Source organism: Nocardia sp. NPDC004654 (assembly GCF_040609595.1).
Taxonomy (GTDB): domain Bacteria; phylum Actinomycetota; class Actinomycetes; order Mycobacteriales; family Mycobacteriaceae; genus Nocardia.
Window position 1 is genome coordinate 1 of the sequence record NZ_JBEXKI010000009.1, and the last position, 56,514, is coordinate 56,514.

The 56,514-nt window shown below is 69.6% G+C and carries 52 protein-coding genes, 1 rRNA gene and 3 pseudogenes (1 of these 56 only partly in view); 35 read left to right on the top strand and 21 right to left on the bottom strand.

Annotation, left to right across the window (positions count from 1 at the left end; genetic code table 11):
• Positions 1–91, top strand: a 5S ribosomal RNA gene (rrf, locus tag ABZV58_RS27645); the annotation flags it as partial.
• Positions 92–98: 7 nt separating this feature from the next.
• Here rrf and ABZV58_RS27650 read toward each other — a convergent pair.
• Entirely contained in the window at positions 99–1,673 is a 1,575-nt protein-coding gene (locus ABZV58_RS27650) for a hypothetical protein (RefSeq protein ID WP_355003100.1), read from the bottom strand.
• Here ABZV58_RS27650 and ABZV58_RS27655 point away from each other — a divergent pair.
• The 6 genes and pseudogenes from ABZV58_RS27655 to recN form a co-directional block, all read left to right on the top strand.
• Positions 1,560–2,240: pseudogene (locus ABZV58_RS27655) on the top strand (hypothetical protein); the annotation flags it as partial. The gene ABZV58_RS27650 and the pseudogene ABZV58_RS27655 overlap by 114 nt on opposite strands.
• A gap of 400 nt (positions 2,241–2,640) precedes the next feature.
• Positions 2,641–3,531 (top strand): HAD-IIA family hydrolase, encoded by an 891-nt coding sequence (locus ABZV58_RS27660; RefSeq protein ID WP_355003101.1) that lies wholly within the window; start codon positions 2,641–2,643, stop codon positions 3,529–3,531.
• Positions 3,532–3,544: 13 nt separating this feature from the next.
• Positions 3,545–3,853 carry a hypothetical protein gene (locus ABZV58_RS27665; RefSeq protein ID WP_355003102.1) on the top strand — a complete coding sequence of 103 codons (309 nt, stop codon included), beginning with the start codon at positions 3,545–3,547 and terminating at the stop codon, positions 3,851–3,853.
• 1 nt (position 3,854) lies between these two features.
• On the top strand, positions 3,855–4,676 hold the full coding sequence (locus tag ABZV58_RS27670; RefSeq protein ID WP_067788262.1) for a TlyA family RNA methyltransferase: 822 nt from the start codon (positions 3,855–3,857) through the stop codon (positions 4,674–4,676).
• Positions 4,673–5,665: an NAD kinase gene (locus tag ABZV58_RS27675; protein WP_355003103.1), complete on the top strand. Its 993-nt coding sequence runs from the start codon at positions 4,673–4,675 to the stop codon at positions 5,663–5,665. The genes ABZV58_RS27670 and ABZV58_RS27675 overlap by 4 nt, the downstream gene beginning before the upstream one ends.
• Entirely contained in the window at positions 5,643–7,412 is a 1,770-nt protein-coding gene (recN, locus tag ABZV58_RS27680) for a DNA repair protein RecN (RefSeq protein WP_355003104.1), read from the top strand. Before ABZV58_RS27675 ends, recN begins: the two co-directional genes overlap by 23 nt.
• 124 nt (positions 7,413–7,536) lie before the next feature.
• Here recN and ABZV58_RS27685 read toward each other — a convergent pair whose 3' ends face one another.
• Positions 7,537–7,959, bottom strand: coding sequence for an SRPBCC family protein (locus ABZV58_RS27685; protein WP_355003105.1), 423 nt, complete (start codon positions 7,957–7,959; stop codon positions 7,537–7,539).
• A gap of 159 nt (positions 7,960–8,118) precedes the next feature.
• Between ABZV58_RS27685 and ABZV58_RS27690 the strand changes: the two genes are divergently transcribed.
• Together ABZV58_RS27690 and ABZV58_RS27695 are read left to right on the top strand one after the other, a co-directional pair.
• On the top strand, positions 8,119–8,454 hold the full coding sequence (locus tag ABZV58_RS27690; protein ID WP_355003106.1) for a hypothetical protein: 336 nt from the start codon (positions 8,119–8,121) through the stop codon (positions 8,452–8,454).
• A gap of 75 nt (positions 8,455–8,529) precedes the next feature.
• On the top strand, positions 8,530–9,717 hold the full coding sequence (locus tag ABZV58_RS27695) for a zinc-dependent alcohol dehydrogenase (RefSeq protein WP_355003107.1): 1,188 nt from the start codon (positions 8,530–8,532) through the stop codon (positions 9,715–9,717).
• Positions 9,718–9,729: 12 nt separating this feature from the next.
• Here ABZV58_RS27695 and ABZV58_RS27700 read toward each other — a convergent pair whose 3' ends face one another.
• The 4 genes and pseudogenes from ABZV58_RS27700 to ABZV58_RS27715 form a co-directional block, all read right to left on the bottom strand.
• Entirely contained in the window at positions 9,730–9,951 is a 222-nt protein-coding gene (locus tag ABZV58_RS27700) for a lipopolysaccharide assembly protein LapA domain-containing protein (protein ID WP_355003108.1), read from the bottom strand.
• 158 nt (positions 9,952–10,109) lie between these two features.
• Positions 10,110–10,460: pseudogene (locus ABZV58_RS27705) on the bottom strand (hypothetical protein); the annotation flags it as partial.
• Positions 10,461–10,470: 10 nt separating this feature from the next.
• Positions 10,471–11,277, bottom strand: coding sequence for an LLM class flavin-dependent oxidoreductase (locus ABZV58_RS27710; protein WP_355003109.1), 807 nt, complete (start codon positions 11,275–11,277; stop codon positions 10,471–10,473).
• A gap of 160 nt (positions 11,278–11,437) precedes the next feature.
• A complete protein-coding gene (locus ABZV58_RS27715) occupies positions 11,438–11,833 on the bottom strand; it encodes a nuclear transport factor 2 family protein (RefSeq protein WP_355003110.1) in 396 nt (131 codons plus the stop codon).
• Positions 11,834–12,137: 304 nt separating this feature from the next.
• Between ABZV58_RS27715 and steA the strand changes: the two genes are divergently transcribed.
• The 12 genes from steA to ABZV58_RS27775 all read left to right on the top strand — a co-directional run bounded on the left by steA (position 12,138) and on the right by ABZV58_RS27775 (position 25,425).
• Entirely contained in the window at positions 12,138–13,364 is a 1,227-nt protein-coding gene (gene steA, locus ABZV58_RS27720) for a putative cytokinetic ring protein SteA (protein ID WP_355003111.1), read from the top strand.
• Positions 13,364–14,308, top strand: coding sequence for a copper transporter (locus ABZV58_RS27725; RefSeq protein ID WP_355003112.1), 945 nt, complete (start codon positions 13,364–13,366; stop codon positions 14,306–14,308). The genes steA and ABZV58_RS27725 overlap by 1 nt, the downstream gene beginning before the upstream one ends.
• 157 nt (positions 14,309–14,465) lie before the next feature.
• The gene (locus tag ABZV58_RS27730) at positions 14,466–16,178 is read left to right on the top strand and encodes a CTP synthase (RefSeq protein ID WP_355003113.1); all 1,713 of its coding nucleotides are present in this window, start codon (positions 14,466–14,468) and stop codon (positions 16,176–16,178) included.
• Between the two features lie 29 nt (positions 16,179–16,207).
• Positions 16,208–16,846 (top strand): NUDIX hydrolase, encoded by a 639-nt coding sequence (locus ABZV58_RS27735; RefSeq protein WP_355003114.1) that lies wholly within the window; start codon positions 16,208–16,210, stop codon positions 16,844–16,846.
• Between the two features lie 12 nt (positions 16,847–16,858).
• Positions 16,859–17,809 carry a site-specific tyrosine recombinase XerD gene (gene xerD / locus ABZV58_RS27740; RefSeq protein ID WP_355003115.1) on the top strand — a complete coding sequence of 317 codons (951 nt, stop codon included), beginning with the start codon at positions 16,859–16,861 and terminating at the stop codon, positions 17,807–17,809.
• Positions 17,810–18,117: 308 nt separating this feature from the next.
• Positions 18,118–19,062, top strand: a complete 945-nt coding sequence (locus tag ABZV58_RS27745) for a ParA family protein (protein WP_355003456.1) — start codon at positions 18,118–18,120, stop codon at positions 19,060–19,062.
• Entirely contained in the window at positions 19,059–20,078 is a 1,020-nt protein-coding gene (locus ABZV58_RS27750; protein WP_355003116.1) for a segregation/condensation protein A, read from the top strand. Before ABZV58_RS27745 ends, ABZV58_RS27750 begins: the two co-directional genes overlap by 4 nt.
• A 74-nt stretch (positions 20,079–20,152) precedes the next feature.
• On the top strand, positions 20,153–20,797 hold the full coding sequence (scpB, locus tag ABZV58_RS27755; protein ID WP_355003457.1) for an SMC-Scp complex subunit ScpB: 645 nt from the start codon (positions 20,153–20,155) through the stop codon (positions 20,795–20,797).
• Positions 20,798–20,805: 8 nt separating this feature from the next.
• Positions 20,806–22,038: a pseudouridine synthase gene (locus ABZV58_RS27760; protein WP_355003117.1), complete on the top strand. Its 1,233-nt coding sequence runs from the start codon at positions 20,806–20,808 to the stop codon at positions 22,036–22,038.
• Between the two features lie 65 nt (positions 22,039–22,103).
• Entirely contained in the window at positions 22,104–22,775 is a 672-nt protein-coding gene (gene cmk, locus ABZV58_RS27765) for a (d)CMP kinase (RefSeq protein WP_355003458.1), read from the top strand.
• Positions 22,772–24,187 carry a ribosome biogenesis GTPase Der gene (der, locus tag ABZV58_RS27770; RefSeq protein WP_355003118.1) on the top strand — a complete coding sequence of 472 codons (1,416 nt, stop codon included), beginning with the start codon at positions 22,772–22,774 and terminating at the stop codon, positions 24,185–24,187. Before cmk ends, der begins: the two co-directional genes overlap by 4 nt.
• Positions 24,188–24,270: 83 nt before the next feature.
• On the top strand, positions 24,271–25,425 hold the full coding sequence (locus ABZV58_RS27775) for a helix-turn-helix transcriptional regulator (protein WP_355003119.1): 1,155 nt from the start codon (positions 24,271–24,273) through the stop codon (positions 25,423–25,425).
• Between the two features lie 162 nt (positions 25,426–25,587).
• Here ABZV58_RS27775 and ABZV58_RS27780 read toward each other — a convergent pair whose 3' ends face one another.
• Positions 25,588–26,262: a SnoaL-like polyketide cyclase gene (locus ABZV58_RS27780; RefSeq protein WP_355003120.1), complete on the bottom strand. Its 675-nt coding sequence runs from the start codon at positions 26,260–26,262 to the stop codon at positions 25,588–25,590.
• Between the two features lie 352 nt (positions 26,263–26,614).
• On the bottom strand, positions 26,615–27,463 hold the full coding sequence (locus tag ABZV58_RS27785) for a helix-turn-helix transcriptional regulator (RefSeq protein ID WP_355003121.1): 849 nt from the start codon (positions 27,461–27,463) through the stop codon (positions 26,615–26,617).
• Between the two features lie 138 nt (positions 27,464–27,601).
• On the opposite strand from ABZV58_RS27785, the gene ABZV58_RS27790 reads away from it, so the two are divergent.
• Positions 27,602–28,381, top strand: coding sequence for an NAD(P)H-dependent oxidoreductase (locus tag ABZV58_RS27790; RefSeq protein ID WP_355003122.1), 780 nt, complete (start codon positions 27,602–27,604; stop codon positions 28,379–28,381).
• A gap of 102 nt (positions 28,382–28,483) precedes the next feature.
• Here the strand turns inward: ABZV58_RS27790 and ABZV58_RS27795 are convergent, their stop codons facing one another.
• The gene (locus ABZV58_RS27795; protein WP_355003123.1) at positions 28,484–29,365 is read right to left on the bottom strand and encodes a hypothetical protein; all 882 of its coding nucleotides are present in this window, start codon (positions 29,363–29,365) and stop codon (positions 28,484–28,486) included.
• Between the two features lie 128 nt (positions 29,366–29,493).
• Between ABZV58_RS27795 and ABZV58_RS27800 the strand changes: the two genes are divergently transcribed.
• From ABZV58_RS27800 to car, 4 genes and pseudogenes are all read left to right on the top strand, one after another.
• The gene (locus ABZV58_RS27800) at positions 29,494–29,844 is read left to right on the top strand and encodes a DUF3703 domain-containing protein (RefSeq protein WP_355003459.1); all 351 of its coding nucleotides are present in this window, start codon (positions 29,494–29,496) and stop codon (positions 29,842–29,844) included.
• A 78-nt stretch (positions 29,845–29,922) separates the two neighbouring features.
• Entirely contained in the window at positions 29,923–30,468 is a 546-nt protein-coding gene (locus ABZV58_RS27805) for a carboxymuconolactone decarboxylase family protein (protein WP_355003124.1), read from the top strand.
• A 48-nt stretch (positions 30,469–30,516) separates the two neighbouring features.
• Positions 30,517–31,272 (top strand): acyl-ACP thioesterase domain-containing protein, encoded by a 756-nt coding sequence (locus tag ABZV58_RS27810; protein ID WP_355003125.1) that lies wholly within the window; start codon positions 30,517–30,519, stop codon positions 31,270–31,272.
• Positions 31,273–31,381: 109 nt separating this feature from the next.
• Positions 31,382–34,871: pseudogene (gene car / locus ABZV58_RS27815) on the top strand (carboxylic acid reductase).
• 125 nt (positions 34,872–34,996) lie between these two features.
• Here the strand turns inward: car and ABZV58_RS27820 are convergent.
• The 6 genes from ABZV58_RS27820 to ABZV58_RS27845 form a co-directional block, all read right to left on the bottom strand.
• Positions 34,997–35,929: a TauD/TfdA family dioxygenase gene (locus ABZV58_RS27820; protein WP_355003126.1), complete on the bottom strand. Its 933-nt coding sequence runs from the start codon at positions 35,927–35,929 to the stop codon at positions 34,997–34,999.
• A gap of 117 nt (positions 35,930–36,046) precedes the next feature.
• On the bottom strand, positions 36,047–37,387 hold the full coding sequence (locus ABZV58_RS27825; protein ID WP_355003127.1) for an LLM class flavin-dependent oxidoreductase: 1,341 nt from the start codon (positions 37,385–37,387) through the stop codon (positions 36,047–36,049).
• Positions 37,388–37,411: 24 nt separating this feature from the next.
• Positions 37,412–38,281, bottom strand: coding sequence for an ABC transporter permease (locus tag ABZV58_RS27830; RefSeq protein WP_355003128.1), 870 nt, complete (start codon positions 38,279–38,281; stop codon positions 37,412–37,414).
• Positions 38,274–39,119, bottom strand: coding sequence for an ABC transporter ATP-binding protein (locus ABZV58_RS27835; RefSeq protein WP_355003129.1), 846 nt, complete (start codon positions 39,117–39,119; stop codon positions 38,274–38,276). The genes ABZV58_RS27830 and ABZV58_RS27835 overlap by 8 nt, the downstream gene beginning before the upstream one ends.
• Positions 39,116–40,195: an ABC transporter substrate-binding protein gene (locus ABZV58_RS27840; RefSeq protein ID WP_355003130.1), complete on the bottom strand. Its 1,080-nt coding sequence runs from the start codon at positions 40,193–40,195 to the stop codon at positions 39,116–39,118. Before ABZV58_RS27840 ends, ABZV58_RS27835 begins: the two co-directional genes overlap by 4 nt.
• A 360-nt stretch (positions 40,196–40,555) precedes the next feature.
• Positions 40,556–42,136: a putative glycoside hydrolase gene (locus ABZV58_RS27845; protein WP_355003131.1), complete on the bottom strand. Its 1,581-nt coding sequence runs from the start codon at positions 42,134–42,136 to the stop codon at positions 40,556–40,558.
• Between the two features lie 114 nt (positions 42,137–42,250).
• Between ABZV58_RS27845 and ABZV58_RS27850 the strand changes: the two genes are divergently transcribed.
• A complete protein-coding gene (locus tag ABZV58_RS27850; RefSeq protein ID WP_355003132.1) occupies positions 42,251–43,264 on the top strand; it encodes a polysaccharide deacetylase family protein in 1,014 nt (337 codons plus the stop codon).
• A gap of 13 nt (positions 43,265–43,277) precedes the next feature.
• Here ABZV58_RS27850 and ABZV58_RS27855 read toward each other — a convergent pair whose 3' ends face one another.
• On the bottom strand, positions 43,278–44,126 hold the full coding sequence (locus ABZV58_RS27855) for an aminoglycoside 6-adenylyltransferase (RefSeq protein WP_355003133.1): 849 nt from the start codon (positions 44,124–44,126) through the stop codon (positions 43,278–43,280).
• A 467-nt stretch (positions 44,127–44,593) separates the two neighbouring features.
• Between ABZV58_RS27855 and ABZV58_RS27860 the strand changes: the two genes are divergently transcribed.
• Entirely contained in the window at positions 44,594–45,292 is a 699-nt protein-coding gene (locus ABZV58_RS27860; protein WP_355003134.1) for a hypothetical protein, read from the top strand.
• Positions 45,293–45,338: 46 nt separating this feature from the next.
• On the opposite strand, the gene ABZV58_RS27865 is transcribed toward ABZV58_RS27860, so the two are convergent.
• A complete protein-coding gene (locus tag ABZV58_RS27865; RefSeq protein ID WP_179831081.1) occupies positions 45,339–45,500 on the bottom strand; it encodes a hypothetical protein in 162 nt (53 codons plus the stop codon).
• Positions 45,501–45,859: 359 nt separating this feature from the next.
• Here ABZV58_RS27865 and ABZV58_RS27870 point away from each other — a divergent pair, with 359 nt between their 5' ends.
• Both ABZV58_RS27870 and ABZV58_RS27875 read left to right on the top strand, forming a co-directional pair.
• Positions 45,860–47,053 carry a hypothetical protein gene (locus tag ABZV58_RS27870; RefSeq protein WP_355003135.1) on the top strand — a complete coding sequence of 398 codons (1,194 nt, stop codon included), beginning with the start codon at positions 45,860–45,862 and terminating at the stop codon, positions 47,051–47,053.
• Positions 47,054–47,379: 326 nt separating this feature from the next.
• Entirely contained in the window at positions 47,380–47,619 is a 240-nt protein-coding gene (locus ABZV58_RS27875) for a hypothetical protein (RefSeq protein WP_355003136.1), read from the top strand.
• Between the two features lie 48 nt (positions 47,620–47,667).
• Here the strand turns inward: ABZV58_RS27875 and ABZV58_RS27880 are convergent, their stop codons facing one another.
• Complete coding sequence (locus ABZV58_RS27880; RefSeq protein ID WP_355003137.1) at positions 47,668–48,129, bottom strand: hypothetical protein; 462 nt, start codon at positions 48,127–48,129, stop codon at positions 47,668–47,670.
• 236 nt (positions 48,130–48,365) lie between these two features.
• Between ABZV58_RS27880 and ABZV58_RS27885 the strand changes: the two genes are divergently transcribed.
• Positions 48,366–50,246 carry a cutinase family protein gene (locus tag ABZV58_RS27885; RefSeq protein ID WP_355003138.1) on the top strand — a complete coding sequence of 627 codons (1,881 nt, stop codon included), beginning with the start codon at positions 48,366–48,368 and terminating at the stop codon, positions 50,244–50,246.
• Positions 50,247–50,385: 139 nt separating this feature from the next.
• Positions 50,386–51,276: a manganese catalase family protein gene (locus ABZV58_RS27890; RefSeq protein ID WP_355003139.1), complete on the top strand. Its 891-nt coding sequence runs from the start codon at positions 50,386–50,388 to the stop codon at positions 51,274–51,276.
• A gap of 42 nt (positions 51,277–51,318) precedes the next feature.
• On the opposite strand, the gene ABZV58_RS27895 is transcribed toward ABZV58_RS27890, so the two are convergent.
• The gene (locus ABZV58_RS27895; protein WP_355003140.1) at positions 51,319–51,783 is read right to left on the bottom strand and encodes a hypothetical protein; all 465 of its coding nucleotides are present in this window, start codon (positions 51,781–51,783) and stop codon (positions 51,319–51,321) included.
• Positions 51,784–51,891: 108 nt separating this feature from the next.
• Here ABZV58_RS27895 and ABZV58_RS27900 point away from each other — a divergent pair, with 108 nt between their 5' ends.
• Entirely contained in the window at positions 51,892–52,569 is a 678-nt protein-coding gene (locus ABZV58_RS27900; RefSeq protein WP_355003141.1) for a phosphodiesterase, read from the top strand.
• Positions 52,566–52,958 carry a hypothetical protein gene (locus ABZV58_RS27905; RefSeq protein ID WP_355003142.1) on the top strand — a complete coding sequence of 131 codons (393 nt, stop codon included), beginning with the start codon at positions 52,566–52,568 and terminating at the stop codon, positions 52,956–52,958. Before ABZV58_RS27900 ends, ABZV58_RS27905 begins: the two co-directional genes overlap by 4 nt.
• 11 nt (positions 52,959–52,969) lie before the next feature.
• Here the strand turns inward: ABZV58_RS27905 and ABZV58_RS27910 are convergent, their stop codons facing one another.
• Together ABZV58_RS27910 and ABZV58_RS27915 are read right to left on the bottom strand one after the other, a co-directional pair.
• Positions 52,970–53,872 carry an alpha/beta hydrolase family protein gene (locus tag ABZV58_RS27910; protein WP_355003143.1) on the bottom strand — a complete coding sequence of 301 codons (903 nt, stop codon included), beginning with the start codon at positions 53,870–53,872 and terminating at the stop codon, positions 52,970–52,972.
• A gap of 150 nt (positions 53,873–54,022) precedes the next feature.
• Entirely contained in the window at positions 54,023–54,991 is a 969-nt protein-coding gene (locus ABZV58_RS27915; RefSeq protein WP_355003144.1) for a YihY/virulence factor BrkB family protein, read from the bottom strand.
• Positions 54,992–55,224: 233 nt separating this feature from the next.
• On the opposite strand from ABZV58_RS27915, the gene ABZV58_RS27920 reads away from it, so the two are divergent.
• Positions 55,225–56,514, top strand: partial view of a phosphatase PAP2 family protein gene (locus ABZV58_RS27920; protein WP_355003145.1) — the 5' portion only. 270 nt of this gene lie beyond the right edge of the window; the window shows 1,290 of its 1,560 coding nt (coding positions 1–1,290); its start codon is at positions 55,225–55,227; the stop codon falls past the right edge of the window.

Consider the following 56,514-nt stretch of genomic DNA (forward strand, 5'->3'; position numbering starts at 1 on the left):
GCCCGGTCCCATTCCGAACCCGGAAGCTAAGGCCACCTGCGCCGATGGTACTGCACTCGACAGGGTGTGGGAGAGTAGGACACCGCCGGAACATCCTTTCACGATAGGGGACCCAATTCTGGGTCCCCTATCGTCGTTTGGGGCGCTTTCGCGCCTCTGGCGCCGTCGAGTCCGAGCCCCGCCGACGGCACGTGATTCAATTTGATGGGGCCCTGAACAACCTCAGCGGAACCTAGAAGGGGATCACCGTGTCCGAAGACAACGACGGTCGGAAGCCATTCCGACGTAGCGCTTCCTCCTCGGGTCAGCGCGACGCCGGTTCGGACCGGCCGTCTCGCGGCACGGGTGGCTCGTACGGATCTTCGCGCGGCGGTTTCGACCGCAAAGGCGGGTCCGGTGAACGCGGTGAGTCCGGTGGACGCGGTGGCTTCCAGCGCCGCGAGGACCCCGGTAGCCGTGGTGGTTCTGGAAGACGCGAGGACTCCGATAGTCGCGGCGGTTTCGACCGCGGCGGCGAACGTCGCGGCGGTTTCCGGCGCGGTGAGGGCTCCGGCGAGCGCGGCGGTTACGGTTCGCGCGGTTCTTCCGAAGAGCGCGGTGGTTTCCAGCGCCGGGGAGAGTCGGGCGAACGCGGCGGTTACGAGCGCCGCGGTGACTCCGGAGAACGTGGCGGATTCAAGCCGCGCCGCGACTCCGATGACAAAGGCTTCAAGCCACGCGGTGGCTCCGAGGATCGCGGCGGCTACGGTCGCGGCGGTTCCAGCGAGCGCGGTGGATTCCAGCGCGGCGGCTCGGGCGAGCGTGGCGGGTTCGAGCGCCGTGGCGGTTCCGGTGAGCGTGGCGGTTTCGATCGTGGTGGTTCCGAGCGCGGTGGGTACCAGCGCGGTGGTTCCGAAGAGCGTGGCGGGTTCAGCCGCGGCGGCTCGGGCGAGCGTGGCGGATTCAACCGTGGCGGATCGGGTGAGCGCGGTGGTTTCGACCGCCGTGGCGGCTCGGGCGAGCGTGGCGGGTTCGAGCGCCGTGGCGGTTCCGGTGAGCGCGGTGGCTTCGATCGTGGTGGTTCCGAGCGCGGTGGGTACCAGCGCGGTGGTTCCGAAGAGCGCGGTGGTTTCGACCGCCGCGGCGGCTCGGGCGATCGTGGTGGTTACGAGCGGCGCGGCGATTCCGGAGAACGTGGCGGATTCAAGCCGCGCCGTGACTCCGATGACAAAGGCTTCAAGCCGCGCGGCGAGCGTGGCGGGTTCGGCCGCGGCGGGGATTCCGGCGAACGGCGCGGGTTCTCCGGGCGCGGCGAGAGTGAGCGTGGCGGATACGAGCGCCGCGGTGACTCCGGAGAACGCGGCGGTTTCCAGCGCCGTGGTGATCGTCCCGACTTCGCTCGGCGCGAAGGCGATCGCGGCGGTGCCGAGGAGCGTGGTTTCGATCGCGGCGAGAGCGGCGATCAGGGCGGTTTCAAGCGCCGGAGCGAATCGGGCGAGTACGACCGCGGACAGCAGGATCGTCGTCGCGGTGGCGAGGGCGCTCGCACCGGTGGCCGTTCCATGGATCGGCGCCCGCCGCGTCCCGAGGAACCTGATCTGCCGGACGACGTGCAGGCGTCCGATTTGGACACCGCCGTCCGTCGCGATCTGCTGAGCCTGGACAAGGGCAATGCCGAGACCGTGGCGCGGCACCTGGTGATGGCGGTCCGCCTCGTCGAGGACGATCCGCGCTTGGCGCTCGCGCACGCACGCGCCGCCAGACAGCGCGCGGGCCGGATCGCGGTGGTGCGTGAGACCGCGGGCGTCGTCGCTTACCACGCGGGCGAGTGGGCGGAAGCGCTGTCCGAGCTGCGTACTGCCCGGCGCATGTCCGGCGGGCACGGTCTGCTCGCCGTGATGGCCGACTGCGAACGCGGTCTCGGTCGTCCCGAGCGCGCGATCGAGCTGGGGCGTAGCGACGAAGCCCGCACGCTGAGCGGTGACGAGGCCACCGAGTTGCGCATCGTCGTGGCGGGTGCGCGCATGGATCTCGGCCAGTACGACCAGGCCGTGGTGACGCTGCAAACGTCCGACCTCGACCCGGAGCGCACCGGCTCCGCCGCGGCGCGCCTGTTCTACGCCTACGCCGACGCCCTGGTCGCCGCGGGTCGCACCGACGAGGGCCTGACCTGGTTCCTCAACGCGGCCTCCGCCGACCTCGACGGCGAGACCGACGCCGAGGAACGCGCCGACGAACTGACCGGCGACACCGACCTGTAGTCCGCACCGACCGCGCTGGACTGCGCGGCAAACGCGGCCGCGTTGTAATCGTCGCCGGGTCCACACTGCGCCACGCCGCTTCAGGCGCTCGATGCGCGGCGGCTGAGGGGCCGACCGTGAAGCGCCGTCGCGGAACGGGTTTCGCAACCCGTGGGCGACCGAAGCCGTGCTCAGCACGTTGGGCCGGATCGTCCGCCCGGCGCTGTGTGCTCGGCAACGCGATGCCCTATCTGTCGGCCGCCTGACGTAGGGTCGAGGCCTCGGCGTGTGGCCGAGGCGCTCGGATCGGCGGGCGTGCGCCGCGACTCGGCCATGGCGGATCGATCCACGGCGAGCGGCGCGACGAGCCTTGGGCGCGCACGGAATTCGGCACGGCACGGTGACACGAAGTGAGAGTGGTGTGAAGCGGCTACGAGATCGCTACGAAGCCCTGTTGCTGGACCTGGACGGCACGCTGTATCGCGGTCCGGCGGTGATCGAGGGTGCGCCGGAAGCGTTGGCGGGCAACGGCGAGTCGGAGCAGCGGCTCGTGTACGTCACCAACAATGCGAGTCGCGGCCCGGAGGTGGTGGCCGAACATCTGGCGGACCTTGGCTTCCCCGCGACCGCTGAAGACGTGGTGACCAGTGCCCAGGCGGCCGCGCGGCTGCTGGCCGAACGCCTGCGCCCCGGCGCCGAAGTGCTCGTCGTCGGCACCGACGATCTGGTCGCCGAGGTCGACGCGGTCGGCTTGCGCGGCATCCGCCGCTTCGACGGGACCGTGCCCGCCGCCGTGGTGCAGGGGCATTCGCCGCAGACGGCTTGGCCGGATCTGGCCGAGGCCGCCTACGCGCTGCGTGCCGACGCGCTCTGGGTTGCGGCCAACACCGACAAGACCCTGCCGAACGAACGCGGTCTCGCACCGGGCAACGGCGCGATGGTCGCCGCGCTGCGCGCCGCCTCGGACCGCGAGCCGATCGTCGCGGGCAAACCGTACGCGCCGCTGCTGGAGGACGCGCTGGTGCGCGCCGGAACCCGCAGCGCACTGGTCGTCGGGGATCGCATGGACACCGACATCGAGGGGGCGCAGCGCGTCGGACTCGAATCGCTGCTCGTGCTGACCGGCGTGAGCACCTTGGACGAGCTACGCACCGCACCCGAGACACGCATCCCCACCTACGTCGCGGATTCCCTGGACGCGCTGAACCACCCGCCGGTCGACGACGACTCGACCGACGACCTGTCCGAGCGGCTCCGGCGCTACCCCGGTCGGGCGGTGACGGTGCGCGCGCCCGATTCGGAAATCCGATAGCGTTGGCAACACGATGACTACTCCGACGCCCCGCCCGCAGGGACCCGGCGTGCCCGGTTCCGGACCGAACGCGCCCCGCCCCGGCATCCCGCTGCCCGGCAGGCATCTGCCCGGCGCGCAGGGTCGCCCGGAGCCCGCCGACCCGGACCGGATCCGCGGCGAGATCGACAGCCTGCTCGCCGAGCTCGACGCGCGCGGCGCCGCCCTCGGGGCGGCCCCGGAGAGCGCGGAATCCGGCGTCGACATCACCCGGCGCGCGCGCATCCTGGAGCAGGCACACGACGTGCTGGTCCAGGCCCTGGCTACGGTGGACAAGATCTGAGGTGGCCAGGCGCGCGCGAGTGGACGCCGAACTCGTTCGCCGCGGGTTGGCGCGATCGCGGGAGCACGCGGTCGAGCTGATCGGCGCGGGTCGGGTCCTGATTGCTGGATCGGTCGCCACCAAACCGGCGACCGCGGTGGAGGCGGGTACCCCGCTGCTGGTGCGGGAGGAGCCCGACGAGGTGCAGTGGGCCTCGCGCGGCGCGCACAAACTCCTCGGCGCGCTGGAGCGATTCGAGGCCGAGGGCGTGCGTGTCGCGGGCAAGCGCTGTCTCGACGCGGGCGCGTCCACCGGCGGGTTCACCGATGTGCTGCTCAGCAGGGGCGCGCGCGAGGTGGTGGCCGTCGATGTCGGGTACGGCCAGCTGATCTGGCGGTTGCAGAACGACGACCGGGTGCGCGTGTACGACCGCACCAACGTCCGCAATCTGACACCCGAACTCATCGACGGCACGGTCGAACTCGTCGTCGGTGACCTGTCCTTCATCTCGCTCGGCTTGGTGCTGCCCGCCCTCGCCGCCTGCGCCGCCGACGGCGCCGACCTGCTGCCCATGGTGAAACCGCAGTTCGAGGTCGGCAAGGAACGGGTCGGCTCCGGCGGTGTGGTGCGGGATCCGGCGCTGCGCGCGGAGGCCGTGCGGACGGTCGCCGCGGCGGCCGCCGAGCACGGGCTGCGCACGCTCGGCGCGGTGGCCAGCCCGCTGCCGGGTCCGTCGGGCAATGTCGAATACTTTCTGTGGCTGCGCAAGGACGGGCAGTTCGAATACGACGCGGAGCAGGTCGCTGCTCTGGTCGAGCGTGCGGTTGAGGAGGGTCCACAGTGAACGCGGTGGCGCCGGAATCCGGCGGCCGGGAGATCCTGCTGGTCTCGCATCCGGGCCGGGCCGAGATCATCGAGACCGCCCACCGGGTGGCGAAGATCTTCACCGAGGCGGGAATCGGGCTGCGGGTTCTGGACGACGAGGCCGACAGCACCCGCTTCGACGTCGAGGCCGGGCCGGACGCGGTGGCCCTCGCGGCGCCAGGCGGCTATCCGGTGCGGGTGGTCGAGCACGGCCCGCACGCCGCGGTCGGCTGCGAGATGGTGCTGGTGCTCGGCGGTGACGGCACGTTCCTGCGCGCCGCCGAACTGGCGCGTCCCGCGTCGGTGCCGGTGCTGGGAATCAACCTGGGGCGCATCGGTTTTCTCACCGAGGCCGAGGCCGAGCACTTGGACGAGGCCTTGGGCCAGGTGGTGCGCGGCGATTACCGCATCGAACACCGGATGACGATCGACCTGTCGGTCCGGGTGGACGACGAGGTGGTGGAGACCGGCTGGGCGTTGAACGAGGCCAGCATCGAGAACGCTTCGCGGATGGGCGTGTTGGAGGTGGTGCTCGAGGTCGACGGGCGCCCCGTCTCGTCGTTCGGCTGCGACGGCATCCTGGTCTCCACGCCGACCGGTTCCACGGCCTACGCTTTCTCGGCAGGTGGCCCGGTGGTGTGGCCGGAGCTGGAGGCGCTGCTGGTGATCCCGAGCAACGCGCACGCCCTGTTCGCGCGGCCGCTGGTGACCAGCCCGGAGTCCAGGATCGCGGTGGAATCCGTTGCCACGGGCCACGATGCGATAGTTTTCCTGGACGGCAGGCGCACCATGGCGCTGCCGAAGGGCGGCCGCGTCGAGGCCGTCCGCGGCGCCGAACCGGTGCGCTGGGTGCGGTTGGACTCCGCGCCGTTCGCGGACCGGATGGTGCGCAAGTTCCAGTTGCCTGTGACCGGCTGGCGAGGCCGACGGCGAACGGAGAGCACACGTGCTGACAGAGATCAGGATTGACAGCCTCGGCGTCATATCCACGGCCACGGCGCAGTTCCACGAGGGTCTCACCGTCCTGACCGGTGAGACCGGCGCGGGCAAGACCATGGTGGTGACCAGCTTGCACCTGCTGAGCGGCGCCCGCGCGGACGCGGGACGGGTGCGGCTGGGCGCGGCGCGCGCGGTCGTGGAGGGCCGGTTCACCGTCGAGGACGTGAACGAGGCCGCCCGCACCGAGGTCGGGCAGGTGCTGGAATCGGCGGCGGCCGAGGCCGACGACGACGGCAGCATCATCGCGATCCGCACGGTCGGCAGTGACGGACGCTCGCGTGCGCATCTCGGCGGGCGCGGTGTGCCCGCCTCGGTGCTCGCCGATTTCACCGCGCCGCTGTTGACCGTGCACGGACAGAACGACCAGCTGCGCCTGCAACGCCCGGAACAGCAGCTCAACGCGCTCGACCAGTTCGCGTCCGAGACCGTCGGCCCGCTGCTGCGCAAGTATCAGGTGCACCGCCGCTCCTGGCTGGACGCACGCAACGAGCTGCTCGAACGCACCGCGCGCAGCAGGGAATTGGCGTTGGAGGCCGATCGGCTCAAGCACTCGCTCGCCGAGATCGACGCCATCGCACCCGAACCCGGCGAGGACGTGCGGATCGTCGGTGAGGTGCGCAGACTGAGCGACCTGGATTCGTTGCGCGAGGCCGCGGCGACCGCGCACGACGCGCTCGCCGGACCGGCCGACGCGCCCGAAGACGGTTCCGGCGCACTGGAATTGCTCGGCGCCGCGCGCTCGCGGCTGGAATCGGCCGACGATCCGGCCCTGTCCGCGCTCGCGCCGCGGCTGGGCGAGGCCATCGCGGTGGTCGTCGACCTGACCACCGAGCTGAGCGGTTACCTCTCCGACCTGCCGTCGGATCCCGGCGCGCTCGATTCGCTGCTGACCCGGCAGGCCGAACTCAAGAGCCTCACACGCAAGTACGCGCCCGACATCGACGGCGTCATCGCCTGGGCCGACGAGGCGCGCGCCCGGCTGGATTCGCTCGACGTTTCCGAGGAGGCACTGACCAAGCTTGCCGCGGAGGTCGACATCGCCGCCGAACGCGTGCGCGCGGCGGCCCGCAAGCTCACCGCGGCCCGCACCAAATCCGCGGGCAAGCTGGCCGCGGCGGTCAGCGCCGAACTCGGTGGTCTGGCGATGGGGAAGGCGCGATTGGAGGTCGAGGTGCGTCCGGTGCCCGCGGGCGCCCAGGATTCCGCGCCGCTGACCGTCGACGGCGCCGAACTGCACGCGGGCTCGTCCGGTGTGGACGAGGTCGAGTTCCGGCTCTCCGCGCATTCGGGCGCGCAGTCGCTGCCGTTGAGCAAGAGCGCCTCTGGTGGCGAGCTGTCGCGGGTGATGCTCGCGCTCGAGGTGGTGCTCGCCAGTTCCGATCACGGCGCGACGATGGTGTTCGACGAGGTCGACGCCGGTGTCGGCGGCCGGGCCGCGGTGGAGATCGGCCGCAGGCTGGCCAGGCTGGCGCGCACCCACCAGGTCATCGTGGTGACGCACCTGCCCCAGGTCGCGGCGTTCGCCGACACGCATCTGGTGGTGGACAAGTCCGACGACGGCAAGGGCAAGGTCAACAGTGGGGTTCGTGCGCTCACCAAGGACGAGCGCGTCATCGAGCTGGCCCGCATGCTCGCCGGTCTGGACGACACCGAGACCGGTCGCGCGCACGCCGAGGAACTCTTGGAGACCGCCCGCGCCGAGCGCGCCACCGCCTGAAGTCCCGAACGCGAGACGCCCTCGTCCCGAAAGTACTTCGGGGCGAGGGCCTCGTCACGCAAGTCTTTTCGGCGCGCGTCCCGGGCTCAGAGTGGCTGGTGAGAACCCAGTGCGGCCGGAGTGATCAGCGGAACGCCTTCTGCGCGCCCTTGATGAACTGGTTGATCAGGACCCGCAGGCCGGCCTCGACCGCCTTGGCGGGCACCGGCAAGCTCGGCTCCGACTCCATCGTGTACGTCACCCGGGTGCCGCCCTCGGCGTCGGCGAAGGTCACGATGCCGACGTGGCGCTTCACGGGGACGCCCTTGACGATCTTGTATTCCATCCGCTCGCCGGGCACCAGCTTGGTGGTCTCCTCGATGAAGCCGACGGTACCGCGGCCCACCACGTACTGAGCGCCCACACCCGAGGGCGTCGGGGAGCCCGGCTTCTTCAGGGTGAACTGCACGCCGGGGAGGTGGCCGTTGATGCCGTCCCGTTCGGCGAAGAACTTGTAGACGGCCTCGCGCGGGGCGGGGATTACGGCGTCGACGGTGCTGCTGGCCATGCGTTTCTCCTCTTCGAGCTGTCTGTGACGGAAGTGTATAGGTACCACGTCACGCGCCGGAGTGTCGTGTAGGCGCGGTCACATTCCGTCGATTCGGTTTCGGTCCGCGCTGACGGGCAACTGCGGGTACATCGACAGCCGAAAATCAGGAGGACGACCATGTTCCGAACGGGTCTTCGCTTGGCGTTCATCACCGCGGCCGCCGCCTCGGCGGTCGTGCTCGGCGGCGCGCTGGCCGCCGCGGCCCCGACGCTCACCGCCGACACCGCCGAGGAAGGCAGCATCGCGGTCGGCAGCAACCCGGAGGGCGAGCAGTGGACCTGCGCGCTGATCGGCTCGGCCGAGCAGCAGGGGAGCCGCTTCGACATGGCGCGGGCCGGGGAGAGCCGCGGCGGATTCGCCGCGGGCAGCACGGTGACCGCGGGGTGCCTGAACACCCAGTCGTTCGCCATCACCGTCGTCACGGGCGTGACCTCGCTCGACGACGAGGACTGACGCGGCCTGGAAAGACTTCGTCCGACGGCTCATCAACGCCGCCGGTATATCCGAATACTCGGCGAGGAGACCCGCATGAAGGCCGTGACGTGGCAGGGCAGGCGCAAGATATCGGTCGATTCCGTGCCGGATCCGCGCATCGAATCGCCCACCGACGCCATCGTGCGGGTGACGTCCTCGGGCATCTGCGGTTCCGATCTGCACCTCTACGAAGTGCTCGGCGCGTACATGAGCGCGGGCGACGTGCTCGGGCACGAACCCATGGGCATCGTCGAGGAGGTCGGCTCGGAGGTGACCGGTCTGGCGAAGGGTGACCGGGTGGTGGTGCCCTTCCAGATCAGCTGCGGTCGATGCGTGATGTGCGCGGCGGGTCTGCCGACCCAGTGCGAGACAACGCAGGTCCGCGACTACGGCAGCGGCGCCGCCCTGTTCGGTTATTCCAAGCTCTACGGACAGGTGCCTGGCGGGCAGGCCGAATACCTGCGGGTGCCGTACGCCGAGCACACGCACATCAAGGTGCCCGAGGGGCCCGATGACGACCGCTTCCTCTACCTTTCGGACGTGCTGCCCACGGCGTGGCAGGCCGTCGAGTACGCCGGGGTGCCGGACGGCGGCTCGGTCACCGTGCTCGGTCTCGGCCCCATCGGTGACATGGCCTGCCGGGTCGCCGCGCAGCACGGCTACCGGGTGATCGGCGTCGATCGTGTGCCCGAGCGTCTGGCGCGGGTCGCCGCGCGCGGCATCGAGGTGCTCGACTTCGAGGCGGTCGGCGCGCCGCTGGGCGACGTGATCCGGGAGATCACCGAAGGCCGGGGGACCGACGCGGTGATCGACGCCGTCGGTATGGAGGCGCACGGCTCGCCTTTCGCCTCGATCGCCCAGCGCTCCGCGGCCTACCTGCCGGATGCCGTGGCGCAGAAGCTGATGGACAACGCCGGTATCGATCGTCTCGCCGCACTGCACTCGGCGATCGACATCGTGCGCAGGGGCGGGACGATCTCGCTGGTCGGCGTGTACGGCGGAATGGTCGATCCGATTCCGATGCGGGTGCTGTTCGACAAGCAGATCCAGCTGCGCATGGGCCAGGCGAACGTCACCCGCTGGGTCGACGACATCATGCCGCTGCTGGTGGACGGCGATCCGCTCGGCGTGGAATCCTTTGCCACGCACCGCCTTCCGCTGTCCGCCGCGCCGGAGGCCTACGCGATGTTCCAGCAGAAGTCCGACGGCGCGGTGAAGATCGTGCTGGAACCGAGCGCCTGATCTAGGCCCTGTCTAGCGCCGCTTGCGCATCGTCAGCACGCCGGCGATCCAGCCGACGGCGAACATGACGAGCAGGATCAGCCACATCGGCGACTGCACGCTGATCAGCAGGAATTCGATCGTCACCTTGGTGCGGTTCTCCAGGACGAACAGCACCGCGAGCACCGTCAGAGCGAGCGCGGCCCATTGCGTCGGCGAGATCCGCGACAAGAACGAACGGGATTCGGTGGCCATCGGTCGATCCTCTGTGCCCGGGTGCGCCGTCGCCTGCCGTGCCGTCGCCGCTCCCGACTTCGGCGACGCCGCGAACGTGCTCGGCATTGAGAAGTCGCTTCAATGTAGCCGAGGCGCTCGAGTGGCGGCGGCGATGACATGTAATTGCCGCATCGACCTCAGCTGTTGGCGACGTAGGCGTCGATCTCGCAGAGGTAGCCGTCCAAGCGCGCCGGGAGCCAAGACGCGCCGAAGGAATTGCGGGCCAGCTCCACCAGCCGGTCGTCCTCGACGATGTTGGTGCCGTGGTCGAGCCGGTCGACGCTGATCTCCTCCAGCGCTTGGCGGATGTGTTCGCGGGAGTCGGGTTGATCGATGTCGCAGTGCATGGTGAGCAAGAAGCCCTCGCGGCGAGCCCGTTCGAATGCGGCGGCGAACTTGCGCGGCGGGTTGCCGCGCTCGTCGGAGTCCAGGCCGACGCCGATGGTCCAGTCCCGGTAGGGCAGCGCTTCCATCAGCGCGGAGGCCGATTTCCGAGGTTCACAGTGACTGCTGGAGCTCGGCGGCGAACTCGTAACTCGCTTCCCACCCCGTGGGCGACGGCGCGAGGATCACCCGTTCGGCGCCGGCGGTGGCGTATTCGGCCAGTTGGTCGGCGGCCTGCCCGGGAGCGGTGGCCATCGGCGGGGCGACCACGGTGATCGTCGGCGCGGTGCGACCGTATCCGTCGGCGAGCGTGGACAATTCGCGTGCGCTCGCGGAGACTTGCGCGGGACTCGCGCCGATCGTGATCCAGCCGTCGGCGTACTCGGCCGCCCGCCGCCGCGCCCGTGGACCGTCGCCCGCGACCAGAACCGGTGGCATCGTCGCGACGGGGGCGAGGGCGAGTTCGGTTCCGTCGGTGAGGGTCACCGGTTTTCCGGCGACCAGGTCGGGGAGGAGGCGCAGCGCCTCGTCGGTGCGTGGGCCGCGCTCGGCGAAGGACGCGCCCGCCGCGCGCCAACCGACGTCGCCGTGGGCCGGATTGCCGGTGCCGACGCCGAGCAACAGGCGGTTGTCCGACACGTACTGCAACGCGCCGATCTGCCTGGCCGCCCAAGTGACCGGGCGCAGGGCGAGGATCAGCACCCCGTAGCCGACGCGCACGCGGTGGGTCGCGGCGGCCGCCGTGGCCAGCACCACCGTGCTGTCCAGAATCGGGCCGCTGGCCACCAAATGATCTGCGGCCCAGACCGATTCGAGCCCCGCCGCTTCGGCGAAGCTCGCGGCCGCACGGACGTCACCGAGCATCGGGTTTTCGGGATCGGGGGAGGAGGTGGGCAGGATGACGCCGAGCTGCAAAGTCATGCCCGCGACGTTACGAGCGGCTCCGACCGCGGCCAATGTCGCGAAAGCTCATCCTCATGCCGCCGACGCTCACCGCGAAATCTTCTGCTCATCAGTGATTTCGACAGTGCGGGAATCTCGCGGCCGATCGCACCAGGTGCACCTGAACCGGCGCACGAGATCAGGCGGCGTCGGTGAGTTGGGTGAGCACGCACAGCCAGCGTCCGTCGTGACGCACGAACACATCGGTGGTCCATTCGTCGGCGTCGACGCGCCCGCCCTCGTAGTGCGCCGTATTGCGAACCCGCACCGTCAGCGTCGCGACGTCCCCGTACACCTGGATCCGAGGCTCGCCGACCCGCTCCATCATCGAGTGGCTCAGCGTCCCGGCGCCGACCAACTCGAGAAATCGCGCCCCCTCCGACACGCCGTTCGACGAAACGAAAACCCAGTCGTCGGAGACGAATTCGGCGATCAGCCGGGCATCGTTGGCTACCAGCGCCGCCAGCCACTCGTCATAACGCCGCCGGATCTCTTCCGCGACCGATCCATTCTCGATTGTCCCTGAGCTCCTCATACCGAAGCACGGTAGACCGCGTGGGCGCAGGCGGCTTGGACGAAAGGAACCCACCATGTCAGCGTTTCGGGCTTGGCGACTTCCTGCATGGTCGGCTGCGCCAGTCCGGCGCGGGCGACGACGCGCAGCGCGGCGTCGCAAACTCATGCCTCGAGCGGCAGCGCTGTCCGAGGCGCGTGCGACGTGGAGGCAACCAGTCCGGTCGGTTCGAAAATGGGACAGGCTTGTATCACTGTGACGAATGGGGCGGGTGGTTCCGGCGCGCCTCCACCAGTGGTTGAGAGTTTGCGGCCATCATCGGGCCATGAGGATGCTGGCGTTGTTGTCGAAGAACACCGAAACGCTGCCCGGTCTGACCGGGACGGCCCGGGTGGATCGCAACACCCGGCGCCTGCTGCGACGGATCGGTCCCGGCGATGTCGTCGTACTCGACGAGATGGACCTGGATCGGATCACCGCCGATCGGCTGGTGGAGGCGGGTGTGGTCGCGGTGATCAACACCTCGCCCTCGATCTCCGGCCGCTACCCGAACCTGGGCCCGGAAGTGTTGGTGTCCAACGGCATTCCGCTGCTGGACACGGTCAGTTCCGACGCCTTCACCAAGATCAAGGACGGCAGCCGGGTCCGCATCGACGGGGGCGTCGTCTACGCGGACAAGCTGACCAAGAAGGAGCCGGAGGTCTTGGTCGAGGCCATCGAGCTCACCGAGGCCACCGTCGCCGAGCGGATGATCGAGGCACGCAACGGACTGGCCGATCACCTGGAAGCCTTCGCGGGCAACACCATCGAGTACGTCCGCACCGAGAGCGCGCTGCTCATCGACGGCATCGGCGTTCCCGAGCTGGAGCTCGACATGAAGCGCAGGCACGTGGTCGTGGTGGCCGACGGCCCCGACCACGCCGACGACCTGAAGCGGCTCAAGCCGTTCGTCAAGGAGTACACACCGATCATGGTCGGCGTCGGCCGCGGCGCGGACACCCTGGTGAAGCAGGGCTACCGGCCCGATCTGATCGTCGGCGATCCGGAAGAGATCACCTCGGCGACCATGAAGTGCGGCGCGGAGGTCATCCTGCCCGCCGACACCGACGGCCACGCCAAGGGCCTGGAACGCATCCAGGATCTGGGCATCGGCGCGACCACCTTCCCGTCCTCCGGCGCGCCCGCCGACCTCGCGCTGCTGCTGGCCCACCACCACGGCGCCGCGCTGATCGTGACCGTCGGCGCGGCCGCCTCGCTGGACGACTTCTTCGACCGCGGCCGCCGCGACAGCAACCCTGCCACCTTCCTGACCAGACTCAAGCTCGGCACCAAGCTGATGGACGCCAAGGCCGTCGCCACCCTGTACCGCAACCGGGTGTCGGGCGTGGCGATCGCGATGGTGGTGCTGGCCGCGCTGATCGCGGTCATCGTGGTGCTGCTCGCCTCCAACTCCGGCGGCGAACTGCTCGACTGGGGCGTCGACACCTGGAACCGCCTCTCGGTTCGGGCCGAGGGCCTCCTACAAGACCTGTCGAACACTCAGGGGCGGTAATGATCTCACTGCGCCAGCACGCGACCTCCCTCGTGGCCGTCTTCCTCGCGCTCGCCATCGGCGTGGTGCTCGGCTCGCAGACGCTCGCCGCGGACCTGCTCTCCGGACTGCGCGCGGACAAGACCGAACTGCGTCAGCAGGTCGACGCGCTCGGCGAACAGAACCGCCATCGCACCGACCAGCTCGACGCCGCCGACCGGTTCATCGCGGGCTCCGCGGACCGCATTCTGGGCGGCGCACTCGGCGCTCGCTCGGTCGTAATCTTCACCACTCCGGACGCGGACGCCGCCGATATCGAGGCGGTGTCGAAGGGCATCCAGACCGCGGGCGCGACGGTGGCGGGCCCGATCGCGCTGACCGACGCGTTCACCGACGCGACCGAGGGCGACCGGCTGCGCACCGCGATCACCAACGTCATCCCGGCTGGCGCGCAGCTGCGCACCGGCGGCGTCGACCAGGGCAGCATGGCGGGCGATCTGCTCGGCCTGGTGCTGCTGCTCGATCCGGCCACCGCGCAACCGCGCAGCACCCAGCAGGAGCTGAGCCTGGTGCTGGAGACCCTGCGCGGCGGCGGCTTCCTCGCCTACGGCGACACGCCGGTGCAGCCCGCCCAGCTCGCGGTGGTGGTGACCGGCAACGGCGCGAAAGCCGCGGAGAACAGCCAAGGTTCGAATCTGGCCCGGTTCGCGGGCGGACTGCGCGGGCGCGGCGCGGGCGTGGTGCTCGCGGGCCGTTCCGGCGCGGCCGAGGGCGCGGGACCGATCGCGTCCGCCCGGTCCGACGCGACGCTGGCCACCACCCTGACCACCGTGGACAATCTGAATCGGGAGATCGGCAGGGTCACCGCCGTCCTCGGGCTCAGCGAACAGCTCAACGGCGGCGCGGGGCGATACGGCACCGGCGCGAAGGCGACCTCGCTCACCCTCGCCGCGCTGCCGGGCTGAACTCGCGGACCGCCGCTATCCCGCCGCACGTGCGGACGCCGCCGGGCGATCCCGCTCACAGTCGCAGACCCGCCGCTCTGACCGAGTTCTGGCGATCGGTCAGCAAACGTGCGTGGCGTTCGTTTCACCGGGCTCGGACGTGTTACCGTGAAGACCCGTGGGTCAAACACGGATTCAGACGCGAACCGCTACCAAACACATCTTCGTCAGCGGTGGTGTCGCCTCCTCATTGGGTAAAGGCCTTACCGCTTCGAGCCTCGGTCAGCTGCTGACGGCGCGCGGTCTGCGCGTCACCATGCAGAAACTCGACCCTTATCTGAACGTCGATCCGGGCACCATGAATCCGTTCCAGCACGGAGAGGTGTTCGTGACGGAGGACGGCGCCGAGACCGATCTGGACGTCGGCCACTACGAGCGATTCCTCGACCGGGACCTGTCCCGCGACGCGAATGTGACCACGGGGCAAATCTATTCGTCGGTGATCGCCAAGGAGCGCCGCGGCGAGTACCTGGGCGACACGGTGCAGGTGATCCCGCACATCACCGACGAGATCAAGAGCCGCATCCTCGCGATGAGCGGCCCCGATCTGCAGGGGCAGACGCCCGATGTGGTGATCACCGAGATCGGCGGCACCGTCGGCGACATCGAGTCGCAGCCCTTCCTGGAGGCCGCCCGGCAGATCCGCCACGACGTGGGCCGCGACAACGTCTTCTTCCTGCACGTCTCGCTGGTGCCGTACCTGGCGCCCTCGGGCGAGCTGAAGACCAAGCCGACCCAGCACTCGGTGGCCGCGCTGCGCAACATCGGCATCCAGCCCGACGCGCTGATCCTGCGCTGCGACCGCGAGGTGCCGCAGGCGCTCAAGAGCAAGATCGCGCTGATGTGCGACGTCGACGTGGACGCCTGCATCTCCACCCCCGACGCTCCCTCCATCTACGACATCCCGAAGGTGCTGCACCGCGAGGGCCTGGACGCCTACGTGGTGCGCAGGCTCGGCCTGCCGTTCCGCGACGTGGACTGGACCGTGTGGGGCGACCTGCTCGATCGCGTGCATCAGCCGCGCGAGGAGGTCGAGGTCGCGCTGGTCGGCAAGTACGTCGACCTGCCCGACGCGTACCTGTCCGTCACCGAGGCGCTGCGCGCGGGCGGGTTCGCCTCGCGCGCCAAGGTGAAGATCCGCTGGGTGCCCTCCGACGAATGCGAGACCGAGTCCGGCGCGGCGGCCGCGCTGCGCGACGTGGACGCGGTGCTGATCCCCGGCGGCTTCGGCATCCGCGGCATCGAGGGCAAGGTCGGCGCGATCCGCTTCGCCAAGACCAGGAAGATCCCGCTGCTCGGGCTGTGCCTCGGCCTGCAGTGCGTGGTGATCGAGGCGGCCCGCTCGGTCGGCCTCGCCGATGCCAACTCGGCCGAGTTCGAGCCGGACACCACGCACCCCGTCATCTCCACCATGGCCGACCAGAAGGACGTCGTGGCGGGCGAGGCCGATCTCGGCGGCACCATGCGCCTCGGCGCGTACCCGGCGACCCTGGAGAAGGGGTCCGTCGTCGCGCAGGCCTACGGCGCCGAGCACGTGTCCGAGCGGCACCGGCACCGCTACGAGGTGAACAACGCCTACCGCGACAAGATCGGCACCAGCGGTCTGAAGTTCAGCGGCACCTCGCCCGACGGGCACCTGGTCGAGTTCGTCGAGCTGCCCGCCGACGTGCACCCGTTCTTCGTCGCCACCCAGGCGCACCCGGAGCTCAAGAGCCGCCCGACCCGCCCGCATCCGCTGTTCGCGGCGCTCATCGCGGCGGCGCTGAAATACAAGCTGGCCGAACGGCTTCCGGTGGACATCCCCGGCGAGGAACTGGCGAACGCGGAATAGGCATCGAAGTGAGCGACAGAGGGGGAGATGTGCCGGGACGTCACGAATTCGAGACCGTCGCGAGCAAGACGCTCTACACCGGCGCGATCCTGGCGCTGCGCCAGGATCGGGTGGCGATGCCCGGCGGGCACGTGGTGGAACGCGAGGTCGTCGAGCACCACGCCGCCGTCGCGGTGGCCGCGATCGATGACGACGACAACATCGTGCTGATCCGCCAGTACCGGCACCCGCTCGGCGCCCGGCTGCTCGAGCTGCCCGCGGGCCTGCTCGACATTCCCGGCGAGGACCCGCTCGCGGCGGCGAAGCGGGAACTCGCCGAGGAGACCGGGCTCGCCGCGCGGGAATGGGCGGTCCTCGTCGACGTGGCGCTCTCGCCGGGGTTCACCGACGAGGCGCTGCGGGTCTACCTGGCCAGCGGGCTGTACGACACCGACCGGCCGGACCCGGAGTTCGAAGAGGCGGATCTGGAACTGGTCCGGATGCCGGTCACCGAGGCGGTGCGCGCGGCGCTGGCCGGGGAGATCACCAACGCCACCGCGGTGGCGGGCGTGCTCGCCCTCGTGGCGGCGCGCTCCGGCGACACGCCGCTACGACCCGCCGAGGCGCCGTGGCCTGGACAACCCACCGCGCTGCTGCGGCGTAAAGCGGCGCCGCCGCCGGAAAGCTGACAGGATTCGAGGGTGATCGCGCGCGAGATCGACTCCTACCTCGACCATCTCGCTGTCGAGCGCGGAGCCGCGCGCAACACCCTCGGCGCCTATCGCCGCGATCTCGATCGCTATCGCGACTTCCTGATCGGGCGCGGCGTCACCGAATTGGATCGTGTCGCCGAATCCGATGTCGCCGAGTTCACCGTCGCCCTGCGCGCCGGTGGCGAGCAGCATCCGCCGCTGGCCGCGAGCTCGGTGGCGCGCGCGTTGATCGCGGTGCGTGGACTGCACCGCTTCGCCGCGGCCGAGGGACTCACCAGAACCGATGTCGCGCACGCGGTGAAACCGCCCGCGCCGGGTAGGCGGCTGCCCAAGGCACTGCCCTACGACAAGGTGCTGCGCCTGCTGGAGGCGGCGGGTGGCGGCGCCATCGCGGACGAGGAACAGAACGCGGTCGACGGAGGACCGCGCGGGCTGCGCGACCGCGCCCTGCTGGAACTGCTCTACTCCACGGGCGCGCGCATCTCCGAGATGGTCGGCCTCGACGTCGACGATCTCGACACCGACGACCGCGCCGTCGTCCTGCGCGGCAAGGGCGGCAAACAACGCATGGTGCCGATCGGCCGTCCCGCGCTGTCGGCGGTGGACGCCTATCTGGTGCGCGGGCGTCCGACACTGGCCGCGGCGGGCAAGAACGTCGCGGGCGCGCTGTTCCTGAACGCGCGCGGCGGGCGGCTGTCCCGCCAGAGCGCTTGGCAAGTCCTGCAGACCGCGGCGGAACGCGCGGGAATCGGCGCGGCCGTCTCGCCGCACACCCTGCGGCACTCGTTCGCGACGCACCTGCTCGACGGCGGCGCCGACGTGCGCGTGGTGCAGGAACTGCTCGGCCACGCCTCCGTGACGACCACCCAGATCTACACGCTGGTCACCGTGAACACGCTGCGCGAGGTGTGGGCGACCGCCCATCCGCGCGCCCGCTGAGCCGCGCGCGTCGCCGTCGACCGCTCGTCGCCGACCCGGACAGCGGGTATCGTCCGAAATCGAAGTGCTTCCGGCAGCTCGGTCGTGACACGTGCGGCGAGTCGGGGTGGGAGAGCATCGCGACAGCAACGCGGGTGTCGCGTGTCCGAGCGCGGGTCTCGCGCGGTCAAGCGGTAGCGTCTACCGAGAGCTGGACCGTACGAAAGCGAGGTCGGGCCCGATCGGCCTCGCTAGGCTCGGCGAGGCAACGGGCAGGAACGTCTAAGGAGCAGCGGATCGTGACGACAGCCGGCGCGGCGGAGCCGCCGATGGGTGCTGGGGCGCAGCCGCTTACGGGGCCCCGGTCGGACGGGTACTCGGACGCCGCGGCGGAAACGCTGTGGGACAGCGGGGTCGAGCCCGTTCCGGAGAGCCCGGAACTGGGACCGACCGGACGCCCACTGCGCCTGGTGCCCGACCCGCCGCCGGTCGCCCGGCACGGCGAGGCGCTCATCGTGGCCATGTGCAACCAGAAGGGCGGAGTCGGCAAGACGACCTCCACCATCAATCTCGGCGCGGCACTGGCCGAATACGGCCGCCGCGTGCTGCTGGTCGATTTGGATCCGCAGGGCGCGCTCTCGGCCGGACTCGGCGTCGCCCACCACGATCTCGACCTCACGGTGCACAACCTGCTCGTCGGCAGCCGCACCTCCATCGACGACGTGCTGATGCGGACCAAGGTCGAGAACATGGACCTGCTGCCGAGCAACATCGATCTCTCGGCCGCGGAGATCCAGCTCGTCAACGAGGTCGGCAGGGAGCAGACCCTCGGCCGCGCACTGGAACCCGTGCGCGACCGCTACGACTACATCCTCATCGACTGCCAGCCCTCGCTCGGCCTGCTCACCGTCAACGCGCTGGCCTGCTCCGACGGCGTCATCATTCCGATGGAGTGCGAGTACTTCTCGCTGCGCGGGCTCGCGCTGCTCAACGACACCGTGGAGAAGGTGCGCGACCGGCTGAACCCGCGGCTGAGCCTGTACGGCATCGTGGTCACCATGTTCGATGCCCGCCTACTACATTCGCGCCAGGTGATGGCGCGTGTCGTCGAGGTCTTCGGCGAGCTGGTCTACGACACCGCCATCGCGCGCACCGTCCGCTTCCCGGACGCGAGCGTGGCCGGTGAACCCATTACCACGTGGGCGCCGAAATCCGGTGGCGCCGAAGCGTATCGGTCGATGGCGCGGGAAGTCATCCACCGGTCCGGCCGGTGAGCGAGGCAGCGGACCCCGCACGAACGACGACTACGCAGACGATCGGCCCGCACGTTGTCGCGCGGGGCGATTCGGACGAGCCGCGTGAACCCGCGGAATTCGGCGATGCGGTGCGACCGGACGATGCCGCGGAGTCGAGTGATGCCGCGGAGCCGCGTGATTCGACGACCACGGGCGATGCCGAGCAGGGCGGATCCGGTTTCCGGCTCAAGCTCAGCAATTTCGAGGGGCCGTTCGACCTGCTGCTCACCCTGATCAGCTCGCGCAAGCTGGACGTCACCGAGGTGGCGTTGCATCAGGTCACCGACGAGTTCATCGCCTACACCAAGGCGATGACCGCGAGCATGAACGAGCAGAGCGGGCTGCGCGCGGACAAGATCCTCGACCAGACCACCGAATTCCTGGTCGTCGCCGCGACCCTGCTCGACCTGAAGGCCGCGCGGCTGCTGCCCTCCGGTGAGGTCACCGACGCCGAGGATCTGGAACTGCTGGAGGCGCGCGACCTGCTGTTCGCCCGGCTGCTCCAGTACCGGGCGTTCAAGCAGGTCGCCGAATTGCTCGGTGAACTGGAGGCGGTCGCGCTGCGCCGCTATCCGCGCTCGGTCGGCCTGGAGGAGCGGTTCGCCGGTCTGCTGCCCGAGGTTACGCTGGGAGTCGACGCGGCCGGATTCGCCGATATCGCCGCCGCGGCGTTCCGCCCGCGCCCGACGCCTGAGGTCGGGCTGGACCACCTGCACGCGCACGCCATCTCGGTCGCCGAGCAGGCCGCGCTGGTGCTGGAACGACTGAAGGCGCGCGGCGCGGGCGGGTGGACGACGTTCGCCGAGCTGGTCGCCGACTGCGAGATGCCGGTGCAGATCGTGGCGCGCTTCCTCGCGCTGCTCGAGCTGTACCGGGGCAAGACCATCGAGTTCGACCAGCCCGATCCGCTCGGACCGCTCGCGATCAGCTGGATCGGCGAGCCCGAGGACGGAGCACCGGCGCAGGCCGTGACGATCGAGGAGGACTACGGGTGACGGACTCGACCATCGACACCGCCGCCGACGGTGCGGTAACCGACAGCGCGGCTCGATCTCGCGGGAGCGACGCAGTGGTGTCCGACACCCCCGAGACCCTCGACGACGCCGAATTCCGCTCCGCGCTGGAGGCGATGCTGCTCGTCGTCGACGCTCCCGCCCCGGTAGAACAGCTGGCCGCGGCCTTGGACGACACCACCGAACGGGTGGAGTCGGTGTTGCGCGCGATGTCGGCGGAGCTGACCGCGCGCGGCAGCGGCATCGATCTGCGTTTCGTCGGCGACGGGTGGCGCTTCTATACTCGCAGCGAGTACGCACCGTACGTGGAGCGCGTACTGCTCGACGGCGCCAGGACCAAATTGACGCGGGCGGCGTTGGAGACATTGGCGGTGGTGGCCTACCGCCAACCGGTGACCAGGACCAGGGTGAGCGCCGTTCGCGGCGTGAACGTCGACGGCGTGATGCGCACGCTGCTCGCCCGCGGGCTGATCGCCGAGGCCGGGGTCGACCCGGAGACGAACGGCACGCAGTACCGCACGACCGAACTGTTCCTGGAACGGATCGGACTTGCCTCGCTGTCCGATCTGCCACCGCTGGCGCCACTGCTCCCGGGCGTCGACCTGATCGATGAGATCAACGAGAGCCTGGAAACGGACCCCCGTTACACCAGGTTGAGGAAACCCGCCGAGGCCGATTTGGATCTCGGCACCGAGGATTGACAGGACAGATGAATACTTCCGCTCGCCGAGATGGCACACCGGATCGTAGGAACAACAGCGGCCAGCCCGCCAGGGGCGGCGCCGCACGCAACGTAGGCGCCCGCGGCGCCAAGGCAGCCCAGCGCGGCGGAACCGCGCGCGGTGCCGCACCGTGGGGGTCGGACGACAGGGGCGGCGCACGGCGCGGCGCGGGAGGCGCGAGCCAGGGCGGATCCGCCCAGCGCGGCGCGGGCCAGCGCGGTTCCGGTCAGCGTGGGGCGGCGCAGCAGGGATCGAGCCATGGCGGTTCGGGTCAGCGGGGACGCGGCGGCTCCGGCCAGGGCGCTTCCACGCAGCGCTCCTCGTGGGGCCAAGGCGCGGCCAAGGCTCCGGCCGCTCGCAAGTCGAAGAATCCCAAGCCGCAGCGCCAGATCCCCGCGCAACCGCTGCTGAGCAACGCCAAGCCCGCACGCCGCCAGAACGTCGAGCCCGCGAACACCGAGGGCCCGGCCAAGCTGCCGTGGGGCGAGGGCGAGCGGCTGCAGAAGGTGCTCGCCAAGGCGGGCGTCGCCTCGCGGCGCGCGGCCGAGGAGATGATCGACCAGGGCCGAGTGGAGGTCGACGGCGCGATCGTGCGCGAGCAAGGCCTGCGCATCGACCCGCAGACGGCGGTGGTCCGGGTCGACGGAACTCGCGTCGTGGTTCGCGACGAACTGGTGCACGTCGCCCTCAATAAGCCGAAGGGCTGGCAGTCGACCATGTCCGACGATCTCGGCAGGCCCTGTGTCGGCGATATCGTCGCCGAGCGGATCGCGGCCGGACAGCGGCTGTTTCACGTCGGACGGCTCGACGCCGACACCGAGGGCCTGCTGCTGCTGACCAACGACGGTGACCTGGCGCACCGGCTCATGCACCCCTCCTTCGAGGTGTCCAAGACCTACCTCGCGACCGTCAACGGCGAGGTCAACAACAAGATCATCGGCAAGCGGCTGCGCGACGGCGTCGAACTCGAGGACGGCCCCGCCAAGGTGGACCGCTTCCAGGTGCTCGAACTCGGCGAGGGACGCTCGCTGGTGAAGATCGTGTTGCACGAGGGGCGCAAGCACATCGTGCGCCGACTGCTCGACGCGGTCGGCCATCCGGTGACCCGGCTGGTGCGCACCCATATCGGCCCGGTGGCGCTGGGCGATCAACGGCCGGGCACGCTGCGTGTCCTCGGCCGCGATGAAATCGGCAAACTCTACGAGGCGGTGTCGTTGTGAACGGTGTGGAGATTCCGGTCGAGGCTCCCGGTCGGCTGGCCGGCCGAGCTCCGCTGGTGGTCGCCATGGACGGGCCCTCGGGCACCGGGAAGTCCAGCGTCTCCCGGCGCCTCGCCACCCGGCTCGGCGCCCGCTACCTCGACACCGGCGCCATGTACCGGGTCGCCACCCTGCGGGTGCTGCGGACCGGCATCGAGCTCACCGACAGCGCGGCCATCGGCGCCGCGGTCAAGGAGCTGCCGCTGACGATCGGCACCGATCCCAGCCACGAGGTGATCGAGCTCGACGGCGAGGACGTGTCCGCCGAGATCCGCGGCGACGCCGTCACCAAGGCGGTCTCGGCCGTGTCCGCGGTGGCCGAGGTGCGCGAGCTGCTCGTCGCGTTGCAGCGCGAGATCACCGCGACAGCGCAACGCATCGTCGTGGAGGGCCGCGACATCGGCACCGTCGTGCTGCCCGACGCGGACGCCAAGATCTATCTGACCGCCTCCGCGGAGGCGCGCGCCGAACGGCGCAACCAACAGAACATCCAGGAAGGCCGCGGCGACGACTACGCGGCCGTGCTCGCCGACGTGCAGCGCCGCGACAACCTCGACTCCACCCGCAAGGTGTCCCCGCTGCGTCCCGCTGTGGACGCGGTGCTCGTGGACACCAGCGAGCTGAGCATGGACGAGGTCATCGACGAGCTGTACCACGTTGTCGCGCAGCAGATTTCGACAACGGGAGAGAATCGGTGACCGAGGACGTACTGGCCGGCGACGGCGTATGGAGCGACGAAACCGACTGGGAGATAGCCGATCTCGAGGGTGAGCAGGAGGGTGAGGAGCACCTCGCCATGCCGACGCTCGCGGTGGTCGGGCGTCCGAACGTGGGCAAGTCCACGCTGGTGAACCGAATTCTCGGCCGCCGCGAGGCCGTCGTCGAGGACGTCCCCGGCGTCACCCGCGACCGCATCTCCTACGAGGCGAGTTGGTCGGGTCGACGGTTCCTGGTGCAGGACACCGGCGGCTGGGAGCCCGACGCCAAGGGCTTGCAGCAGCACGTCGCTCGTCAGGCCGAGGTGGCCATGGCGACCGCTGACGCGATCCTGCTCGTGGTCGACGCGACCGTCGGGGCGACCGCGACCGACGAGGCCGCGGTGAAGAAGCTGCGCCGGTCGAAGATCCCGGTCATCCTGGTCGCCAACAAGGTCGACGACCAGCGCGTCGAGTCCGAGGCCGCGTCGCTGTGGTCGCTCGGGCTCGGCGAGCCGCGCATGGTCTCCGCCGCGCACGGCCGCGGCACCGGCGACCTGCTCGACGACGTGCTCGAGGTGCTGCCCGAGACGCCGCGCGAGGGCACCGGCGGCACCGGACCGCGCCGCGTCGCGCTGGTCGGCAAGCCGAACGTCGGCAAGTCCAGCCTGATGAACAAACTGTCCGGCGACGAGCGCTCGGTGGTGCACGATGTCGCGGGCACCACCGTCGATCCGGTCGACTCGCTCGTCGACCTGGGCGGCAAGATCTGGAAATTCATCGACACCGCGGGTCTGCGCCGCAAGGTCGCCAACGCCAGCGGCACCGAGTTCTACGCCTCGCTGCGCACCAAGTCGGCGCTGGAGGCCTCCGAGGTGGCGATCATGCTGATCGACGCCTCGCAGCCGATCACCGAACAGGACCTGCGGGTGATCAGCCTGGTCGCCGACTCCGGGCGTGCGCTGGTGCTCGCCTTCAACAAGTGGGACCTGGTCGACGAGGACCGCCGTCTCCAGTTGGAGAAGGAAGTCGATCGCGAACTGGTCCGGGTGCCGTGGGCCCAGCGCGTCAACATCTCCGCGCACACCGGTCGCGCCGTGCAGAAGCTCGTGCCCGCCATGGAGACCGCGCTGGAATCCTGGGACAAGCGCATTTCCACGGGCCGCCTGAACACCTGGCTCAAGGAAGTCGTCGCGGCCACCCCGCCGCCGATGCGCGGCGGTCGTCTGCCGCGCGTCCTGTTCGCGACGCAGGCCTCCACCCGGCCGCCGACCTTCGTGCTGTTCACCACCGGCTTCCTGGAGGCGGGCTACCGCCGCTTCCTGGAGCGTCGTCTGCGCGAGGAATTCGGCTTCGACGGGTCGCCGGTGCGGATCTCGGTGCGTGTGCGGGAGAAGCGCGAGCGGAAGAAGTAGTCGAAGGCGTCGCGGGCCCAGTCGTGGTGGCGGATCGACCAGATCCGCACCGGCCTCACATGACAGCCCCATACGGTTGGGGAGTGGACGCGGGTGACGCTGGGCAGATGACGGATGGCGGCGCTACACGGCGCTGGCGGGGCATCGCCGCGCTGAGCCCAGGGCGACTGGCGATCGTCGGCCGGATCGGCACCGCCGCTCTGCACGCGCATCACTCGGTGCAGGTCATCGTCGCGGACGAGAACATGGTGCTCGCCGATGCCGCGGGGGAGCGGGTGGCCTGCCGCGCGGCCGTCATCCCACCGGATGTCGCCCACGCGGTGATTCACGGTGCGCCACGTGGGGCTGTGGTGCACCTGGATCCGGAGTCGGTGCCGGGTGCGCGGTGGGCGACGGTGGCGCGACCCCGCGAGACGGCGCGCGGATGGGCTTGCGCGGCAGCGGAATTGGGGTTGGAAGCCGCCGTGGACCGGTTGCGGCTCGAGCAGTTCTTCAGCCGATCATGGCCCGCCGCAGCAGGTGCTGTCGAACGGTCGATCAGCGAACCGAGTGCCGGTGAGCCGTCGCCCCGTGGATCTGGTGAAGCGTCACGGGACGAACTGGCTGCTGGCGCTCCGGAGGTCGATGAGGTCGGCGGCGGATTGCGCGTCGTGCGGCACATGGCCGAATGCTCGCCCGGCAAGGCGAGTGCTGGCGAACGGTCGTCCGGTGCGGCGAGTGCTGGTGAGCGGCCGCCCGGTGGGTGGGGAGCTGGTGAGCCGTCGTCTGGCGAGGCAGGTGCTGTTCGAAGGCCGCAGGCGTCACTCAGTGATGAAGCGACCGCCTTCGTCGGCTGGGTGTGGTCGGCGTTCGAGTCGGGATCGGAGGCGGAGTGGCTGCGCGGCGGCGCGGGGGAGGCGGTGCGCCATCCCGCGGTGGCCGAGGTGCTGCGGCTGCTGCCGGAGCGAATCGCCGCGGGTCCGGTGCGGCTGGCCGACCTGGCCCGCGCCGTCCATCTGTCGGAAAGTCGTCTCGCGCATGTCTTCTCGGCCGAACTCGGTCTGCCGTTCCGTCCGTACCTGCGCTGGCTGCGAATCCAGCGCGCTGTCGAACTGCTCGCCGCGGGCCACTCGCTCACGGACGTGGCGCACGAGGCGGGCTTCGCCGACAGCGCACATTTGACCCGCGTCTGCCGCGCCATGTTCGGCGCTCCCCCTTCCCAATTCGGCGACCTCGACTGGCGAGGCGCCCTCCGTTGACGGCAGCGCCGCACCCCTCGGAGACCTGCCTTCGGTCAGCGGAGCAATTCGTCTGCCAGCAGCGCCCCGGGATCGGTTGCGCTGCAGGCGAAGCCGCCGCCGCACCGCGAATCCTGAACTCCCGGAACGAGCTCAGCGTCACGCCCGATCCGGAAGGCGCGGTCAGGACTTGGACACCGGGCAGCCGTGGGCCAGTGGGCTCAGCAGCTGGTTGTTGTCGTAGAAATGCTCGAGCTCGAGGATGCGCAAATCCTCACTGACCCTGGCGATTGTGACGCCGAACATCTCGATCGTCGCTCCGGTGGGCTGGTGCTCCCGGTACGGCCCGTCGTAGCGGCCCCAGTGCCGCCAGCGGAAGCTGACGGTGGGCGGGCCGGACAGCACCTCCAGCACCTCCCAGAAGAAGCCGTTCGGGAAGGCGGTGTGGAAGATCTTGTGTGAGCTGTCGAAGGTCTCGGCTGCGGCCTCATAGTAAGGGTTGTCGCCGATCAGGATGTTGTAGCTGCCGATCCGCGCGAATTCCTCCGCGTCCTGCCACGGACCGCCGTTCACCCGGCCGCGGTAGTGCTCGGCCACCAGTGACACCCATGTCGCCGGATCCTTCTTGTGCGAGACCTCCATCTCGAAGACCCGCACCAGATCCTCGACGATCGCTTCCAGCGATCCCGGTGCGTGTTCGGTGATCCGCTCGCGCGGCACGATCTCATCGGTCAGGCGGTAGTCCGGTGCGCCGGTGCGCCAGTCCTCGGCCGCGGCGGCCGCGACCACGGCATCACGGCCGCGCAACCACAGCGGCGTTTCGTCCGTGGGTGTCGAATCAGTTGTCTCAACTGTCATTTCGGTTCTCATCCCGTTGAAGCTTCTGGACGTGACGACCGTAACAGTCGGTCGATAAGTTGTCGCGGCATCTCGACTGCGCAGAGTAGCTCGAATGCTGTTGGGCTTCTGCGATATTCGTGTGCAGGAGTTCGTGCAACCCGCCACAGCGAGGCATCGTTGCGCAGGGTTGCGGACCCGGCCGCGGGTCATCGGATTCCGCGGTGGTCGACGCCGCGGAGAAATTGCTGCCGGTGACCGTCGGCGGCCCGGAGTCGCATTACTCCGCTTCCCAATTCGGCGAAATCGACTGGCGAGGCGCCGTCCATTGACGGCAGCGCCGCCGACCAGGCGGTAGTCGGACATCGTCGAGTTACTCGCGCACCTGAGCGTTCGTGGTGGAATGCGTCTCACCGCTGTCCACGCCCAGGCCCGCGAGCAGGCGCAGCCCATCCTCGGTGGGGCTGCCGGGGGCCGCGGAGAGCACCAGCAGCTCCATGCCGGATTCGTCCGGTAGTGCGAAGTTCTCGTGGTGCAGTTCCAGCGGCCCGACCAGCGGGTGCCGGTACGCCTTGCGGCCATGTGTGCGGGCGCGCACGTCCGCGCGGGCCCAGAGGCGGCGGAATCGCTCGCTGCCCATCGCCAGCTCGCCGATGAGCGAGGCCAGGCGGGGATCCTCGGGGTATTTGCCCGCGGCCAGGCGCAGGTGCCCGACCACGTCGAGGGTGCAATTCTCCCAGTCCGCGTACAGGCCGCCCTCGGTCTCCTCGAGGAAGATGTGCCGGGCGGTGTTCAGGCCCGGCATCGGCCGACCGTAGAGGAGCCTGGCGAGACGGTTCCCGGCGAGCACGTCCAGGCGGTGGTCCATGATCAGCGCGGGTGCGTCGGCGACCAGGTCGAGGACGCGCAGCAACTCTGGCCGGACCCGCCCGACCGGCGCCTTAGCGCGGCGGCGGCGCTGCCGGGCGAGCCGGTAGAGGTGCTCGCGTTCGGTCTCGTCGAGGCCGAGGACGCGGGCGAGCGCGTCGAGGACCTGGTCGGACGGCTGGGTCGCGCGGCCCTGCTCCAGGCGTACGTAGTAGTCGACGCTGACTCCGGACAGGTGCGCGACCTCTTCGCGGCGCAGCCCTTCGACCCGGCGGTGCCTATCGGTGGGGATGCCGACGGACGCGGGGTCGACCCGCGAACGCCGGGTCCGCAGGAAGCCCGCAAGATCGTCCATGCCCCCAGTATCGCCTCGATGGTGGCCGTGAAGGTGGTCCTGCTGTTACCAGGAAGTCCCGTCCGATGGAAGACGCGCCCCTGAACGCCGGGCGCCGCGGCGCCCAGGATCGAAGGCATCCGATCCGAAGGAGTTCCCATGAAGACACTGATCGTCCACGCCCACCCGGAGCCGAGGTCGCTGAACAGCTCGCTGAAGGACCTCGCGGTGTCCACCTTGGAGACCGCCGGGCACGAGGTGCGGGTGAGCGATCTGTACGCGATGAACTGGAAGGCGGTCGTGGACGCCGCGGACTATGGCCCCGACGCTTCGAGTCCGCTGAAGGTCGCACGGGACTCGGGTCGGGCCTTCGACGCCGGGACGCTCACCGCGGACGTCCGAGCCGAGCAGGAGAAGCTGCTGTGGGCCGACACGATCATCTTCCAGTTCCCGCTGTGGTGGTACACGATGCCCGCGATCCTCAAAGGTTGGGTGGATCGGGTGTTCACCTACAACTTCGCGTACGGCGTCGGCGAGCACAGCGACACCAGGTACGGCGATCGCTTCGGCGAAGGCACCCTCGCGGGTAGGAAGGCCTTGCTGTCGGTGACCGTCGGCGGCCCGGAATCGCATTACGCCGCTCGCGGGATCAACGGCCCCATCGATGACCTGCTGTTCCCGATCCACCACGGCATCCTCTACTACCCGGGCATCGAGTCGCTGCCGCCGTTCGTGCTGTACGGCGCGGACCGGATCACCGGCGAGGACTACCCGGACGTCGCCAAAGCTTGGGAGCAGCGCCTGCTCACTCTGGAGTCGACCGAGCCGATCGCGTTCCGGCGGCAGAACTTCGGTGACTACGAGATCCCCTCCCTGCACCTGAAGGAGGGACTGGAGCCCGCGGGCCGCACGGGTTTCGGGCTGCACGTGTGCCCCTGACCTCCGGCGACGCGAAGGACGAGCTGGGAGGAGCCGCCCGAAGGCCGTGGCGAGTGCGGCACCTGCCAGGGTGTGCGTGGCCGGCACGAGGGTGGAAGGCGGCTATTCGGCGAGCGCCGATCGCAGGTGTTCGTAACCCGGTGCCAGGCAGCGGATCCGCGCTGCGAGTTCGGCATCGTTGCCGGTTACCAGCGAGTACTGGAGACTGCCGACAATGCGTGACTGTTCGACGGCGATGGTCGCCGCCCGGTGGCGGCCCACGCTCGACAGGCTCACCGCGGCGTCGGCCAAGCGGCGAGCGCCGACACGTATGCCGAACGCTTCCAGTAGGTCTCGGACGTGCGGCGGAAGTCCCGCGTCGACCAGTTCGGCGATCCGCTCCGCGGAGTCTGCCGCGCCCGTCAGCCAGCGGACCGCTTTCGGCAATGCCTTCTCCAATGCCGCCTCGATGGAAACGGGACGTGCACGGACGAATTCCGACCGCATGATGAAAGGGCCGTCGGCGTAGGCGATCTCGTCCGCCCGCCACGCCACCGCGAGATCGGCGGCGGGCAGCGTCGCGTACGGATGACCCTGAGGGTCGTGCAGGACAACGACATCCGCCTCCATCGCGAGCGCCACGACATAGTGGTCCGCACCGATAGCCGCGCGGGAGCCTGGCCGGTAGCTCAGCAACCCCATGTCGAGCGGACCTACCAGGACCGGGCCGTGCTCGAGCGCGGCGCGGAGCCGGTTCACGGCGTCGGCGGCGGACCCGCCCTTCCTGCGCGCGCACCGCCATCCCAGCAGATCGATCGCCGCGTCCAGGCCGATCTCCGGGTGCCAGCCGACCGGATCGAAGTACGGTTGCTCGCGTTCCACCTGCGCGCCGAACGGCGCTCCGGTCAGGGTCTCGATCACCCCGACCGGTGGTGCGTGCTCGCCGAGCAGCATGGCGAGGGAGTTGCTGTAGCAGTAGGGGCCGGAGCCGATGTAGGGATGCATGGGCCCAGCCAACGACCTAGCACGGTGTGAGAGTCAAGCAGCAGGTTTGTTCAAGACTTCGGCCCGGATGATCGACGAGGCTCGATGGCGAGACATTCCCGCTCTTCCAGGAGGAAACCGTGGCTCCGATGCCGCCCACCGTCCGCACCGCCTTCGAGGACGAACTGCGTTCGGCAAGCGCCGCAACAGATCTCGACGACATGTGGCGCGCGTTGGAGCGCGCGCACATTCTGTCCCAGCGCTGGCCGTGGCCGCACACCCGCGCGCACTGGCACATGCTGCGGCTGGCGTTGCGATGCCGCGACAGGAAGGAGGCGCTGGGCCAGGTGGTCCGGCTGTCGGGCGCGGGTCTCGGCTCGGCGGTCGGCAGGGTGCCGATCGGCAACACCGGTCGCGCCACCGTCGGCATCTTCCAGCCCATGCCGATCCCGGCCGACCTGGCGGCGATCCTCGAGGCGGGCGAGACCGCGCGCACCTAGCCGAATGCCTACTACGGCCTGTCGTTTTGGGCGTAGGATGGCGGCAGTTGGTCGTCACGAGCTCAGGGGAGGTCGGACATGCGAGCGGTAGAGCGTATTCGGAACCATTCGCGGACCCTGCGACGGGCCAAGCGCCATCGCACGGATCTGGTCGGCTGGCTGGCGCGCAGACCGCAGCTGCTGGCGAGCACGGCGTTCTACGAGACGATGCTGATCTTCGCCAACCGCCTCGACCCGCGGCTCAAAGAGCTGGCCGAACTGAAGGCCGCGGGCTTGGTGAACTGCGAGTTCTGTCTCGACATCGGCTCGGCCATCGCGCAGAGCAGCGGGCTCACCGAGCGGCAGATCACCGATCTGCCGCGCTACCGGACCAGCGACGCCTACACCGAGCTGGAGAAGCTGGTCATCGCCTACGCTGAAGCCGTCACGGCGACCCCCGCGATCGAGCTGGACGAGTTGCGCGAGCAACTGCTGACCCATCTCACCAAGGCGCAGCTCGCCGAGCTGGCCACCGCCATCGCCTGGGAGAACCAGCGCGGCAGGCTCAACCAGGCGCTCGGCGTGCGGCCCACCGGCATGTCCGAGGGCATGGCGTGTGCGATTCCCGAGTCCCGATTGGGCTGACCGGAGTGCCGGACGGGCCGACCCGGCCGCGCCTGGCATCATCCGACCATGGTCATTCCCAGCGCGCTGCCGGAACGTCCGTCCGGGACCCCCTTCCAGACGGGGTGGCCGGTTCGTCTCGCCGACACCGACAGACAACAGCGGCTTCGCCTCGACGCCGTGGCCCGCTACCTGCAGGACATCGGCTTCGAACATCTCGACGCGGTGGAGGACGGCGATACCCACCGCGGCTGGGTGGTGCGCCGCACGGTGATCGACGTGCTCAAGCCGGTGGTGTGGGGAGAGCGGGTGACCCTGCACCGCTGGTGCTCGGCGCTGTCGAACCGCTGGTGCAACATGCGCGTGCAAATCTTCGGCAGTGCGGGCGGTCTGATCGAGACCGAGGCCTTCCTGATCCACTTCGGCATCGAGAGCGGCGTGCCCACCAGGATGAGCGACCGCTTCATGGCGCCGATGCTGGCCAGCACCGCCGAGCATCGCCTGCGCTGGCAGGCCGCCCTCACCGACCCGATGCCCGACCTGACGGCGGCCGATGTCGAGGTGCTGCCTTTCCCGCTCCGGGTGGCCGACATCGACATGCTCGACCACGTCAACAACGCCGTCTACCTCGGCGCGCTCGAGGAGTTGCTGACTCGGCACAGCGACCTGATCTCGGCCGCGCACCGGGTGGTCATCGAGTACGCCAAGCCGCTCGAGTCGCGCGACGAGGTCAGGGTGATCGGCCGTCGGGTCGGCGACACCCTGGACGCCTGGCTCGCCGTCGGCGACGACGCCCGCGCGGTCGCTCGCGTCACCCCGCGCTGAGCGGACGGGAGTGACGATGCGGTCTCGGGCTCCGCGGAACCCGTGACCGAGATCCTTAGGTGAGCTAACGTGTCGAGAGGACCGGGTGGCTCATCGTGGAGGCGTACCTATGGCGGACTTGGCACGTGCCGCGCGACAAACCGAGCGAGTGGCGCGGTTGTACGCCGAGCACCGGCAGATCCGAGACGCGAAACCGAGCGCGGAAATCAGCGCGACGATCCGGCAACCGGGGATGCGGTTACCGCGCATCGTCGAAACCCTCATGACCGGCTATGCCGATCGGCCCGCACTCGGCAGCCGGTCGGTGGAGCTGACCACCGACCCGCGGACCGGCCGCCGGACGACGCGTCTGCTGCCGTCCTTCGAGACCATCACCTATGGCGAGGTGTGGGCGCGCGTCGGCGCGGTCGCCGCCGATTGGCATCACGAGATCGGCTTGCGCGCGGGCGATTTCGTCGCCGTCCTCGGTTTCACCAGTGCCGAGTACACCATCCTGGATCTGGCCTGCGTGCACGTCGGCGCTGTCGCGGTGCCGTTGCAAGCCAGTGCGCCCGTCACGCAGCTGCGCTCCATTCTCGCCGAGACCGCGCCGCGGATTCTCGCCACGAGTCTGGATCTGCTCGACCACGCCGTGGACTGTGTGCTCGACGGCCATACTCCTGATCGCTTGATCGTCTTCGACTACCAGCATGGCGGCGACGATCAGCGCGAGGCGCTGGCAGCCGCCCGCCGTCGACTGGCCTCGACCCCGATCGTGATCGACACTTTCGACGACGTCATCGTTCGCGGCCGCGGACACGCGCCCGCACCCCTGCACGATCCCGACGACGATCCGCTGACGCTGCTCATCTACACCTCGGGCAGCACCGGAACGCCGAAGGGCGCCATGTACACCGGCAGCTTGGTAACCGCGATGTGGCTGGCCCAGCCGGTGGTCTCGGCGATCAACCTCAACTACATGCCGATGAGCCACGTGGCGGGCCGGATGACGCTGCACGGCGTGCTCGCCCGCGGCGGCACGGCGTATTTCGCGGCGGCGAGCGACATGTCGACGCTGTTCGAGGACATCGCCCTGGTGCGGCCGACCGAATTGTTCTTCGTGCCGCGCGTGTGCGACATGGTCTTTCAGCGGTATCAGAGCGAATTGGACCGCGGGGGCCGGTGGCGGCGTCGCGTCCGCCGAGCTCGCGGAACAGGTGAAAAGCACACTGCGGCACGACTTCTTCGGTGGCCGCTACATGACCGCGATCTGCGGCAGCGCCCCGCTCGCCGCCGAGATGAAGACATTCCTGGAATCCGTGCTCGACCTGGATCTGCACGACGGTTACGGCTCGACCGAGGCGGGCGGAGGACTGGTCATCGACACCCTCGTGCGCAGGCCGCCGGTGCTGGACTACAAGCTCGTCGACGTCCCGGAACTCGGCTATTTCCAGACCGATTCGCCGCATCCGCGCGGCGAGCTGCTGCTGAAGACGACCGCGATGATCTCCGGGTACTACCGGCGCCCCGATCTGGACGCCGAGATCTTCGACGAGGACGGCTTCTACCGGACCGGCGACATCGTCGCCGAACTCGGCCCGGACCGCCTGGTCTACGTGGACCGTCGCAACAACGTGCTGAAGCTGTCTCAGGGCGAATTCGTGACGGTTGCCAAGCTGGAGGCCGTGTTCGCGGGCAGTCCGCTGGTGCGGCAGATCTTCGTGCACGGCAGCAGTGAACGGGCCTACCTGCTCGCGGTGATCGTGCCCACCGACGAAGCGCTGAACCGTTGGGAGGGGGCGGAACTCACCGCGGCGCTGAGCGAATCACTGCAACAGGTCGCCAAGGACGCGGAGCTGAACTCCTACGAGGTCCCGCGCGATTTCCTGATCGAGATCGAGCCGTTCAGCGCGGCGAACGGCTTGCTCTCCGGCATCGGAAAGCTCTTGCGCCCCAAGATGAAACAGCGATATGGCGCACGCCTGGAGCAGCTCTACGCCGACCTGGCGGCGGCCCAGAACGACGAATTACTCGCGCTGCGCCACGAGGCGGGCACGCGGCCGGTGCTGGAGATCGTCGGCCGGGCGACCCGCGCCCTGCTCGGGTGCGCGGGCGCGGACATCCGTCCCGACGCGCGTTTCGCCGATCTCGGCGGCGACTCGCTGTCGGCCCTTTCCCTGTCGAACCTGCTCGGCGACATCTTCGGTGTCGAGGTGCCGGTGGGCGTGGTGACCAGCCCGGCCAACGATCTGCGCAGGCTCGCCGACTACATCGACGCCGCCCACGAAACCGACAGGCGGCGGCCGACATTCGCGTCCGTGCACGGCGACGGCCCGCGGGTGACCGCCGCACAGCTGACCCTGGAAGCCTTTCTGGATCCGGCGACACTGGTGGCCGCGACCGACCTGACCCCGGCCGCCGGTCCGCCTCGGACGGTGCTGCTCACCGGAGCCAACGGCTACCTCGGCCGATTCCTCTGCCTGGAGTGGCTCGAACGGCTGAACAGCTCAGGGGGACAGCTGATCTGCCTGGTGCGCGGCACCGACGCGTACGCCGCGCGCCAACGGCTCGAGGAGTCTTTCGACACCGGCGACGCCGACCTGCTCGGCCGCTTCCGCGAACTGGCCGACGGCAACCTCGAGATCCTCGCCGCCGATATCGGTGAGCCGAATCTCGGTGTGGACGAAGCTACTTGGCGACGGCTTGCCGCCGAGGTCGATCTGATCGCGCACCCGGCGGCGCTGGTCAATCACGTCCTGCCGTACCGGCAGCTGTTCGGTCCCAACGTGGTCGGCACGGCCGAGCTGATCCGGCTGGCGCTCACCGCGCGCCGCAAGCCGATCACCTACCTGTCGACGGTGGCGGTCGCCGCGCAGATCGATCCGTCGAAGTTCGCCGAGGACGGCGACATTCGCGAGATGAGCCCCGTGCGCGTCCTCGACGAGAGTTACGCCAACGGCTACGGCACCAGCAAATGGGCGGGCGAAGTGCTGCTGCGCGAAGCCAACGACCGCTTCGGACTTCCGGTCGCGGTCTTCCGTTCGGACATGATCCTGGCGCACAGCCGGTACACCGGTCAGCTCAACCTGCCGGACATGTTCACCCGCTTGCTGCTCAGCCTGCTCGCCACGGGTATCGCGCCGCGATCGTTCTACCGGACCGACGCCGCCGGTCGGCCTCGTCGCGCCCACTACGACGGCCTGCCAGTGGATTTCACCGCCGCCGCAATCACCGCGCTCGGTGCCGCCGCCACCGACGGCTTCCGCACCTACGACGTGCTCAACCCGCACGACGACGGGATCTCCCTGGACACCTTCGTCGACTGGCTGATCGAGGCGGGGCACCCGATCCACCGCATCGCCGACTACGACGACTGGTTCATCCGTTTCGAATCCGGCCTGCGCGCCCTCCCCGAGCATCAGCGCGTCAACATCCTGCTGCCGCTGCTGCACGCGTTCCGGCGTCCGGCGCGGCCATTGCGCGGCGCGGCGCTGCCCGCCGAGCACTTCCGCGCCGCCGTCCGATCCCTCGGACTGCCCGACGCGGGGGACATCCCGCACCTTTCGCCGCGACTGATCGAGAAGTACGTGAGCGATCTGCGTCAGCACAAGCTGCTCTGATCGAAGATTCTTCGCGCCGACGGCTGATCGCCGCAGCACCGCGACCTGATAGGCGCAGCGCCGCAGGCTGATCGGCAAAGCGCCGCGCACCCAGCGTTCGGGTGCGCGGCGCCGTGTCGCTCGGATCAGGACCCCACGAACTGATCACCGGCGATCGACCGGGACGGCGCACCGTCCACGCCGACCGGAATGTCCCCTTCGAGCGTGGTCCGGTAGAGCACCCGGGTGACGCTCAGGTGATCGAGGTCGCTCGGAGCGAGATGGGCGGTGGACCGGTTGTCCCAGAACGCGAGACTGCCCTTCTGCCAACGGAACCGGACGGTGTAGGTGGGATCGGAAAGCTCGTCGAACAGCAGCTTCAGCACCGCGTCGCTCTGGCGCGGACTGAGTCCGGCAATCCTGGTGGTGAAGCCCGGATTGACGAACAGAATCCGCTCGCCGGTGACCGGATGCACCCGCACCACCGGGTGTTCGGTGACCAGCGGAGCCTTGGCCACCTTCTTCGCGTAGTCGCTGTCGGCCTGCCACGCGGGCTGCTTGCCGCCGAAGCGATGTTCGGCGCGCAGACCGTCGATGAAGTTCCTGAGCGACTCGGGCAGACCCGCGTAGGCGGCGGCCAGGTTCGTCCAGCTGGTGTCGCCGCCGCGCTCCGGTGCGATCTCCGCGCGCAGCAGCGAGGCGGCGGGCGGGTTGATCAGCGGCGAGACGTCGGTGTGCCAGTGATTGGTGTAGCTGAATTTCTTGACGCCGAAACGCTTCTCGTACAGGCGGCTGTCCACCGCGAGGATTTCCGGGAACTCGGTGGGCGCGTCGTCGTCGTACGGGTGCGAGGGCGTGACCGCGCCGAAACGCCGGGAGAAGGCGATCTGCTCGGCGTGGCCGATGTGCTGGTCGCGGAAGAACAGCACCTTGTGCTCGTGCAGCGCCGCGGTGATGTCGGCGACCTGCTGGTCGGTGAGGTCGGCGCGTAGATCGACGCCGGAGACCTCCGCGCCGATGTGCCCGGCGACGGGAGCGATGTGGACGATGGCGGTGGGGACTTCGCTGACGGCGGTCATGATCGTGTCTTTCGAAGAGGGATCGGAGGTGGGCGGCGGCAACGGCGACAGGTGCTGCTGCCGAGGCGCATGTAGTCGACTTCGAGTCGACGGATCAGCGGCATGACGTCGGCGAGGTCAGGCGGTCGCCCGCGTATCGGTTTGCGCGAACTGGCTTTCCACCGGTTCCAGTCCGTAGTGACCGCGCAGCGTGGTGGCCGTGTACTCGGTACGGAACAGCCCGCGTTGCTGGAGGATCGGCACCACCCGGTCGACGAAGTCGGTGAGGCCGCCGGGCAGGTACGGGGGCATGATGTTGAAGCCGTCGGCGGCGCCGTTCTCGAACCAGGTCTGCAGCTCGTCGGCGATCTGCTCCGGGGTTCCGGCGAAGGTGCGGTGCCCGCGCCCGCCACCGAGCTTGCCGATGAGCTGGCGCACCGTCAGTCGCTCGTGCTCGGCGAGTTCCTTGACGAGCGTGAATCGGCTCTTGCCGCCCTCGATCTCGCTCTCCTCGGGCAGCGGGGGCAGCGGCGCGTCCAGCGCGTGCGCGGTGAGGTCGACGCCGAGCAGCCCGGACAGCTGGCGCAGCGCGTAGTCGGGCGAGATCAGGTCGGTGAACTCCTGCTCGAGCGCGCGCGCTTCCTCTGCGGTGTCGGCGATGAACGGCACCAGGCCGGGCAGCACCTTCAGCTCGTCGGCCGAGCGCCCGTATTGGGGCAGCCGCGACTTCAGGTCGCGGTAGAACCGCTGCCCCTCCTCGAGTGTGCGCTGCGCGGTGAACACCGCCTCGGCGTGCTGCGCGGCGAAGTCCTTGCCGCTCTCCGAGGAACCGGCTTGCACCAGCAGCGGACGCCCCTGCGGACTGCGCGGCGAGTTGAGCGGTCCGCGGACGCGGAACCGCTCGCCCGCGTAATCGATGGTGTGCACCCGGTCCGGATCGGCGAACACACCGGTCTGCTCGTCGAGCACGATCGCCCCCGATTCCCAGCTGTCCCACAGCTGGATGGCGACGTCGACGAACTCCTGCGCGCGTTCGTAGCGGCGCGCGTGCTCCGGGATGGCGTCGTAGCCGAAGTTGAACGCCTCCTGCTCGTTGCCGGAGGTGACAATGTTCCAGCCCGCGCGGCCGCCACTGAGGTGATCCAGCGAGGCGAAGATCCGGGCCAGGTTGAACGGCTCGTTGTAGGTGGTCGAAGCGGTCGCGATCAGCCCGATCCGTTCGGTCGCCGTGGCGATCGCCGAGAGCAGCGTCACCGGCTCGAAGACGGCCAGCGTGTTGCGCTCGAGCTGCGGGCCGACCGCGAGCCCGTCGGCGAAGAAGACCGAATCGAGCTTGCCGCGCTCGGCGATTCGCCCGAGCTCCTGAAAGTGCGCGACGTCGAGCACGCGGCGCGCCTCGGTGCGCGGGTGTCGCCAGGCGGCCTCGTGGTGGCCGACGCCCATCAGAAAGGCATTGAGGTGGAACGTTCTACGGGACATGAGTTCTGCGTTCTTTCAGAAGAGTCAGGAGTGGTTGCGCCAGCGGGAGAAACGGCGTTCGAGGGCGACGAGGATCCCGTTGAAGGCCAGGCCGACCAGCGAGATGGCGAGGATGCCCGCGTACATGTCGGGGATCTGGAAGTTCTGCTGCGCCGCGGTGATCAGATAGCCGAGTCCGGCTCGCGCCCCGACCATCTCGGCGGCGATGAGCACCAGGATCGAGGACGCCGCCGCCATCCGGACGCCGGTGAAGATCGACGGGACCGCGGCGGGCAGCACCACCTTCTGGAACAGCCGCAGTGGTCCGAAGCCGAGGGAGACCGCCGATTTGATCAACAGCGGATCCACCGTGCGCACGCCGGTGATGGTGTTCAACAGGATCGGGAAGAAGCTCGCGTAGAGCACCAGCGCGACCTTCGAGGTCTCCCCGATGCCGAGGATCAGCACGAACACCGGAAGCAGCGCCAGCGCCGCGGTGTTGCGGAACAGCTCCAGGATCGGATTCAGGAAGTCGGCCACCGGCTTGTACCAGGCGATGCCGATGCCGACCGGGATGGCGACGAGCAGCGCGAGGGTGAAACCGCTGAGCGAGCGGGTCAGGCTGGTGGACACGTGCTCCCACATCTCACCGCTGGCCACCAGCTCCGCGAACGCCTGCACCACCACCGAGCAGCGCGGCAGGAACACCTCGTCGACCAGCCCGAGCCGTGGCGCGGTCTCCCACAGTGCCAGGAACAGCGCGATCACCACCGTCGGCTTCAAGACCCGCCAGGCCAGCCCGAGGGCCGCGGCGAGCAGCCGGGACGCCTGCGCCTCGACCACCGGCACCGGAGCGGCAGCCTCGAGCTCGGCTGGGGCGGCGGTCTTTTCCAGCACCTGCACTGCGCTAGACATTGGCGTGCCTCCTGTCGTTGCCCGCGGAGCCGATCTCCGCGCGTTCGAGTCCCTGCGCGCGACTCACCTCGGTCTGCAACTGCTCCCAGATCGCGTGCCGGTATTCGCGGAAGCGCTCGCCGGAACGGATGTCCGCGCCGGATTCGCGGTCGATATCGATCTCGAGGATCGACTTCACCCGCCCCGGTCGCGAGGTCAGCACCGCGACTCGCTGCCCGAGGTAGACCGCCTCGTCGATGCCGTGCGTGATGAAGAGGATGGTCTTGCCGGTCGCCTTCCAGATGCGTAACAGCTCGTCCTGCAACGACTCTCGCGTCTGGGCGTCCAGCGCGGCGAACGGCTCGTCCATCAGCAGCACCTCCGGGTCGAAGGCCAGGCTGCGGGCGATGGCGACGCGCTGTTTCATGCCGCCGGAGAGCTCGTGCGGGTAGCGGTCGCCGAAGCCCGCCAAGCCGACCAGTTCCAGGTAGTGGTCGGCCAGCTCCCGGCGCTGCGCCTTGCGCAGCCCTTTGGCCTCGAGTCCGAACTCGATGTTCGTCCGCGCGGTACGCCAGGGCAGCAGCGCGTACTGCTGGAACACGATGCCGCGGTCCAGACCGGGTTTGGTGATCGGCTTGCCGTCCAGCAGGAGTCGGCCCTCGGTCGGCTTGCTCAGTCCGCCGAGCAGATCCAGCAGCGTCGACTTGCCCGAGCCGCTGGGACCGACCAGGACGAGGAACTCTCCCTCGTGCAGGTCGAGCGAGATGTCCGCGAGCGCGGTGAACTGCTCCTGCGACCCGCGGACGGCGAACTGCTTGCGCACTCCCTCGAGACGCAATTTCACTGCGGTGCCGCTCATTTCGCCACCACCTCTCCGGTCGGGCCGGTGGTCGGTCCGTAGGTCCCGTTGGCGTAGGGGTTGTCCTTGTTGGTGAACAGTTCCTTCGCCGAGAGCTTGCCCTCGGGCAGGTCGCCGGTGCGGACCAGCCAGTCGATCCAGATCTGCAGTTCCTTCTCCGCGATCACCGCGCCGGGCACCGGAATGCCGGGGCTGCGCCAGTACTCGAGCAACTGGGTGTTCTCGTTGCGTCCGCGCTTGTCGATGATGGACTCGAAGCGGGCGAGCACCTCGTCGCGCGGCGTCACCTGCAGCCAGCGGGTGGCGCGGGCCGTGCCCTGGACGAAATCGCGCACCGCGGCCGGATGCTGCTGGAGGTAGTCGTTGCGGAAGACGTAAGTGCCGTAGTCGAACTCGCCGAAGATCGCCTTGTCGGTGAACAGCGGGCGGATCCCGCCGCGCTCGACCGCGGTCTCCCGGAACACACCGCCCAGCGCGCCCACATCGATCTGCCGGTTGCGCAGCGCCTCCTCGGTGTTCACCGGCGGCACCACCACGAGCTCGACCTGTTCGATCTCCTGCTCGCTCAAACCCTCTCGGTGCAGCCACTCGCGGGTGACGAACTCGTGGTGCGCGCCCAGGGTGTTGATACCGACCTTCTTGCCGATCAGATCCCGAGCCGACGTGATGCCGGAATCCTCGCGCACGAAGTAGCCGGTGAACGAGAGCTCATCGGCGCCATAGGAACTCAGGACCGAGGTGACCTGGGCGCCGCCGGACACCAGCTTCACGACGGCGCCGTTGAACGCGCTGCCGAACTCGATCTGCTTGGTGGCCGCGGCCTGGATGTTGGCGGGACCGCTGGTGGTGTCGCCCTCCCAGCGCAGCTCGATCTCCGAGAAGTAGCCGAGATCGGCGGCCAATTCGAACGTCGTGACCTGGCCGGTCTGCCCCTGGTAGCGGAGCACGGACTTGCCATCGGCGGTCGTGGCGGGTTCGGACGAGCCGCACCCGGCCAGAACCGCCACGGCGGTGGGGATGGCGAAGGCGGCGGCGAGTGCGCGGACCACCCGCGGTCGTCGATTCAGGGACAACATCTTTCGGTTCTTTCGCTGAATGCGCCCACCGCCCCGGAAAAGGGCATGCCGATACGGCAGGTGAGCGGGGGAAGGGCTACCTGATCGAGGGGCGCGGCGCGGCGTGGCGCCACCGCTCAGCGGCGACAGACTCCGTGCGGGACGCGCATGAAGTCCACCGTGCGGCGGCGGATCAACGGCAGACCTGCCTCACCCATGCGGACCTCCCGTGCGCGGCGACCAATCGAACGTGCAAGCACTATCGCCGGGCGGGCTCGTCGCGACAATGATTCCGCGCAGGGCGCGTAATACTGTGGGCGCCCTTCTGGGCGTATCTTCGCCTGCGCTACGGGCATAGCGCGGGCTGTGGACGGCAGCGCGTCAGAGGTGATACCGCACGACGGGACTCCACAGCACGAAGCTGTCGATCCCCGCGGCCGCTGTCGCGTCGATCTGGGCCTGCACCTCGGCGTGGCCGTAGGTGACCCCGAGGCTGAAGTCCTGCAACCACGGCACCACCTTCGCGCCGGTGCCCTCGGTGACCCGCCGGAAATCTTGCAGTGAGCGCAGCACGATGTCGTAGGGCTGCGCGTTCGGGTTCGCGACGCCGTACTCGCCGGAGTTCCAATGCGAGGGGTAGACCATCGGCGCCACGTAGTCCAGGTGCGCGGCCATCATCGGGATGTCCTGGGCGATCTGGTCGGGGCGGGTGACTGCGATGCCGAACACCGCCGCGCTCTGAAAAGCGCCCGCGTCGTGTACCGGGTCCCGGCTCTCGCGCAGGAACTCCGCGATCGAGACGATCGGGTCCACCGTCGCGCCGGGGAACGCCATGCTCGACAGGCTGCCGTCCGGGCGACGGATGTAGTCGTACATGATCTCGTCGAAGCCGAGCGCGGCCGCTTCGACGGCGAGATCGATGTTGTACTTGCGCACCTCGGGGTGCGCGAAGTTGGTGAACGCGATCGCGCCGTAGTGGCTGGAATACGGCCGGCCACCGGGATTCTGCACGACCCAGTCGGTGCGCCCCCCGTGCCAGGCCCATTCGGCCAGCGTCGGGTCGCGGAACGCCACGATGCGGCCGATTACCCGCAGACCCATGTCGTGCAGCTGGGTCAGCGCGGCGCGCGCGTCGTATATCGCGGTGGCAGCGCCGGATTCACGCGCCAGTGGCACCTGGGAGTCGTAGCCGACGACGCCGTCCTCGTCCTTGATGTCGAGCTGGACGGTGTCGATGCGGCCGGAACGGGCCAGGTCGAGGACGCTCTCTCGCAGTCCGTCGTGCGACCACGCGTGCGCGGTGACGTGCACCGCCCTGATCCTGGGCAGCTCGATGGTCGCCGTGAGGGGCGTTCGGCTCGTGTTGCCGGCCGCGTCGACCGCGACGAGTTCGACGCCTGTCGGCGCGCGGGGCAGGGTGATCTCGAAGGCGCCGTCCTCGGCGACCTGCACCGAGACGGAACCGACCGAGACCGACTGCGCGCCGATCGCCTTGCCGCGCAGCGCGACCGGCTCGCGGTAGGAGCGCACCGGCTTGGTCGGGTCCAGCTGAATCGTGGGCGGCGTCGTGTCCACCGTGACGGAGGCGGTGGCGCGCGGACCGGAGCGCAAGAAGCCGAGCGGGCCGTCCGAAGGGATCTCGGCGGTGAATTCATATGTCCCGTCGGGCAGTACACCCGGGCGATAGACGACGTCGTCACCCTCGACCGCACCCGCCACCGGCGAGCCGTCGAGCTCCAGGCGGACGGCATCCGGATCGTGGCCCGCCGCGTCGACGCGCAGCGCCAGCTCCGGCGCGGCGGCGGCACCGACGACACCGGCGGGCAGTCCCGTCACCGCTAGCCGCTCTCCCTCGGGCCGAAAAGCCGTGATCAGGACCGCGACGGCGAGAATCGACCCGACGACGGTCACCGCGATCACCGCGAGCCGCCGAGCGCGGCTCTCCGGAACACGTTTGAGCAACGCGCACACCAACTTTCACCTCAGGTTCCCCTACTATCCACGGCGGCGCGCCCGATGTCGGGTATTTCGCCCATATGTCGTCGATTCGATGCGGGGCCCGCGTACGGTGAGCCGATGGCGAGCACTGGCGCCTTCGCGTATCGATGGGCATTGTCGGCACTGGTTTCCGCGCTGTTGCTCGGCTGCGGGACGACGGCGGAATCCGCTGCTCCCGAATCCGTTTCGACTTCGACGACATCCGAATCCGTGCCTGTGCGGGTGGACCCGGCCGCGGTCGGCGCGAACGAACTGGGGCTCGTCCCGGTGCTGATGTACCACCAGGTGACGCCGAACCCTGCGGGCGAATACGACCAGACGCCCGAGGAATTCCGCGCGGAACTCGAGCGGCTGTACCGCGAGGGCTACCGCCCGGTCACGGCGGCGGCCTATATCTCGGGCGCGATCGACATCCCCGCCGGCACCCACCCCGTGGTGCTGACCTTCGACGATTCGACCGTCAGCCAGCTCACGCTGACCGGCGACGGCCGCCCCGCGCCCGACAGCGCGGTGGCCGTTCTCGAGGAGTTCGGCGCCCGGCACCCGGATTTCCGGCCGACCGCGACCTTCTACGTGAACAACGAGCCCTTCGGCGACGACCCCCGCGCACTGGCCTGGCTCACCGAGCACGGATACGACCTCGGCGCGCACACCGCGTCCCACGCCAACCTCTCCGGGCTGGACGCGGCGGGGGTGCAACGCGAATTGGTGCAGAACTTGCGGGCCGTCGCCGCGGCCGCGCCGGGCGCCCGGGTGCGCACCATGGCGTTGCCGCTCGGCATCTTTCCCGCCGACCGCCGGCTCGCCGCCACGGGCGAATGGGACGGCACGCCCTACGCTTTCGAGGCCGTCATGCTGGTCGGCGCGGAACCCGCGCCCTCGCCGCACGGCCAGATCGACCCGGCCGGTATCCCGCGGATCAGGTCCGGACGCGGTGCCGTTCCGTTCGATTCGGCGCACTGGCTCGACCGGCTCGCCCAGGATCCCGGCCTGCGCTACACCTCCGACGGCGACCCGAGCCGCGTTTCCTTCCCGCGGAGCCTCGCGGCGGAACTCGGTGCGGCGTGGGCGGATCGGGCGCAACCCTACTGAGCGTCGCGCCGGCTCAGCGGTGCGCCCGGTACTCGGCGAGCAGCCGTCGCACACCGTCGACCAATTCGTCGCGCCACGGAAAACCCAGGCGGGCGGCCACTTCCGCGCCGACATCGGCGAACAGGTCGACCGTGGCGTCCAGCGCGCGCCGGGCGTCGGCGGCGTCGAAGCGGCCGAAGGTCTCGTGGACCCGCCGCCAAAGATCGGCGGGCAGCCACTCGTCCATGTGGTGGCCGATGTACCAGGTGTAACGCTGGCGGTCGGGGTCGGTCGCCCCGTACCACTCCAGCATCTGGAGCAGGCACTCCTTCATGGTGTTGTCACGGAACTTCGCCACCCACAGCTCACCGCGGTTCAGGTAGATCGGCACCTGAGTGGCCTCGAAGAAGAATTCCTCGGTGACCGTGGTGAATTCGGCGAGATCCGGCACGATCGGCTTCGGGGTCTCGCCCGTGGGCGCGGGGAGTCTCGCGGCCAGACCGGTGCGGTCCCAGTGCACGCGGAAGCCGCGCTGGTACAGCTCGTCGAGCCCGTGCTCGATCATGTCGGTGAGGCGTTCCTCGCCCGCGACGGTGACATCGATCTTGCGCCCGCCCGTGAACACGACGAGCAGGGGAGCGGGCCACGGGCGGTCCTCGTCCTCGAAGGACACGCTGAGCAGGACGGCGCCGAAACGGTCCAGCCAGCTCTGGTCGGCGAAGAGGTCACGCCACTGCGGAGTGATGATCTCCAAGTCGAGATCGGAGTATCGATCGATCCGGTCGCCGCGGCCGCGTGATCCGGTCTGCACGAGCGCGGTGATCCGGTCGTCCTGTCGCGCCCAGGCGACGACGGCGGCGAGGAGTTCCTCGGCATCCTCCATGGGACGACCGTACCAAGAAGCGGAATTCCGGCGGGCCAGATGGGATTCGGGCTGAAGCCGGGACCCGAGTCCCAGCTGACCTGCTCGGCGATGGTGGGCGCGTTTCGGGGGCATCGCGACCCACCCTGCAACCTCGGGGCTACCGAGGTGGTTCCAGCGTAAGCCAATGGTTTGCTATGCCAGCTCGATTCGGGTGAATGACGCCGTGTCGTTACCGAAAGCACGCAGACAGAGAGTATTTCTGGTCCTAATTCGCCGGATGTCACAAGGTGTTGCGCGATGCCTGCGAAGCGGTCACGGTCGCGCCACGAACGGCGCGTCGGACGCCACGTCGGGCAAAGAGTTGGACCGATCGGCTATGACAAGGCACACTTCGCCGTGTATTACCGCGGATTCTGTGTATCCCTCAGTGGTCGAGTGATTCGTGACCCCGCCCCACGGGCGGGACGCAGGAAAGGTCGTGGTCGATGATCCGGGAACGCGTGGACAAGGTCGTGCTGTCGGCGATCGACAAGGGCGCTCGCTGGCAGACGCCGTTGGTCGAACGCTACGGCGACTGGCTACGCGCCGCGCATCCGGACGAAACGCCCGAGCAGGTACTCGAACGTGTGCAGCGGCACTACCTGACCGCCGTGACGGCGAGCGGCGTCACGGTCGGTATCTGCGCCGCGGTGCCCGGCATCGGCGTGATCACCGGCTTGGCCGCGATGGGCGTGGAGACCGTCTTCTTCGTCGAGGCGTCGGTGCTCTACGCGCTCACTGTCGCCGCGATCCACGGCGTCGAGCCCGAGGAGGTTGCCCGCGAGACCGCGCTGGTGTCCGGGATCGTGTTCGGACCTGGTGGCGTCCAGTTCGTCGGCAAGAACACCGCGAACTCGGCCAAGAACTGGGCGTCCGAACTCGCGAACCGCATTCCCGTCGTGTCGAGTCTCGGCGAGGGGCCGGTCAAGCAGATCGTCGTGCGGACCATCGCCAAACGCAGCGTGCTCGCCTTCGGCAGGGTGATCCCGGCGGGCATCGGCGCGATCATCGGCGCGACCGGCAACCGCGTGCTGGCCAAGACGGTGATCTCCAACGCGCGCAACGCATTCGGCCCCGCTCCGGCGAGCTGGACCGCGGTCGAGCTGGAGGAGGAGCAGCGCGAAGAACCGCTCCTCGACGCATGAGGAACCGAAGTGAAGCTCTGGCGCGAGGCGGGGAATGCTGGAAGGGCTACTGCTTCGTGGTCCCGTAGCGAGTCTCGCGCGGAGTGGCAGGCCGGGCGCTCGAGCCGAACATGACGCGCTGCCACCACGGCTCGAGTCGGCTGGGTTCGGGCCAGATGACGATGGCGGGATCGGGTTCGGACTGCTCGGTTGCGGCGTTGTCGACCATGCGTGCCTCCTCGGCAGTGGGCTGGGCGCCGACATGGTCGTGTCGCGGTACACCGCGGCGTGCGACATTGCACCGGACCGACGGGCGAAACCCAAAGACTTCCTGCCCCCAAACGAGATGACGCGAACAGGACGCCGACCCACTTCGTATTCCAGGTATCGACAATTTTAGCTGATGTCAGCGTTGCCGGGCCGAAACTTTTCGGACAGGGTCCCCGTACTCAGCCCGGTTTGCGAACGCTGAGACAGGTGCGGCGCCCGATTCCGGCCGGTAGGTGGCGTGATATCGGTCTACGGTGGGAGTGTGGGTTGATGGCGACGGAGGAGAATTTCCGGTGCGCGGGTGGTCCGCCGAGGCGGATGATCAGATCCTCGGCGGCGCTCGTGGCGGCGCTGGCGCTGTTGCTCGGCGGGCTCGTCGGGTGCGGCGAGCAGCGTGGCGTCGTCGCGGCCGCGCCCGGTGAGGTCGTCTCGGTGACGCAGGTGCTCGGCGCGACGACGGAGCAGACCGCCGCGTACCTGAACCAGTGGGCGATTCAGACCCCGGTCCGCAACGGCGTCGACGCCTACCGGGTCGTCTACCGCACCTCGGGGCCCGACGGCGACGGCACCACCGCCAGCGGCCTCGTCGTCCTGCCCCGCGGCGAGGCGCGCAAGCTTCCGGTCGTCAGCTACGCGCACGGCACGATCGTGCGCAAGGACGAGGCGCCCTCGGCCGACGCCGAGACCGATCGGGCGCGGACCGTCCTGTTCGCGGCCGCGGGCTACGCAGCGGTCGCCCCGGACTACCTAGGTCTCGGCGAGGGCCCGGGTCCGCACCCGTACGCGCACGCGCCCACCGAGGCGAGCGCCTCGGCGGATCTGCTGCGGGCCGCCCGCGCGGTGGCCGAGCGAGAGGGCCGCGAACTCGACGGCACGCTGCTGGTCACCGGGTTCTCCCAGGGCGGCCAGGCCGCGATGGCCCTGGCCCAGCGGGTGGCCGCCGAGCCGGAATCGGGGTTCACCCTGGCTGGTGTCGCGGCGGTGAGCGGTCCCTACGCTCTCCGAGAGGTGCAGAAGCCCGCCGCGTTCGACGGCCGGATCACCCCGCGCGCCGCGGTGCTCTACATCGCCTACTGGCTCACCGCGATGAACCGGATCTACCACCTCTACGACGATCCGAGCGAGGCGTTTCAACCGCCCTACGCCGAGCGCGTCGAGCAACTCTTCGACGGTCGGCACGACATCCTCTCCGTCTCCACCGGGCTGCCCGCCACCCCGCGCGAACTGCTGACGCCGCGGTTCCAGGAACTCGCGCTCGACCCGACTGGCGCGGCGCTGCGCGCCATGACCGACAGCGACGGGGTCTGCGACTGGACGCCGCCTGCGCCGGTGCGGCTCTACGTCTCCTCGGCCGACCGCGCCGTGCCCGCCGCCAATGCCGAGCTGTGCCGGGCGGACCTGGGCGACCGGGCGAGCGTCGTCGATCTCGGACCCGTCGACCACTCGGCGACCGTGCGCTTGGCGCTGCCGCGAACACTCGACTGGTTCGGCGAGCTGGCCCCCGCTCCGTGACAGCTTGCGCGATCGACGAAACATCTTGTCGGGCAACGCCGCTGGTGAAACGCGTGCAGGTGGCGCGGGCGGCGATCATCGGTATATTGACCGTCAGGTCGGGGCTTCGATAGGAGAGATTCACTGATGCGTCAAAGATTGACGTTCGGCCTCGGCGTCGCGTCCGTCGTCATGGCAGCGGCCGGGTACTCGCGCCGCAAGCGGTCGCGCAGGAGCTCGCGCCCGGCGTTTCGTGCGAGGGATACAGCTGTCGCAACGACACCGACGACACCTACCGGGTGGAGTCCGTTGTGACGTGCTCGGATGGGGTCGGCCAGGTCCCGGTCGTGACGTACGCGCGGCCACGGGCCACGACCGACCTGGTGTTCGTTTGCCCGACCAAGACCATTCCGGGCCAGTTGCAGCAACAGCCGCCGGTCTTGAACCCGAATGGTCCGGGGTACGTCAACCCGCCGCCCACGATGGGCCCGCCGGAGATGAAGATCACTCATCCGGTGCTCGTCGAGCACCGCGGTGCTGTGGTCGACAACAACCCGCCGCAGGAGCCTTCGGGCTCGGCGAACTGATCGTCGCGGAAGGCGGGGTGCTCGCCGCCCCGCCTTCTCGCGTTGGGGTCAGGGAAGATTCGTTCGCGCGATCGGCATCGGCTGCTCGGGACCGCGCGCCTGCTGAACCGTGGCCGCCAAGGCATCGGTCGCAGGAAGGGGCGCGCGCCGGTATCGGCCGCGATGACTGGCGACGACGCCCGCCGCGATGGCGATCAGCACCGCCATCGCGGCGGCGAGCCAGTTCTTGCGCGACAGCCTCCGGGCCCGTCGGCGCGATACGGCCTCGTCGAGTGCACGCATCAACCGGTCTTCCAGACCGGCGGGCGGGGGCAGGGCATCGAGAATGCTCAACGCGGCCAACGTTTCTCGCGTCGCGCCGACCATCGCGTCGAACTCCGCGGCGCGTGTCCGATCGGCGGCCGCGCGTCGCCGCTCGATGAGTTCGCGCTCGATCTCGGTGACGGCGTGCATCGCGTAGGGGTAGGCCAGCTCGAGCAGGTCCGCGTCGGGCTGTTCTGGGGGGATCATCGGGTATCACTTCCTGTCGGGCATGCTCCGCCGTCGTCGCGCGCCGAGCCGGCCACGGTCTGATTCGATAGAAAGGACTTCGGTCAGCTCCCGCGCGCGGATTGGTCGATGAGGCGGTTTCTCGCGGCCAATGTGTGAAATTTGCGCGTTTCACCTCGGGGATCGGTGCGTCGCTGGTGAAATGGGTTGGCGATATTCGGGACTCGGCCCGCGCCGGAGCGGCAGGAGGTGCTCAGGTGAATCGATCCGACCGTTCCGCCAGGGGGCGGGTGCCGATCCTGCTGATCTCGGCGGTGATCGCGTTGGTCACCGTGATCGCGCCCGTCGTCGCTCGTGCGGAGGCGGACGCGGGTTGTCCAGCGGTCGCGGGGGTCTTCCTGCCGGGGACCTGGGAGACGAATCCGTGGGCGGACGAATCCGCGCCGGTGGGCATGCTCGCGCCGCTCGCCACCGCGCTGGCGACGGGTCTCGGCGACGCGTTCGACTTCCGCTTCCCGGCCTACGAAGCCGCGGCCTTCGACCGCATGCCCTACGGCGACAGCAAGGCGACCGGCGTCGAAGCGGCGACGCGCGCCATCGACGAGTTCGGCCGCGACTGTCCCGCAACGAAGTTCGTCCTCGCCGGATACAGCCAGGGCGCCGACGCGATGGGTGACGTGGCCGCGGCGATCGGCTGCACCGGCGCACCGGTCGCCGCGGACCGTGTGCTCGCGGTCGGCTTGCTCGCCGATCCGCGCCAGGGCACCGGCGGCGCGACCCTGGTCGGCCCGCCCGTGCCGGGGCAGGGCATCGCCGGGCCGCGTCCGAGCGGGTTCTGCGCGGTCTCGGCGGTGACAGCCCAGATCTGCGCGACCAAGGACAGGTACTGCTCGACCGACGCGGCCACCCACCCGCTGCTCGCCTCTCTCGGGAGGCTGCTCGCCCAGCCGACCGACGCCGACCAGACCACCGTGGACGACTCGAACACCACCGCGCTGAACAGCCTGCTTGCCTCCGACTTCGGCGACGTGCGCCTGGCGGAGCTGCCCGCCGCGATCGACCAGCTCGGTGGATACGGTGCCGCGGGGGCGCGCGCCACCGCGCGGCTGGCGGCCGCGGCGGGTGGGTTGGTCGCGTCGCTGCGCCCGCTGCGTGAACTGGCGGGCTGGATGGACGAACATCCCACGGCGCGAGACGAACTCGCCGATGGCTCGGCGTCGGAGCGGCTGGCGGCGGCCGTGCTGGACGGGGTGGCCCGATCCGATATCGGCGCCGCGCTGGCCGTGCTCGACGCACTCGCGGAGCCCGACCGCGAGCCCGCCGCTGTGACCGGCCACGCCGTTGCCGTCGTCGCCGGCGCGACCGCGCCGCTGCTCGAGCTGGTGCGCACCGAACCCGAGCAGGCGTTGCGCGAGGCATGGCGGGTGCTCGCCGAGCTGTGGCCCTCGGTGCTGATCGGGCGGATCGCGTCGGTGGCCGCCGACGCCGTCCATTTCGCGGCGCGGCTGCCCGCCGTCGGCGCGGCGCTGGGCCGTCTGGCCGATATGATCGCGAACGGTGTCGACTTCGCGGCCGTCGTGCGCGAACTGTACGACATTGTCGCGCAACTCAATTCGGCGTTCGCGCCGCTGCTGCGGACGGTGGGCGAGGACCTGCGCGAGGTGTCGCGGCTGCTCGGCCTGATCCCGGACGACAGCGGCGCCGTTCATCTCGCGGCGCAGTTGGTGCGCGCGGTCGCGGAGATCGACGCGCCCGCGCTGGTCGGTCAGGCGACCCTGTTGCAGGACGATCTGTGGGACGTCGTCCAAGCGTCGCGCTCCGGTGCGCCGCCGCTCGACCTCGCGGCACGGGTGCACGCCGTGCTCCCGACACTGTTCGGCTTCGTGACCCTGGCCGCGGACGACCTCACCGGCGCGGCGGGCGCGGAACTGCACCGGCTCACCCGCGACGTGCTCGGCACGGTCGGCTGCCAGGGACCGGACGCCGTGCTGCGCCTGATCTCGGAAGCGTTGAGCGCCACCGCTTTCGTCACCTCGGGCGCGCACCAGAGCTACGGCCACTACGTCATCGACGCCGACGGCCGAACCGCCGTCGACTGGCTCGCGCAGTGGTTCCTCGACCGCGCCGGGGACGCGTGAGGACGGACGACTTCACGCGTCGCTCATAGAAGGGCGCCAGGCCCGCCGACGGCGTTCGGCAGGTCTGGTTTCGGGGTTGGGCGTGGGGGTAGGCGGCACCCATCGGTGTTTTGCCACTTCACGACCATCGAGGAGAGAGATGTTCATCCACAACAAAGATCTCCAGTTCGAGGTGCGGGTGGACCGGCCGGACCCGCGGTTCGCGACCCTGTTGCAGGAACAGTTCGGCGGGGCGAACGGCGAGCTGAAGGCGGCGATGCAGTACTTCAGCCAGGCGTTCGTGCTGCGCAAGAAGCACCCCAAGATGTACGACCTGTTCATGGACATCGCGACCGAGGAATTCAGTCACCTCGAGATCGTCGGCTCGATGATCACCATGCTGCTGGACGGGCTCAACGACGATCTGAAGCAGGCCAACGAACGCTGCGACTGGATGCCGGTGATCGCCACCTCCGACGGGCGCGAGCAGGCTGTGCATCAGGTCGCGGCCGATCCGCTGTTCTTCTCGCTGTCCGGCGGCGGTCCCGACGTCAGCAATTCCGCGGGTGTGCCGTGGTCGGGGTCCTACGTGAACTCCAACGGCGAACCATCGGTCGACCTGCGCAGCAATCTCGCGGCGGAATCGCGAGCCAAGATCGTCTACGAGTACCTCAAGCAGTTCACCGACGACCCGGGTGTCCAGGACACGCTGTCGTTCCTGATGAGTCGCGAGGTCGCGCATTTCCAGCAGTTCACCGCGGCGCTGAACGAGCTCCCGGTCAACTTCCCTCCCGGCGCACTACCCGGCGACGACCGCTTCCAGAACGTGGCCTTCAACATGTCCAACGGTTCGGCGAGCGCCCGCGGCCCGTGGAACGAGGGACAGGGACCGTGGCCGGAGGGCATGGAGTGGCGCTATATCGAGAACCCGGCCTCCGAGTGGCTCGGCACCAGCGAGCGGGAGAACCACGGCGCGGAGACGAATCCGGAAGGAAGCCCCGCGGTGGAAGGCAGCAAGCCGTTCACGCACGAGCAGCACACTCCGGCCTGAGATCGAGGCGCACCGTGGCCGTCCGTGCGCGGGCGGCCACGGTCAGGCGGCGGAAACTCCCGGCTGCCAATCGAAGTCGACCTCGGTCGGGTAGCCGTGCCTGGCGCGGTCGAAGTGGGAGCGGGTGACCCGGGTGTCCTTGGTGAGCGCGTCGACGATCTGCCAGCCGACGGCGTAGGGCTCGCGGTGCAGTTCCGACCGGGTGGTCGCGGACAGCCGCACCCGCGTCATGTCGCCGGCACAGGAGAGGGTGCAGTCGAGCGTCGAGTCGTCGGTGGCGGAGTCGACGAGCTTGCGCGCTACCTCCTCGACGATCAGCCCTAGCTCGGCCGCGCCGTCGGCGTCGGCGTAAGCGACCACCGCGGTGGATTCCACGGTCGTGCGCAGCATCGTCAATCCGATGGGCCGGGCAGGTACCCGCACGCTGACCGTCTCGATGGTCGGTCGGAGTGCTCGGGTCGATGTCATCGTGTTCACCGCCTTGCGGTACTGGGATGTGATTGTCATCGCCTTTGGAGTACCCACGAGAGCGCTCCTGCCACATCGCGGCCCGGTTTATTGTCCGCGCGGCGGGGCAGTCGGTGGATGTCGACCGCCCCGATCGAAGGAGTCGCGATGACCGATCTCGCAGCGGATGCCGTGCGCGGTGTTTTCTCCGGAGTGGCGAAGTTGCGCCATGCTCGGGTCTTCCATCCGAACGGACTGCGCCTGTCCGGGCGACTGCACGCCGAACCCGAGTACGAGTACTTGTTCGGGGAGGGGGAGCGGGCGGTGCTCGCGAGGTTGTCCAAGGGCATCGGCACCCCGGCCGGGCTGCCGGACGTGCTCGGCCTCGCGTTGCGGGTACTCGATCGCGACGACCACCCGTGGGACTTCGCGCTGGCGACCACCGGCACCGGTTCGCTGAGCCGCTTCGTGATCACCCCGGCACGCAGCTGGCGCACGGCCAGGTACGGCTGCCTGATGCCCTACCGGCTCGGCGACTCCGCGGCGACCTGGATCTTCGCCGAACCCGACGACGACCAGCCGGAGACCCCGTCGCTCGACGCCCTGGCCGACCACCTGCGCGGGGAGCCCGCCACCTTCGTCCTCTCGGCGAGCGAGATGGGCAAGCCGGAGCGCAGGCTCGCCGAGGTCACGCTGCATCCGGCCGACCCCGGCGACTACCGCACCGACTTCTTCGACCCGATGACCAACCATCCCGACGAGGTCCGGATCCTGCCCGAGGTGATCGGGCGGGTGCGTGAACTCGCGTACGTCGGCAGCCGCAGCGGTCGCGGCGAACAGCCATGAAAGCGGTCCGCCGGGTCGGTCGCCCGACCCGGTTGGCCGCGGTGCTGGCGCTGATCTCGCTGGCCGCGGCGTGCGGCGGCGATTCTTCCGAAGAGGATCCCGCCGCATCCAGTCCACCGCCCGGCCCGCCGCCGATTCCCGCCGTCACCATCACGATCCAGGATCTGGCCTACCCGCGGACGCCGCCGATCACCCCCAACGCGGACATCACGGTGGTGAACAACGATCTGGTGGAACACAGCATCACCAGCAAGCGGCCCGGACTGTTCGACCACGACATCGATCCGGGGCGGTCCGTCACCTTTCCCGCGCCCGCCGAGATCGGCTCGCATCCGTTCTATTGCCGGTACCACGGACTGATGGACGGGTGGCTGAGCGTGCGGCAGTAGCCGGACCCGGCTCACGCGCCGATCGCACCGGCCAGATGCGGCCACGACTCGTGCAGATCCTGCTCGAACAGCCCCCAGGTGTGCGACCCGGTCGGCCGTTCGACGTGCACCGCGGAAATCCCGAGCTCGTCGAGCCGACCCGCGAACGCCGCGGTGCACGCGTTCGCGATGGCCTCGACGGGCGGGAAGGGCAATCCTCGGTCGATCGCTCCCGGTACGCCGGAGCCCGCGGACAGGTAGACGGCCTTGCCGGCCAACGCGCCCGCGCGGGCGAAGGCGTCGTGCGCGCGCCAACCCGCGCCGCCCGGCGGGCCCCACATATTGGCCGGGTTGGCCCCGCCGCGCACCACCTGCGCCGTCACGAAGGCGATGCCGAGCGAATCGGACGTCCAGGGGCATCCGCTGTAGGCGGCGACCGCGCTGTACAGGCCGGGCGCCTGGATGGCGAGGTCGACCGCGGAGGCCGCGCTCATGGAGACACCGGCGATCGCGTTGCGGCCGGTGGCGCCGAGCTGTTCGTCTACGACCGCGGGGAGTTCCTCGGTGAGGTAGGTCTGCCAGCGGTGGCGGCCGATCGACGGGTCGTCGGCCTGCCAATCGGTGTACATGCTGAACGCGCCGCCGACCGGCATCACCACGTTGACGTGCTTGTCGGCGAAGAAGCGCACCACGTCGGTGTCGTCCCACCAGGAGATGCCGTCCTGTCCGCCGCCGATGCCGGTCAGCAGGTACAACGTAGGCGCGGGACCGCCGCCCGCGGCGCGGATCACGCGGTTGGTCACCACGGCGTCCATGGACGGCGAATACACGTCCATCCGCACCGCCGCCTCGCCGAGCGGCGCCTCGCCGACCACGTGCGCCGCGGGCGCCGCGGAAACCGGCCGGACCGACGCGAACGACAGGCCGACGCCCACCGCGACAACACCTACAAGCGCGAAGAGATTCTTACGAGCCATCACCCTGAAGGGCTACCCCGGCAAGATCGCTTCTACCGCAAGGAGTTTCGTCGACACCAACATTGGGGTCTTGCGCTCCCGTAGCCGGATCGAGACGCTCGGCGAGCGCTAGTCCTCGTCCCGATCGGGTTCGTCCCGCGGCGGCAGGATGGGTTCGCTGTCGGCGGGCTGTCCCTCTTCGATGCGGCGCCCGCGCGCGAGCTCGGCGTCGAACTCCGCCCCGAGCAAGATCGCGACGTTAGACAGCCACAACCACACCAGGAAGACGATCGCCCCGGCCAACGAGCCGTACACCTTGTTGTAAGAGCCGAAATTGGTCGCATAGAAGGCGAATCCGGCCGACGCCACGATCCACAGCACCACCGCGAGCAGGCTGCCCGGCGTGAGCCAGCGGAAGCCGAGCTGACGAGCATTGGGCGCGGCCCAGTACAGCAGGGCGAACACCAGACTGGCCAGCACCGCCAGCACCGGCCATTTCACGATGCTCCACACCGTCACCCCGGCCGACCCGAGCCCGAGCCACTGGCCGACGGTGTCGGCGATGCGGCCGCTCACCAGGACGCCGATCGCGCACAGTGCGACGAGCAGCACGGTCACGGCCGTGAGTCCGAGGCGCAGCGGCAATGTCTTCCAGAGCGGCCGCCCCTCCTCGGTGTCGTAGACCGCGTTGGCGGCGCGCACGAACGCGCCGAGATATCCGGACGCCGTCCAGAGCGCCGTCGCCACACCGATGATCGCCAGCGGCCCGGCCAGTGAACGCGACCGCTGTAGCTCCTCGACGGCCTGCACCACGACCGTGTTGCCACCACCCGGTCCGATGTCGTCGATGGTGTCGATCAGCGAACGGGTGGCATCGGGTCCGGCCAGGCTCAGCAGCGAGGAGAGCACGATGACGCCAGGAAACAGCGATATCACGCTGTAATAGGTCAGCGCGGCGGCCCAGTCCGTCAGATTGTCCGACCGGAACTCCGTAACGGTACGACGCAACACGCCCCACCACGATCGCCACGGCAGCGCCAGTGGCCCGCCGATATGGGCGCGCGCTCGCACCCGCCGCGCCGTCGTCGCTTCCGCCATCACACCAACCTCCGTCCTTCTGGCGCGTACCCGGCGAGCAGTAGGTGAAACGGGCCGCCATCCCCCGCGGACGCCTTGCGTGGCAACAAGCTTCGCTCCCGCTGGTTCTCGGTCAGGCGGGCGGCGGTCTGGAAGGCGGCGCGCGAGGTCTTTTCGTCGAATTCTCGTGGCCTCGGCCGAGCGTGCGCACGGTGTGCTGCGCGGCGCGTTGCGGGGGCTGTACTTTCGACGGGGTGAGCGCGTGGTTGGGCCGGACGTTTCGCCGGGTGGAGCAGATGGATCGGGCGGTTACCGGTGCGGTGGCACGGATTCCGACGACGGCGGTCGATCGCGGCATGGTGCGGTTGACCCGGGCGGCGGACCATGGCGTGCTGTGGACGGTCCTCGCGGCGGTGCTGGCCACCCGCCAGGGTGCGACGCGCCGGGCGGCGCTGCGCGGCGTCGTCTCGGTGGCCGGGGCCAGCCTGACCGTCAACCTGATACTCAAATCGCTGATCGCGCGCCGCAGACCGGCCGCGCAACTGCTGCCGCCGCATCGGCGCCTGGTCCGGGTGCCGACCTCCTCGTCGTTCCCCTCCGGGCACAGCGCGAGCGCCATCGCGTTCGCCACGGCGGTGGCGCTGGAGAGTCCGCGCACCGCGGTGGTGGTGGCGCCGGTGGCCGCCACGGTCGCGTACTCCCGGGTGCACACCGGAGTGCACTGGACCTCCGACGTGGTCGTCGGCGCGGCCGTCGGGGCCGGTGTCGCGATGGCCTCGCGCCGCTGGTGGCCGGTCCGTGAATCCGACGAGGCCGCGGCGCGCGCGGTGCGTGAGGTGCCGATGCTTGTCGAGGGCAAAGGCCTTGTCCTGCTGGTGAATCCGGTGTCCGGCGCTCCCGGCTACGACCCGACCGACGACATCGCCGCCGCGCTGCCCGCGGCCACCGTGCTGCGCACCGAGCCCGGCCGCGATTGCGTCGAGCAGCTGGAGGAGGCGCTGGCGGCGCGCACCGAGCGGGCGTTCGCGGTGGGCGCGGCGGGCGGTGACGGGACGATCGGCGCGGCGGCGGCCGTGGCGTTGCGCCACGAATTGCCGCTGGTCGTCGTTCCCACCGGAACCCTGAACCATTTCGCGCGCGATCTCGGCGTCTACGACCTGCGCGAGGTGGTCGACGCCACCGGCGCGGGCGAGGCGGTCGCGGTCGACATCGCGAGCGTGGAACTCGACACCGAGGACGGCGCGCGCACCCACTATCTGATCAACACCGCCAGCTTGGGCGCGTACCCGGATCTCGTTCGGCTGCGCGACAAATGGCAGCCGAGGTGGGGCAAATGGCCCGCCTTCGCGGCCGCCCTCGTGGTCGTCCTGCGGGACGCGCAGCCGGTCCGGATCCGCCTGAACGAGACCTGGCACGACGTGTGGTTCCTGTTCATCGGCAACGGCGCCTATCACCCGCACGGCGCGGTGCCCGCCTTCCGCGCCCGGCTCGACGACGGCATGCTCGACGTCCGCTGGCTGCGCGCCGACCTACGGTTCTCCCGC

What these genes read in the sequence shown, in the direction of transcription:
- ABZV58_RS27800 (WP_355003459.1), top strand. Translation starts at nt 29,494, where the DNA reads ATGCCGCCCACCGTCCGCACCGCCTTCGAGGACGAACTGCGTTCGGCA.
- ABZV58_RS27700 (WP_355003108.1), bottom strand. Translation starts at nt 9,951, where the DNA reads ATGGCCACCGAATCCCGTTCGTTCTTGTCGCGGATCTCGCCGACGCAA.
- ABZV58_RS27795 (WP_355003123.1), bottom strand. Translation starts at nt 29,365, where the DNA reads ATGCATCCCTACATCGGCTCCGGCCCCTACTGCTACAGCAACTCCCTC.
- ABZV58_RS27860 (WP_355003134.1), top strand. Translation starts at nt 44,594, where the DNA reads ATGATCCGGGAACGCGTGGACAAGGTCGTGCTGTCGGCGATCGACAAG.
- ABZV58_RS27890 (WP_355003139.1), top strand. Translation starts at nt 50,386, where the DNA reads ATGTTCATCCACAACAAAGATCTCCAGTTCGAGGTGCGGGTGGACCGG.
- ABZV58_RS27745 (WP_355003456.1), top strand. Translation starts at nt 18,118, where the DNA reads ATGGGTGCTGGGGCGCAGCCGCTTACGGGGCCCCGGTCGGACGGGTAC.
- ABZV58_RS27790 (WP_355003122.1), top strand. Translation starts at nt 27,602, where the DNA reads ATGAAGACACTGATCGTCCACGCCCACCCGGAGCCGAGGTCGCTGAAC.
- ABZV58_RS27760 (WP_355003117.1), top strand. Translation starts at nt 20,806, where the DNA reads ATGAATACTTCCGCTCGCCGAGATGGCACACCGGATCGTAGGAACAAC.
- ABZV58_RS27855 (WP_355003133.1), bottom strand. Translation starts at nt 44,126, where the DNA reads ATGGAGGATGCCGAGGAACTCCTCGCCGCCGTCGTCGCCTGGGCGCGA.
- ABZV58_RS27865 (WP_179831081.1), bottom strand. Translation starts at nt 45,500, where the DNA reads ATGGTCGACAACGCCGCAACCGAGCAGTCCGAACCCGATCCCGCCATC.
- cmk (WP_355003458.1), top strand. Translation starts at nt 22,104, where the DNA reads ATGGACGGGCCCTCGGGCACCGGGAAGTCCAGCGTCTCCCGGCGCCTC.
- ABZV58_RS27690 (WP_355003106.1), top strand. Translation starts at nt 8,119, where the DNA reads ATGTTCCGAACGGGTCTTCGCTTGGCGTTCATCACCGCGGCCGCCGCC.
- ABZV58_RS27695 (WP_355003107.1), top strand. Translation starts at nt 8,530, where the DNA reads ATGAAGGCCGTGACGTGGCAGGGCAGGCGCAAGATATCGGTCGATTCC.
- ABZV58_RS27785 (WP_355003121.1), bottom strand. Translation starts at nt 27,463, where the DNA reads ATGGACGATCTTGCGGGCTTCCTGCGGACCCGGCGTTCGCGGGTCGAC.
- ABZV58_RS27915 (WP_355003144.1), bottom strand. Translation starts at nt 54,991, where the DNA reads ATGGCGGAAGCGACGACGGCGCGGCGGGTGCGAGCGCGCGCCCATATC.
- ABZV58_RS27830 (WP_355003128.1), bottom strand. Translation starts at nt 38,281, where the DNA reads ATGTCTAGCGCAGTGCAGGTGCTGGAAAAGACCGCCGCCCCAGCCGAG.
- ABZV58_RS27850 (WP_355003132.1), top strand. Translation starts at nt 42,251, where the DNA reads ATGGCGAGCACTGGCGCCTTCGCGTATCGATGGGCATTGTCGGCACTG.
- steA (WP_355003111.1), top strand. Translation starts at nt 12,138, where the DNA reads ATGAGGATGCTGGCGTTGTTGTCGAAGAACACCGAAACGCTGCCCGGT.
- ABZV58_RS27715 (WP_355003110.1), bottom strand. Translation starts at nt 11,833, where the DNA reads ATGAGGAGCTCAGGGACAATCGAGAATGGATCGGTCGCGGAAGAGATC.
- ABZV58_RS27835 (WP_355003129.1), bottom strand. Translation starts at nt 39,119, where the DNA reads ATGAGCGGCACCGCAGTGAAATTGCGTCTCGAGGGAGTGCGCAAGCAG.
- ABZV58_RS27665 (WP_355003102.1), top strand. Translation starts at nt 3,545, where the DNA reads ATGACTACTCCGACGCCCCGCCCGCAGGGACCCGGCGTGCCCGGTTCC.
- ABZV58_RS27900 (WP_355003141.1), top strand. Translation starts at nt 51,892, where the DNA reads ATGACCGATCTCGCAGCGGATGCCGTGCGCGGTGTTTTCTCCGGAGTG.
- ABZV58_RS27905 (WP_355003142.1), top strand. Translation starts at nt 52,566, where the DNA reads ATGAAAGCGGTCCGCCGGGTCGGTCGCCCGACCCGGTTGGCCGCGGTG.
- ABZV58_RS27725 (WP_355003112.1), top strand. Translation starts at nt 13,364, where the DNA reads ATGATCTCACTGCGCCAGCACGCGACCTCCCTCGTGGCCGTCTTCCTC.
- ABZV58_RS27810 (WP_355003125.1), top strand. Translation starts at nt 30,517, where the DNA reads ATGGTCATTCCCAGCGCGCTGCCGGAACGTCCGTCCGGGACCCCCTTC.
- ABZV58_RS27685 (WP_355003105.1), bottom strand. Translation starts at nt 7,959, where the DNA reads ATGGCCAGCAGCACCGTCGACGCCGTAATCCCCGCCCCGCGCGAGGCC.
- ABZV58_RS27805 (WP_355003124.1), top strand. Translation starts at nt 29,923, where the DNA reads ATGCGAGCGGTAGAGCGTATTCGGAACCATTCGCGGACCCTGCGACGG.
- ABZV58_RS27710 (WP_355003109.1), bottom strand. Translation starts at nt 11,277, where the DNA reads ATGACTTTGCAGCTCGGCGTCATCCTGCCCACCTCCTCCCCCGATCCC.
- ABZV58_RS27880 (WP_355003137.1), bottom strand. Translation starts at nt 48,129, where the DNA reads ATGATCCCCCCAGAACAGCCCGACGCGGACCTGCTCGAGCTGGCCTAC.
- ABZV58_RS27825 (WP_355003127.1), bottom strand. Translation starts at nt 37,387, where the DNA reads ATGTCCCGTAGAACGTTCCACCTCAATGCCTTTCTGATGGGCGTCGGC.
- ABZV58_RS27870 (WP_355003135.1), top strand. Translation starts at nt 45,860, where the DNA reads ATGATCAGATCCTCGGCGGCGCTCGTGGCGGCGCTGGCGCTGTTGCTC.
- ABZV58_RS27780 (WP_355003120.1), bottom strand. Translation starts at nt 26,262, where the DNA reads ATGACAGTTGAGACAACTGATTCGACACCCACGGACGAAACGCCGCTG.
- ABZV58_RS27840 (WP_355003130.1), bottom strand. Translation starts at nt 40,195, where the DNA reads ATGTTGTCCCTGAATCGACGACCGCGGGTGGTCCGCGCACTCGCCGCC.
- ABZV58_RS27895 (WP_355003140.1), bottom strand. Translation starts at nt 51,783, where the DNA reads ATGACAATCACATCCCAGTACCGCAAGGCGGTGAACACGATGACATCG.
- ABZV58_RS27820 (WP_355003126.1), bottom strand. Translation starts at nt 35,929, where the DNA reads ATGACCGCCGTCAGCGAAGTCCCCACCGCCATCGTCCACATCGCTCCC.